47 protein-coding genes, 1 riboswitch and 1 other annotated feature are annotated in these 48,186 nt (G+C 45.1%); of the genes, 12 read left to right on the forward strand and 35 right to left on the reverse strand.

Going from position 1 to position 48,186, the window contains the following annotated elements:
- Nucleotides 1-73 precede the first annotated feature (73 nt).
- Nucleotides 74-1,456 carry a cysteine--tRNA ligase gene (gene cysS / locus BCT11_RS01295; protein WP_102386903.1) on the reverse strand — a complete coding sequence of 461 codons (1,383 nt, stop codon included), beginning with the start codon at nt 1,454-1,456 and terminating at the stop codon, nt 74-76.
- A 204-nt stretch (nt 1,457-1,660) separates the two neighbouring features.
- Between cysS and BCT11_RS01300 the strand changes: the two genes are divergently transcribed.
- The 4 genes from BCT11_RS01300 (at nt 1,661) to BCT11_RS01315 (ending at nt 4,862) form a co-directional block, all read left to right on the forward strand.
- Nucleotides 1,661-2,155 (forward strand): peptidylprolyl isomerase, encoded by a 495-nt coding sequence (locus tag BCT11_RS01300; protein ID WP_038867134.1) that lies wholly within the window; start codon nt 1,661-1,663, stop codon nt 2,153-2,155.
- Between the two features lie 58 nt (nt 2,156-2,213).
- Complete coding sequence (gene lpxH / locus BCT11_RS01305) at nt 2,214-2,951, forward strand: UDP-2,3-diacylglucosamine diphosphatase (protein WP_102386904.1); 738 nt, start codon at nt 2,214-2,216, stop codon at nt 2,949-2,951.
- A 99-nt stretch (nt 2,952-3,050) separates the two neighbouring features.
- The gene (locus BCT11_RS01310) at nt 3,051-4,265 is read left to right on the forward strand and encodes an EAL domain-containing protein (RefSeq protein ID WP_038867130.1); all 1,215 of its coding nucleotides are present in this window, start codon (nt 3,051-3,053) and stop codon (nt 4,263-4,265) included.
- 87 nt (nt 4,266-4,352) lie between these two features.
- Nucleotides 4,353-4,862 (forward strand): YchJ family protein, encoded by a 510-nt coding sequence (locus BCT11_RS01315; RefSeq protein WP_063344748.1) that lies wholly within the window; start codon nt 4,353-4,355, stop codon nt 4,860-4,862.
- A 281-nt stretch (nt 4,863-5,143) separates the two neighbouring features.
- On the opposite strand, the gene hisIE is transcribed toward BCT11_RS01315, so the two are convergent.
- From hisIE to tet(35), 9 genes are all read right to left on the reverse strand, one after another.
- Nucleotides 5,144-5,779, reverse strand: a complete 636-nt coding sequence (hisIE, locus tag BCT11_RS01320) for a bifunctional phosphoribosyl-AMP cyclohydrolase/phosphoribosyl-ATP diphosphatase HisIE (RefSeq protein WP_038867126.1) — start codon at nt 5,777-5,779, stop codon at nt 5,144-5,146.
- On the reverse strand, nt 5,776-6,549 hold the full coding sequence (gene hisF / locus BCT11_RS01325) for an imidazole glycerol phosphate synthase subunit HisF (RefSeq protein ID WP_004749837.1): 774 nt from the start codon (nt 6,547-6,549) through the stop codon (nt 5,776-5,778). Before hisF ends, hisIE begins: the two co-directional genes overlap by 4 nt.
- Nucleotides 6,531-7,268: a 1-(5-phosphoribosyl)-5-[(5-phosphoribosylamino)methylideneamino]imidazole-4-carboxamide isomerase gene (gene hisA / locus BCT11_RS01330; RefSeq protein WP_102386905.1), complete on the reverse strand. Its 738-nt coding sequence runs from the start codon at nt 7,266-7,268 to the stop codon at nt 6,531-6,533. The genes hisF and hisA overlap by 19 nt, the downstream gene beginning before the upstream one ends.
- Before the next feature lie 12 nt (nt 7,269-7,280).
- Nucleotides 7,281-7,895 (reverse strand): imidazole glycerol phosphate synthase subunit HisH, encoded by a 615-nt coding sequence (hisH, locus tag BCT11_RS01335; protein ID WP_102386906.1) that lies wholly within the window; start codon nt 7,893-7,895, stop codon nt 7,281-7,283.
- A 26-nt stretch (nt 7,896-7,921) separates the two neighbouring features.
- On the reverse strand, nt 7,922-8,995 hold the full coding sequence (gene hisB, locus BCT11_RS01340; protein WP_038867120.1) for a bifunctional histidinol-phosphatase/imidazoleglycerol-phosphate dehydratase HisB: 1,074 nt from the start codon (nt 8,993-8,995) through the stop codon (nt 7,922-7,924).
- 71 nt (nt 8,996-9,066) lie between these two features.
- Nucleotides 9,067-10,107 (reverse strand): histidinol-phosphate transaminase, encoded by a 1,041-nt coding sequence (gene hisC / locus BCT11_RS01345; RefSeq protein ID WP_038881448.1) that lies wholly within the window; start codon nt 10,105-10,107, stop codon nt 9,067-9,069.
- A gap of 12 nt (nt 10,108-10,119) precedes the next feature.
- Nucleotides 10,120-11,430: a histidinol dehydrogenase gene (hisD, locus tag BCT11_RS01350; protein ID WP_102386907.1), complete on the reverse strand. Its 1,311-nt coding sequence runs from the start codon at nt 11,428-11,430 to the stop codon at nt 10,120-10,122.
- Nucleotides 11,431-11,435: 5 nt separating this feature from the next.
- A complete protein-coding gene (gene hisG, locus BCT11_RS01355; RefSeq protein ID WP_038867112.1) occupies nt 11,436-12,332 on the reverse strand; it encodes an ATP phosphoribosyltransferase in 897 nt (298 codons plus the stop codon).
- A gap of 53 nt (nt 12,333-12,385) precedes the next feature.
- Nucleotides 12,386-12,524: a sequence feature (His leader region), on the reverse strand.
- Between the two features lie 180 nt (nt 12,525-12,704).
- Nucleotides 12,705-14,306: a tetracycline efflux Na+/H+ antiporter family transporter Tet(35) gene (gene tet(35), locus BCT11_RS01360; protein ID WP_038881452.1), complete on the reverse strand. Its 1,602-nt coding sequence runs from the start codon at nt 14,304-14,306 to the stop codon at nt 12,705-12,707.
- 109 nt (nt 14,307-14,415) lie between these two features.
- Nucleotides 14,416-14,596, reverse strand: a riboswitch (Lysine riboswitch).
- 599 nt (nt 14,597-15,195) lie between these two features.
- Between tet(35) and BCT11_RS01365 the strand changes: the two genes are divergently transcribed.
- Nucleotides 15,196-15,603, forward strand: a complete 408-nt coding sequence (locus tag BCT11_RS01365; RefSeq protein WP_038867108.1) for an H-NS family nucleoid-associated regulatory protein — start codon at nt 15,196-15,198, stop codon at nt 15,601-15,603.
- Nucleotides 15,604-15,735: 132 nt separating this feature from the next.
- On the opposite strand, the gene BCT11_RS01370 is transcribed toward BCT11_RS01365, so the two are convergent.
- Nucleotides 15,736-17,040 carry an inosine/guanosine kinase gene (locus BCT11_RS01370; RefSeq protein WP_038881454.1) on the reverse strand — a complete coding sequence of 435 codons (1,305 nt, stop codon included), beginning with the start codon at nt 17,038-17,040 and terminating at the stop codon, nt 15,736-15,738.
- A 116-nt stretch (nt 17,041-17,156) separates the two neighbouring features.
- Complete coding sequence (locus tag BCT11_RS01375; RefSeq protein ID WP_038867102.1) at nt 17,157-17,426, reverse strand: hypothetical protein; 270 nt, start codon at nt 17,424-17,426, stop codon at nt 17,157-17,159.
- 190 nt (nt 17,427-17,616) lie between these two features.
- Here BCT11_RS01375 and mnmA point away from each other — a divergent pair, with 190 nt between their 5' ends.
- The 3 genes from mnmA (at nt 17,617) to purB (ending at nt 20,911) form a co-directional block, all read left to right on the forward strand.
- Nucleotides 17,617-18,759, forward strand: a complete 1,143-nt coding sequence (gene mnmA / locus BCT11_RS01380) for a tRNA 2-thiouridine(34) synthase MnmA (protein WP_005437208.1) — start codon at nt 17,617-17,619, stop codon at nt 18,757-18,759.
- A gap of 10 nt (nt 18,760-18,769) precedes the next feature.
- On the forward strand, nt 18,770-19,387 hold the full coding sequence (gene hflD, locus BCT11_RS01385) for a high frequency lysogenization protein HflD (protein WP_038867098.1): 618 nt from the start codon (nt 18,770-18,772) through the stop codon (nt 19,385-19,387).
- Between the two features lie 153 nt (nt 19,388-19,540).
- Entirely contained in the window at nt 19,541-20,911 is a 1,371-nt protein-coding gene (gene purB, locus BCT11_RS01390; RefSeq protein WP_038867096.1) for an adenylosuccinate lyase, read from the forward strand.
- A gap of 259 nt (nt 20,912-21,170) precedes the next feature.
- Here the strand turns inward: purB and BCT11_RS01395 are convergent, their stop codons facing one another.
- The 9 genes from BCT11_RS01395 to htpX form a co-directional block, all read right to left on the reverse strand.
- Entirely contained in the window at nt 21,171-21,689 is a 519-nt protein-coding gene (locus tag BCT11_RS01395) for a DUF3833 domain-containing protein (RefSeq protein WP_038867167.1), read from the reverse strand.
- A 17-nt stretch (nt 21,690-21,706) separates the two neighbouring features.
- A complete protein-coding gene (locus BCT11_RS01400; RefSeq protein WP_042605000.1) occupies nt 21,707-22,291 on the reverse strand; it encodes a chalcone isomerase family protein in 585 nt (194 codons plus the stop codon).
- Entirely contained in the window at nt 22,251-22,763 is a 513-nt protein-coding gene (locus BCT11_RS01405) for a DUF2878 domain-containing protein (RefSeq protein WP_102386908.1), read from the reverse strand. Before BCT11_RS01405 ends, BCT11_RS01400 begins: the two co-directional genes overlap by 41 nt.
- Before the next feature lie 6 nt (nt 22,764-22,769).
- Nucleotides 22,770-24,026, reverse strand: coding sequence for a cyclopropane-fatty-acyl-phospholipid synthase family protein (locus tag BCT11_RS01410; protein WP_038867078.1), 1,257 nt, complete (start codon nt 24,024-24,026; stop codon nt 22,770-22,772).
- Nucleotides 24,020-24,838, reverse strand: a complete 819-nt coding sequence (locus BCT11_RS01415; RefSeq protein WP_102386909.1) for a DUF1365 family protein — start codon at nt 24,836-24,838, stop codon at nt 24,020-24,022. The genes BCT11_RS01410 and BCT11_RS01415 overlap by 7 nt, the downstream gene beginning before the upstream one ends.
- A 1-nt stretch (nt 24,839) precedes the next feature.
- Nucleotides 24,840-26,150 (reverse strand): NAD(P)/FAD-dependent oxidoreductase, encoded by a 1,311-nt coding sequence (locus tag BCT11_RS01420; protein WP_102386910.1) that lies wholly within the window; start codon nt 26,148-26,150, stop codon nt 24,840-24,842.
- Between the two features lie 12 nt (nt 26,151-26,162).
- A complete protein-coding gene (locus BCT11_RS01425) occupies nt 26,163-26,888 on the reverse strand; it encodes an SDR family oxidoreductase (protein WP_042605002.1) in 726 nt (241 codons plus the stop codon).
- Entirely contained in the window at nt 26,885-27,304 is a 420-nt protein-coding gene (locus BCT11_RS01430; protein ID WP_038867072.1) for a nuclear transport factor 2 family protein, read from the reverse strand. Before BCT11_RS01430 ends, BCT11_RS01425 begins: the two co-directional genes overlap by 4 nt.
- Before the next feature lie 222 nt (nt 27,305-27,526).
- The gene (htpX, locus tag BCT11_RS01435; protein ID WP_038867070.1) at nt 27,527-28,396 is read right to left on the reverse strand and encodes a protease HtpX; all 870 of its coding nucleotides are present in this window, start codon (nt 28,394-28,396) and stop codon (nt 27,527-27,529) included.
- Between the two features lie 389 nt (nt 28,397-28,785).
- Here htpX and BCT11_RS01440 point away from each other — a divergent pair, with 389 nt between their 5' ends.
- Nucleotides 28,786-28,953 (forward strand): hypothetical protein, encoded by a 168-nt coding sequence (locus BCT11_RS01440; protein WP_095759866.1) that lies wholly within the window; start codon nt 28,786-28,788, stop codon nt 28,951-28,953.
- 93 nt (nt 28,954-29,046) lie between these two features.
- On the opposite strand, the gene bioD is transcribed toward BCT11_RS01440, so the two are convergent.
- The 4 genes from bioD to bioB are packed head-to-tail and all read right to left on the reverse strand — an operon-like array spanning nt 29,047 to nt 32,723.
- The gene (gene bioD / locus BCT11_RS01445; protein WP_038867069.1) at nt 29,047-29,730 is read right to left on the reverse strand and encodes a dethiobiotin synthase; all 684 of its coding nucleotides are present in this window, start codon (nt 29,728-29,730) and stop codon (nt 29,047-29,049) included.
- Nucleotides 29,727-30,533 (reverse strand): malonyl-ACP O-methyltransferase BioC, encoded by an 807-nt coding sequence (bioC, locus tag BCT11_RS01450; protein WP_039975077.1) that lies wholly within the window; start codon nt 30,531-30,533, stop codon nt 29,727-29,729. The genes bioD and bioC overlap by 4 nt, the downstream gene beginning before the upstream one ends.
- Nucleotides 30,533-31,684 (reverse strand): 8-amino-7-oxononanoate synthase, encoded by a 1,152-nt coding sequence (gene bioF, locus BCT11_RS01455; protein WP_198593893.1) that lies wholly within the window; start codon nt 31,682-31,684, stop codon nt 30,533-30,535. The genes bioC and bioF overlap by 1 nt, the downstream gene beginning before the upstream one ends.
- On the reverse strand, nt 31,671-32,723 hold the full coding sequence (gene bioB, locus BCT11_RS01460) for a biotin synthase BioB (RefSeq protein WP_038867063.1): 1,053 nt from the start codon (nt 32,721-32,723) through the stop codon (nt 31,671-31,673). The genes bioF and bioB overlap by 14 nt, the downstream gene beginning before the upstream one ends.
- A 130-nt stretch (nt 32,724-32,853) precedes the next feature.
- Between bioB and bioA the strand changes: the two genes are divergently transcribed.
- Nucleotides 32,854-34,131, forward strand: coding sequence for an adenosylmethionine--8-amino-7-oxononanoate transaminase (gene bioA / locus BCT11_RS01465; protein ID WP_102386912.1), 1,278 nt, complete (start codon nt 32,854-32,856; stop codon nt 34,129-34,131).
- 104 nt (nt 34,132-34,235) lie between these two features.
- Here bioA and BCT11_RS01470 read toward each other — a convergent pair whose 3' ends face one another.
- The 8 genes from BCT11_RS01470 to lrp form a co-directional block, all read right to left on the reverse strand.
- Complete coding sequence (locus BCT11_RS01470; protein WP_005437185.1) at nt 34,236-34,502, reverse strand: DksA/TraR family C4-type zinc finger protein; 267 nt, start codon at nt 34,500-34,502, stop codon at nt 34,236-34,238.
- Nucleotides 34,503-34,639: 137 nt separating this feature from the next.
- Nucleotides 34,640-35,080: a hypothetical protein gene (locus tag BCT11_RS01475; RefSeq protein WP_102386913.1), complete on the reverse strand. Its 441-nt coding sequence runs from the start codon at nt 35,078-35,080 to the stop codon at nt 34,640-34,642.
- Nucleotides 35,074-35,646: an ATPase gene (locus tag BCT11_RS01480; RefSeq protein ID WP_237303686.1), complete on the reverse strand. Its 573-nt coding sequence runs from the start codon at nt 35,644-35,646 to the stop codon at nt 35,074-35,076. The genes BCT11_RS01475 and BCT11_RS01480 overlap by 7 nt, the downstream gene beginning before the upstream one ends.
- A gap of 366 nt (nt 35,647-36,012) precedes the next feature.
- Entirely contained in the window at nt 36,013-37,320 is a 1,308-nt protein-coding gene (gene serS / locus BCT11_RS01485) for a serine--tRNA ligase (RefSeq protein WP_102386915.1), read from the reverse strand.
- Between the two features lie 91 nt (nt 37,321-37,411).
- Nucleotides 37,412-38,767: a replication-associated recombination protein A gene (locus tag BCT11_RS01490; protein ID WP_020196990.1), complete on the reverse strand. Its 1,356-nt coding sequence runs from the start codon at nt 38,765-38,767 to the stop codon at nt 37,412-37,414.
- Nucleotides 38,768-39,394, reverse strand: a complete 627-nt coding sequence (lolA, locus tag BCT11_RS01495) for an outer membrane lipoprotein chaperone LolA (protein WP_102386916.1) — start codon at nt 39,392-39,394, stop codon at nt 38,768-38,770.
- A gap of 74 nt (nt 39,395-39,468) precedes the next feature.
- A complete protein-coding gene (locus BCT11_RS01500) occupies nt 39,469-42,738 on the reverse strand; it encodes a DNA translocase FtsK 4TM domain-containing protein (protein ID WP_102386917.1) in 3,270 nt (1,089 codons plus the stop codon).
- Nucleotides 42,739-42,889: 151 nt separating this feature from the next.
- Nucleotides 42,890-43,384 carry a leucine-responsive transcriptional regulator Lrp gene (gene lrp, locus BCT11_RS01505; RefSeq protein ID WP_009842652.1) on the reverse strand — a complete coding sequence of 165 codons (495 nt, stop codon included), beginning with the start codon at nt 43,382-43,384 and terminating at the stop codon, nt 42,890-42,892.
- A gap of 156 nt (nt 43,385-43,540) precedes the next feature.
- Between lrp and ald the strand changes: the two genes are divergently transcribed.
- Nucleotides 43,541-44,665 carry an alanine dehydrogenase gene (gene ald, locus BCT11_RS01510; RefSeq protein ID WP_102386918.1) on the forward strand — a complete coding sequence of 375 codons (1,125 nt, stop codon included), beginning with the start codon at nt 43,541-43,543 and terminating at the stop codon, nt 44,663-44,665.
- Nucleotides 44,666-44,758: 93 nt separating this feature from the next.
- Here ald and BCT11_RS01515 read toward each other — a convergent pair whose 3' ends face one another.
- Together BCT11_RS01515 and cysB are read right to left on the reverse strand one after the other, a co-directional pair.
- Complete coding sequence (locus BCT11_RS01515) at nt 44,759-45,955, reverse strand: methyltransferase (RefSeq protein ID WP_102386919.1); 1,197 nt, start codon at nt 45,953-45,955, stop codon at nt 44,759-44,761.
- Nucleotides 45,956-46,008: 53 nt separating this feature from the next.
- Nucleotides 46,009-46,983, reverse strand: coding sequence for an HTH-type transcriptional regulator CysB (cysB, locus tag BCT11_RS01520; RefSeq protein WP_038867045.1), 975 nt, complete (start codon nt 46,981-46,983; stop codon nt 46,009-46,011).
- Nucleotides 46,984-47,337: 354 nt separating this feature from the next.
- Here cysB and BCT11_RS01525 point away from each other — a divergent pair, with 354 nt between their 5' ends.
- Complete coding sequence (locus BCT11_RS01525) at nt 47,338-48,102, forward strand: hypothetical protein (protein ID WP_038867041.1); 765 nt, start codon at nt 47,338-47,340, stop codon at nt 48,100-48,102.
- The last annotated feature ends 84 nt before the right edge of the window (nt 48,103-48,186 follow it).

Raw genomic sequence — 48,186 nt, forward strand, 5'->3', positions numbered from 1 at the left:
AACTTATCTCAGGACGGGACAAAGCTTGTAAAGAAAAGGGCTGAATCATCAGCCCCTTTTTAAGATTCAATCGTTATTTACGACGCCACGTTGTGCCTTCCGGCCCGTCTTCTAGAACGATACCCATTTCAGTCAGCTTGTCACGAGCCATATCTGCGTTAGCCCAGTCTTTCGCTGCACGAGAATCGTTACGTAGCTTAATTAGTGCTTCGATTTCAGCCACTTCATCGCCGTCACCTGCATCACCTTTTAGGAACGCTTCTGGATCTTGGTGAAGAATACCGATCACGTCAGCCAGTTCACGCATTAGCGCACCTAGCTCGCTCGCTTTCTCTAGATTTTCTGTCTTCAGACGGTTTACTTCACGCGCCATGTCAAACAGTACCGAGTAAGCTTCTGGCGTGTTGAAGTCATCGTTCATCGCTGCTGTATAGCGAGTTACGTACTCTTCACCACCGGCTGGCGCAGCATTTAGATCCAGACCACGTAGAGATGTGTATAGACGCTCAAGAGACGCGCGTGCTTGGTTTAGGTTATCTTCGCTGTAGTTTAGCTGGCTACGGTAGTGACCAGACATTAGGAAGTAACGAACTGTCTCAGCATCGTAATGACCTAGAACGTCACGAATAGTAAAGAAGTTACCTAGAGACTTAGACATCTTCTCACGATCTACCATTACCATGCCGCTGTGCATCCATGTGTTCACGTATTGCGTGTCATGAGCGCAGCATGATTGCGCGATTTCGTTCTCGTGGTGTGGGAACTGAAGGTCAGAACCGCCGCCATGAATATCGAAATGGTTGCCTAGGATTGACGAGTTCATCGCAGAACATTCGATGTGCCAACCTGGACGACCCGCGCCCCATGGCGATTCCCATGTTGGTTCACCCGGTTTAGACATCTTCCAAAGTACGAAGTCTAACGGGCTGCGTTTTGCAGTTTCGATATCAACACGAGCACCAGCTTGAAGCTGATCAAGGTCTTGCTTAGACAGCTTGCCGTATTCGTTGAACTTACCTACTTCAAACATTACGTCGCCATTGTCTGCAACGTAAGCAAAACCACGCTCGATTAGTTTTTCAACCAGCTCGATGATTTCTGCGATAAATTCAGTTGCACGAGGCTCAACGTCCGGACGCTTCATGTTTAGTGCATCAAAGTCCGCATGCATTTCGCCGATTAGACGTTCAGTCAGAGAATCACAAGACTCACCATTTTCTGCCGCACGCTTGATGATTTTGTCATCAATATCAGTGATATTACGTACAAATGTTAGATCGTAACCTAGGTAACGAAGGTAGCGAGAAACAACATCAAAAGAAACAAACGTACGACCGTGACCAATGTGACAGAGATCGTAAATGGTAACTCCACAGACATACATGCCAACTTTGCCGGCTGTAATTGGTTTGAATTCCTCTTTCTGTCTTGTCAGTGTGTTATATATCTTTAACATGATCTCTATCTATGCTTGTGAATGAATTACGAGAACAAGGAGTATATCAACTCCGACCTTATTAGGTAATAGCAATTAACCGATAAAACGATAATCGGCTAAACTTCAAGCACAAAGCGTATATTTTGATGATCCTGAGTTTTCCATGCGTATTAACTTAGGCTAGAATCCCTCTTTGAATACAACACAGTAAAGGAAAATAGCATGATCACCCTTCACACTAATTTTGGTGACATCAAGATTCAACTAAACGAAGAGAAAGCGCCAGAAACAAGCGCAAACTTCCTTCAGTACTGCCGCGACGGTTTCTACGACAACACACTTTTCCACCGTGTTATTGATGGCTTCATGATCCAAGGTGGCGGTATGGAGTCTGGTCTACGTGAAAAAGCGTCACGTGCACCTATCAAGAACGAAGCAAACAACGGTCTTAGCAACAAAGTGGGTACACTTGCTATGGCACGTACTATGGAGCCGCATTCAGCAAGCTCTCAGTTCTTCATCAACGTAAACAACAACACGTTCCTAGACTTCCGTAGCGAAAGCCTAGATGGTTGGGGTTACTGTGTATTCGGTGAAGTAATCGAAGGCATGGACATCGTAAACAAGATCAAAGGCGTTAGCACTGGTTCTTACGGCATGCACCAAGACGTACCTCTAGAAGACGTAACGATCACTGGTACAACAATCGAAGAGTAATTCATACGAATTACCAAAGAGATAAGTTAGTGGGGAGGCATCGCCTCCCCTTATTTCTATGACGACATTATTTATATCTGATCTTCACCTCGCCCCTTCCCGTCCGGACATTACCGAATGCTTCGAGACTTTTATGCGAACAGAAGCCATCAAGGCTGAAGCCCTGTACGTACTTGGTGACTTATTCGAATTCTGGGTTGGCGATGATGATAACACCCCTTTTGCAGACCAAATCCGTGCGGAATTTAAAACACTAACGGATATGGGCGTCCCTGTTTATTTTATCCAAGGTAACCGAGACTTCTTATTGGGCAAACGCTTTTGTAAGGAAACGGGCATCACATTACTCGACGACGTGTGCACAATTGATCTTTACGGCCAAAAAGCCGTCATTTTGCACGGGGACACCCTTTGCATTGACGACATCAAATACCAAGAGTTTCGCAAGACGGTTCACAAACCTTGGTTACAATGGCTTTTTAATCGTATTCCATGGTTTGTTAAAAAAAGAATTGTCTCTAAAGTTCAATCGGATATTCGCGATGACAAAAAGACTAAGTCTCTCGATATCATGGATGTGAACCAAGGTGAAGTTGAACACGTGCTGTCTCAGAATTGCGTCAACCTGATGATTCATGGACATACTCATCGCCCAAATACACATTTTTTCGAGCTAAATGGTGTTAAAACCACTCGCATTGTCTTAGGTGATTGGTATACCCAAGGCTCAGTTTTACAAGTAAATTCTGGTGGTTTTGACCTTCAAACACGGCAGTTTCACACAGAAATGAAGTAAAGCCTGCCAAGCATGTAAAAGATTGACGCTCAAAGCATAGAAATTTTGCAGAAAATCGCTATCATCGTAATACTAAGTTAAACAGAACATAATACCGCATTGAAGTATTCATACGTAGCTCGCCAACCGATTCTGGATAGAGAAAAACGTACCATTGGGTACGAGCTTCTCTTTCGTGACGGTCCGAAAAATACCTTCCCAGAAGTAGAACCTGAGCTGGCTACTAGTCGACTTCTATCTGATCATTTCCTATCAACGCACTACAGCACGCTGGGCGATAAACTTGGCTTTGTTAACTTTCCCTACCAAAGCTTAGTTAACCTTGTACCAACTTTATTCCCAAATGAATCCTTAGTGGTTGAAGTTCTCGAAGACTGTGAACCGACGGATGAGTTGTTGAATGCCATTAAACACCTTCATGCTTCTGGCTATCGCGTAGCGTTAGATGACTTTGTTCCAACCAAAGCTTGGAAACGCTTCTTACCTTACGTCGCTATCATCAAATTCGACATTCGCTTAGTGCCGATAGACAAGGCCGCCATTTATATTCAAGCCCTGTCTCATTTTGATATTGATTTCTTGGCCGAGAAAGTTGAAACCTATGAAGAATTCGAACAAGCGATGGACGCGGGTTTTAACTATTTTCAAGGGTACTTTTTTAGCAAACCAGAAATGATTCAGAAGAAACGCCTCAATCCAGCGTTTCTAACGGTGATTCAGTTGTGTAAAGAAATTGCCGACAAGCCGATTAACTTTAACGAAGTCGAGCGTTTATTCTCTATCGACGTCACGCTGTCGTACAAGCTTCTGACTTATGTCAATTCTGGCTACACGCTCACCACTAAGATCAAATCTTTCCGTCAAGCATTGGTTTATCTAGGCGAAGAACGTTTAAGACGCTTTATTTCTCTTGTTGCAATTGCTTCGGTACATGAAGACAAGCCTGACTCTCTATACTCATTAGCGATTCAACGCGCACGTATGTGTGAGATTTTGTTGAGCCAAATGAAAACCAAATATGACCCAGGTCAGGCATTTCTTACTGGGATGTTTTCACTGTTAGGCTCTCTCCTCGACCAACCTCTTGAAGATGTCATCAGTGATATACCTGTCGATGAAGAAATTAAACATGCCTTAACTGGGCACAAAGGTGTTTTGGGTTACCTTCTCTCAATGATCATCGCTTACGAGAAAGCAGATTGGGAAATGACAGAGAAATACTGTACCGCCCTAAAACTCACTGAGCCACAATTAGCCAAAGCGTTTAGCCAATCCACGGCTTGGGCTCAAGAACTGCTGTCTCAAACGCCCTAAACGGCTATAATGCCCCAAAGAATACCTGCAACCTCACTTATGTGAGGTTGTTTGTTTTTACCGCTTAATTAATCGAGATTTCATTTTATGGCTTCTTCTTGTCCTTGCGGCTCTAACCGCACCTACCAACAGTGTTGTGAAATTGCCCACAATAACCATGCTGACGTCACCACTCCAGAGCAGTTAATGCGCTCTCGTTACAGTGCGCATGTGTTAGGTCTAGTGGATTACGTGGTGAACACCTACCACCCAAGCTGTAATGCAGAAGAGCAACGTGAAGGCATTGCCCAATCCATCGAAAGCGATTGGTGCAAGCTTGAGGTAGTAAAAGCCGAAGCGAGTAGCAACGAGAATGAAGGTTTTGTTGAATTCAACGCTTACTTTGACGAAGACGGCAAACGCTACTGCATGACCGAGCGTTCTCGTTTCGTGAAAGAAGATGGGCTTTGGTACTACATTGACGGCACATTTCCAGAAGACGAGAAAGAGCCTGAACAAGATCCTCGCTTAAGCCAACCGGTAAGCAGCCTAAAGGTCGGTCGTAACGATCCGTGTATCTGTGGAAGCGGTAAGAAATTTAAGAAGTGTTGTGGGTAATCGCACCCACGCCTAGCTTATTAAGCCTGCTTTAATGAGATTCCTGATCTCGCCTAGGCTCGTCGGAATGACGTAAAGTGTTCTTCGATTTGAAATAAGTAACGCAGTCTCAAGTACCATTACAAAGTATATCGTCATTCTCAACAGCGAAGCACGAGCATGACTCAGAACCTAATCACCGTGGGTTCTGCTGTCAGGTTTCCCCATCGAATCAAGAATATTAGATTAAAAAAGCCCCTAGACTCTTGAGCCATAGGGGCTTTCATTTATTTATAACAGGCTTATTTATGACGCTCTTTCAGTTTATTCACTACGTCATTCATCGATAAGCCTTGGTCTTGAAGCAATACCATTAAGTGGTAAATCAAGTCTGCCGATTCACACACTAACTCCGCCTTATCGCCCGACGTCGCCGCAAGCGCGACTTCAACGCCTTCTTCGCCCACTTTTTGCGAAATACGCTTGGTGCCACGGGCATAAAGACTGGCAGTATAAGAGGAATCTGGGTCGGCACTCTTGCGGGCAGCCAATAGCTGCTCAAGTTGATGAAGCCACACCATTTGTGACTCCTCTTGAGGGTCCACATCCCAGCAAGTTGTGTTACCCAAGTGACACGTAGGACCAATGGGATTCACTTTCACCAGTAGCGTATCGTTGTCACAATCGAGCTGAATGTTCACCAATTGCAATACGTTGCCAGAGGTTTCACCTTTCGTCCAAAGACGTTGCTTGGTACGAGAGAAAAACGTCACTTGACCCGTTTCGCCCGTTCTTGCCAACGCATCTTGGTTCATGTAACCCATCATCAGCACTTGGCTTGATTGGAAATCTTGTACGATGGCAGGTACCAGACCATCCACCTTTTCCCAGTTGATTCGCTCAGCTAGCGAACTTACTTCGGCGGCTTTCACACTCATAGTCGTACCTCAATGCCTTGTTGTTTCAAATACTGCTTTAGTTCACCAATATTGATGACTTGCTTGTGGAATACCGATGCGGCAAGCGCACCATCCACATTTGCTTTTTGGTAGGCTTCTGCGAAATGCTCCATGGCACCTGCACCGCCCGATGCAATCAATGGTACGTTACACACTTCACGCACCATATTAAGTTGTTCAATATCGTAGCCGTTACGCACGCCGTCTTGGTTCATCATGTTCAATACGATTTCACCAGCGCCACGCTTTTGTACTTCTTGCACCCAATCACGTGTTTCCCATTGAGTTGCTTTGGTGCGTTCTTCATCACCAGTAAACTGGTAAACCTGATACTTGCCCGTCTCTTTGTCGTAGTATGAATCGATGCCAACAACGATACATTGAACGCCAAATTTATCAGCTAGGTCAGTAATCAGCTGTGGATTTGCCAATGCAGGTGAGTTGATAGACACCTTGTCTGCACCAAACTCAAGAATGCGCGCTGCATCTTCCGCTGATTTAATACCACCAGCCACACAGAAAGGAATATCAATCACTTCAGCAACGCGAGCGACCCAACTTTTATCGACGACACGACCATCACTTGAAGCGGTAATATCGTAGAACACAAGCTCATCGGCGCCCTCTTCCGCATAACGCTGTGCCAGAGGAACGATGTCGCCAATGATTTCGTGGTTACGGAACTGAACGCCCTTTACCACTTGTCCATCACGAACATCAAGACATGGAATTATTCGCTTTGCCAGCATGCAAACGCCTCCTCTGCTGTGAACTTACCATCTAACAGCGCACGACCAACAATCACGCCAGCCACACCGCTGCCTTGTAGCGCTTCGATATCCGCTAATGAGCCAATGCCACCTGAAGATTGAAACTGCACTTGTGGGTACTGTTTGCATAGGTCGACGTAAAGCTCTACGTTTGAGCCTTCTAGCGTACCGTCACGAGAAATGTCCGTGCAAAGCACGTGTTGTAGACCTACCGTTAAGTAATCGTTGATCAGAGCTTCGATGGTCACCCCTGAATCTTCTTGCCAACCAGAAATCGCTACTCTACGTGTGCCGTCTTGGTCGATGTTGATGTCTAACGCGAGAACGATTTTCTCTGCGCCATACTTTTCCATCCAACCTTTCACAAGCTCTGGCTGTTTTACTGCTGTTGAGCCAACGACAACACGCTGCGCACCGGCTTCTAACAGATCAATCACGTCTTGCTCTGTACGCACACCACCACCGATTTGGATGTTCGCTGGTGTGCTTGCTAGTAGCTTTGCAATCAAATCAAGTTGGCGTGCTGTCGTGTCTTTCGCGCCAGTTAAATCCACCAAGTGCAGCCAGTTAGCGCCCGCTTGGTGGTACACGTTGAACTGCTCTGCTGGGTCGACTTTGTACTCGGTTACTTGGCCGTAATCACCTTGATAAAGGCGAACCACCTGTCCTTCAATTAAATCAAGAGCTGGAATAATCACACTAAATCCCTTTTATAATTCTAAGAAGTTTTGAATAAGCTTCGCGCCCGCTTTTGAAGAACGCTCAGGGTGGAATTGTACGCCGTAGTAGTTCCCGCTTTGTACTGCTGCTGTGAACGGGTTACCGTATTCACATTGAGCAATCGTGTAATCCCCAACAGGCATTGCAAAGCTGTGCACGAAGTAGAAATACTCTCCTTCTTCAATACCTTTGAAAAGTGGATTACCTGCTTTTGCAGACACTGTATTCCAACCCATATGCGGCAGTGGCAAATCGCCAGTTTGTAGTAGCTTCACTTCGCCATCACAAAGTCCAAGACACTCAACTAACTCGTCGGCTTTCTGGCCTTTCTCTTGAGACACTTTGCCCAACAGTTGCATGCCTAGACAGATACCTAACAGCGGCTTTTCTACCTGTTTTACTAAGCTGATAAGATCGCGCTCTTCTAGGTTCTTCATCGCTTCGTTGGCAGTTCCCACGCCCGGTAGGAATAGCTTGTCTGCCGACAATACAACTTGCGGATCTTTTGAAATTGTTACGTCATAGCCTAGGCGTTCAATAGCAAACTTCACCGAAGAGACGTTGGCACAGCCAGTATCGATAATGACAACTTTCTGTTCTGTCACTGTTTTTCTCCTTGCTAACGTTAGCCTTAAAGCACGCCTTTACTACTTGGTAGCTCAGTGCCTTCTACTTTGATTGCTTGGCGCAAAGTACGACCAAACGCTTTAAACAAGCTTTCAATGATGTGGTGATCATTGTTGCCCGCAGAAGACAGGTGCAGCGTACACGCTAATGTGTCAGTCAGAGAGCGGAAGAAGTGAACCACCATCTCTGTTGAAAGATCACCTACTTGCTCACGGCTAAACTGCGCGTCGAACTTAAGGTAAGGACGACCAGATAGGTCTAGTGCACATTGTGCTAAACACTCATCCATTGGAAGACTAAAGCCAAAGCGACCAATACCACGTTTGTCACCCAGAGCTTCTTTCAACGCTTGACCCAACGCAAGAGCGGTATCTTCTACTGTGTGGTGATCATCAATGTGCAGGTCACCTTCCACTTTGCACACCATTTGGAATCCACCGTGCGTCGCGATTTGATCCAGCATGTGGTCAAAGAAGCCAAGACCTGTAGAAATATCGTTACCGCCTTGCTCATCAAGATTAACGAATACTTTGATGTCTGTTTCTTTTGTGGTGCGAACCACTTCAGCAACGCGAGCCTTCACTGTGAGATCTTTGAGGATCTGTTTCCAACCCATGGTTTCTGGGTTGTATTGAATGCCACGAATTGCCATGTTTTCTGCAAGTTGAAGATCGGTTTGACGATCGCCAATCACAACGGAGTTTTGGAAATCAACTTTGCCACCTTGAAGGTACTCTTTGACCAAGCCTAATTTAGGCTTACGGCAAGAGCAGTTATCTTCATCGAAGTGAGGACAAATCAGCACGTCATCAAACTTCACACCCTGAGATTCAAAAATGTCCATCATCATGTTGTGTGGTGCATCAAAATCTTCTTGTGGGTAGCTGTCAGTACCCAAACCATCTTGGTTCGTGACCATCACTAAACGGTATCCAGCGTCCTGCAACGACAACAGGCTTGGGATAACAAATGGCTCTAGCTTTAGTTTGTCTAAACGGTCTACTTGAAAATCAATCGGCGGCTCAACAATTAAGGTACCATCACGATCAATAAAAAGGATTTTTTGTTGTTTGCTCACTCGAGAACTTCCTTATTGCTATTCTTTTGGCGCTCCCGCTATTGAGCGAGAGCGATTAATTTTATCTCTACTTATGCGTAGTAGTTTCTAATAAATCCAAGCGTTTTTTCGCACTCGTCGCGGTTACCCACGCTGATACGCACACAGTCTTCGATTGGCGAGTTACGCAGGATAATCCCCGTATCCCAAGCTGCTTTGAAAACATCATCGCCATCTGGGAATTTCACCAATAGGTAGTTCCCCCACCCTTCAAACACTTCCAAACCCGGAATCATTGAAAGGCCAACTTGCAAGTAAGCACGGTTCGCGTTCAAATCGAGCACTTGGAACTTCGCTCGCGCTAAACCAGCTTCTGAAAGCGCCTGAGTCGCAATTTCTGCCACTGGTACTGGTACTGGATACGGTGCGATAACTTTAAGAAGTACATTAATCAGCTCTTCGTTAGCAAGCGTAAATCCACAACGCAGACCAGCAAGCGCGAAAGCTTTCGACAGAGTACGCAAAATCGCAAGGTTCGGGTATTGCGCCAGTAAGTCTACCGTTGACGCTTCTGGACAAAAATCGATGTACGCTTCGTCCATCACCACGATTGCACGGTCTTTTGTCATTTCTAGTAGAGAGACGATGTCTTCACGCTTGACCAAGTTACCTGTTGGGTTGTTTGGTGAACATACGAAAACCAATTTGACGTTATCCAGATTGGCTTCGATGCCTGCAAGGTCTAGTTGCCAATCTGACGTTAGCGGCACGGTTTTACGCTCGACACCAATGGTTTCTGCGCTGATGGCGTACATACCGTAAGTCGGTGGACAGTATAAAATCGCATCTTCACCCGGCTCACAGAATGCACGAATCAGTAATTCAATACCTTCATCTGCACCACGAGAAGTCAGCGTTTGTTCTGGTTTTACACCCGCATAGGCTGCGTAAGCAGAAATCAGTTCTTTAGGCTGACATTCGCTGTAACGATTAAGGCGAGCGAAGTCTGTTTTGTATTCATTGTTAAATGGCGATTCGTTGGCGTTCAGCCATACGTCACCTGTACCACCAATTCGACGAGCCGACATATAAGGGGTAAGTTGTTGGACTTGTTTGCGCGCTAGCTTTTCCATCTCAATATCCTCTTACTTAGCTGCCAGTTTTTCTGTGCGGGTTAGTTTCTCAGTACGGATTGTTACTGCACGTTTGTGCGCATCCAGACCTTCTGCTTCCGCCATCGTTACCACTGTTGGCGCAAGGTTCTTTAGACCATCAGCAGACAGTTCTTGAACCGTCATGCGCTTGGAGAAATCAGCCAAACCTAAGCTTGAATACGTGCGTGTGTAGCCGTAAGTAGGAAGAACGTGGTTGGTGCCCGATGCGTAATCACCTGCTGATTCAGGCGACCAATCACCTAGGAAGATAGAACCTGCGTTATCTAATAGAGGTAGAAGCTCACGAGGGTTCTTAGTCTGAACAATTAAGTGCTCAGGACCGTAGTAATTTGAAATCGAAATAGATTGAGTGAGAGACTCAGCAATAATAATCAAGCTTGACGCCAATGCTTGCTCGGCGATCTCCGCACGAGATAGCTCTTTAAGCTGACGTTGAACCGCATCCGTCACTTGATCCGCAATAACAGGAGAAGGCGTCACAAGTACCACTTGAGAATCAGGACCGTGCTCTGCTTGGCTCAAAAGATCCGCAGCGATAAAGTCTGCATCTGCGGTTTCATCAGCAATCACAAGCACTTCAGATGGACCTGCAGGCATATCAATCGCAGCACCGCGGAAATCATTGCTAACCTGACGTTTTGCTTCCGTCACATAAGCGTTACCTGGACCAAAGATCTTATCAACTTTAGATACAGTCTCTGTGCCATAAGCCATTGCAGCGACGGCTTGGCCACCACCAACGTTGTACACTTCATCAATGCCGCACAGTTTAGCTACGTACAGAATCTCGTCAGCGATTGGCGGTGGAGAGCAAAGCACCACTTTACGACAACCTGCAATTTTTGCAGGAACACCGAGCATTAGAACAGTCGAAGGCAATGGCGCACTACCGCCAGGAATGTACAAACCCACTTTTTGAATTGGGCGCGTTACCTGCTCACAAAGGACACCCGGCTGAGTTTCTACTTTAATTGGTTGTGGCTTTTGTGCTTTATGAAACTTCGAGATGTTTGCATAAGCTTGCTCAAGCGCGCCTTTCATCTTTTCAGAAAGGCGAGCAGACGCCTCATCGATTTCTTGAGCTAATACACGAATGGATTCCGGCTTCACACGGTCAAACTTCTCAGTCAGCTCCAATAATGCAGCATCACCCTCTTTACGAACTTTTGCGATTACTTCAGAAACCGCAGCAGTGATGTTTGCGCCTTCTGCGATTGCCGGACGTTCTAGAATCGAGTCTTGTTGAGTTTCACTCAGCGATTGCCATACAACTGTTCTCATTGCGATTACTCCATCATTTTTTCAATTGGTAGTACCAGAATTGAGCTCGCACCCAGTTCCTTTAGCTGTTCCATGGTTTCCCAGAACAGGTTTTCAGTACTTACCAAATGAACCGCAACTTTTTGCTTGTCAGCAGATAGAGGCAATACCGTTGGGTCTTCTGCACCCGGTAATAGAGACTTAATTTGCTCAAGCTTCTCAGCAGGCGCATGTAGCATGATGTATTTTGACTCTTTTGCTTGCTGCACGCCTTGCATACGAGTCAATAGCTTATCGATAAGCGCAACTTTATCGGCGTCAAACTCACCTTTGCGTTGAATTAACGTTGCCTTCGACTTAAAGATAACTTCGGCTTCTTTTAGACCATTGGCTTCTAGCGTAGCGCCAGTAGAAACCAAGTCAGCGATAGCATCTGCTAGACCAGCTCGAGGCGCAACTTCTACAGAGCCTGTCAGCATACAAGTTGAGAACGGTACACCCGCTTCATCCATGTAAGCTTTTAGCAGTTGCGGGTACGTGGTTGCGATGCGTTTGCCTGCTAGATCTTGAGGACCGTTATATTCTTCGTCTTTGTCGATGGCGATAGACAAACGGCAGCCGCCAAAATCAAGACGACGAAGCTGAACAAAGTCATAAGGTTCGCCCAAAGCTTTACGGTCTAAACGAACTTCTTCTAATTCATTCTCACCAATAAAACCTAGGTCAACAACACCATCCATAATTAAACCTGGGATGTCATCATCGCGAACTAATAACAAATCAATGGGCATATTTTCAGAATGAACGACCAGACGCTCACCCATTACATTGAATTTCACACCACACTTTTTCAATAGAGCTTGGCTCTCTTTACTTAGGCGGCCTTTTTTCTGAATTGCGATTCTTAAGCGTTGTGTTTGCATTGCTTTATCCCTGTGCCAGATTCGATAATCTAAATATTTTATAAACCAGTAAAACTAAAAAACCCTCGAGAGATTTTGGTCTCCCGAGGGTTTGAAATCTGTTTACACTTTGATTTTCACCTCCGGGAGTATCCTGTCTCCCGGGTATGCGCGCATCTCCCGAAAGACTAAATTGGGTGATGATGGTGATGAATGTTCATTACAAAATTGCGCATACTTATTTCAAGGCTCGTCTTAGTTGCTTTGTTAGTAACCACACTAACCAAGCTGATTCTTTTTTTCAACCCTTAATTTTAAAAAAAATCGAATTGTATAATACAAATAAAAAAGGAGGCCGAAGCCCCCTTTTATTTTATTTTAATTATCAAGCAATTAAGCGTTCTGACATGATGCCATTTTTGACTTAGAAAGCCATGACAAAATTGCGCAAACGATAACAAAAGTAATCGACGCAGCAATGAAAGAGAATACGATAGACGCAGTCATACCAAGAGCGATAAAGCCCACGCATGAAACAAGCGCGACTGATAATGCATAAGGCAACTGAGTCGATACGTGATCAATGTGATTACAACGGGCACCTGTCGACGACAGAATGGTCGTATCAGAGATTGGTGAACAGTGGTCACCGAATACCGCACCTGCCAGTACTGCACTCAACATTGGCAGCATAAGCGCTACGTCTGTTGCACCTGCCATGTCGCCCGCGATAGGGAGCATGATACCAAACGTGCCCCACGACGTACCTGTCGAGAACGCCATTAGGCCAGATAGCAAGAATAGGATGACTGGTAGCCAATGCGGATTAATATTGCCCTGAGCCATAGTCGATAGGTAAGAACCCGTCTTCATGTCACCGATAACAGAGCCGATAGTCCAAGCAAACACAAGGATAAGGATCGCACCAAACATTGACTTCGCACCAATCCAAAGTGTGCGACCAATTTCCGCCATTGGGATGCCTTGCTTAAGTACGGTAAATAGTGCAACCGCAAGGCCCAGCAAGCTACCGTAAACTAAAGAAGTACCTACATCAGTGTTCTCGAACGCACCAAGGAGCGCAAACTCTTTACCGTCAGCGGCTAGGGCCTGCCCACCTGTGTAAAGCATAGAAGCGATCGTAGCAATGATAAGCGTAACGATAGGGAGAACTAGGTCAGAAACTTTACCCTTCTCGCTTTCACGAATATCTAGCTCTTCGTTTAGTTCATGTGCTTCTTGCGTGTCGTTTTCTTTGTCTTTTTCAAAACCACGGCCCTGAGAGGCTGCAATTTCGTGCTCACGCATTTTACCGATATCAAGACCGAACCACGCTACTGCAAATACCATAAGTAGAGCAAATACAGCATAGAAGTTCATTGGAATAAGACGAACATACGCACCGAGTGCTGAGTATTCAGTGATGCCGTGTGACACCAAGATACCGCCGATGATCGTAATGATGTAAGCACCCCAGCTTGAAGCAGGCATAATCACACACATAGGAGCTGCGGTGGAGTCTAGAATGTACGCCAGTTTAGCGCGAGACACATAGAAACGGTCTGTTACTGGACGAGAAATCGCACCAACAGCAAGACTGTTAAAGTAATCGTCGACAAAAATGAACACGCCTAAGAAGGCAGCAAGAAGTTTAGAGCCACGTTTACTTTTAACTCGTGTTTGCGCCCATTCAGCGAAAGCGCGAGTACCACCAGATAACGTCAATAGCGCCGTTGTCATACCTAAAAGAATTAGGAAACCGACAATACTCATGTTCCAAGTGTTAAGACCGCCGTCTTCAATAAAGACAGAAGAAACTTGAGAACTCACATAACCTATCGTGTTACCGATAGACCAATCATTAAGCAGAATCGCACCAAGTACGATACCTACACCAAGAGAAACTAATACGCGTCGAGTTAAAATCGCCAGTGTCAAAGCGACAATCGGCGGCAGTAACGAAACAGGAGAATGTGCAAAATCTATTAAATTCATGATCTTCAAAAACCAAAGTTTGGCTAGAGATCTACTGCAGACAAGTCACGTAGCATACGGTACGTGCTCATGTTGAACTTAGCGACAGGGAAGCGAACACTCCACCCAACCCTACAGTAGCGCTCCATAGTTTAATGTAAATATACTATGGCAGTGTTGTTCCTTTCAGAGACAACCCCAGCAAGTGGTTTTGATAGGCCACTTACTTCGGCAATCTTCGCCTTCCACTATTATTCATTGGCATCACCCCAATAATAGCTACTCTTCGAGACTGCACCTCTACGGCAACAACAAATAATTAACCATTAATTGTACAAATCAACAACAAATTATCTGCAATATTGCATCAGGTGACAGCCATTGTACTCATGAAGACCTCCAATGCAACACATCAAACTAAATTAAATGAATAAATAATCGCAATTTTGATTTATAAATAGAATGTGAGCCACCTATAGATTGAGCAACTGCAATCACGACAATGCTGTCTTTTATGAAACTTTATTACTACCATCAATTCTTCATGTTTTGTGTTCTAACAATAAATGAAAGAAATATGACATTCGGTTTTCCCTCTTTTCCTACTTTTCTGTCAGATTGAGAGAAATAGAATTCAACATATAAATAAAGAAACCACTAATCGAGAAAAACGCAGTATCTATAATGAAAAAACTGAGGTTAAACTCAATTAAGAATTCATATCTGTAAATTAATATTGCTTTATTACGAAAAAACCCAAGAAATTTAATCTAAATCATGAATTAGCATTTGCACATATGAGAAAGATAAAGTTAAATATAAGGACTCTATGTTTTATTTCTCGTTTAGCATTTAATTAATCGTATCGATAACTAGTGTTGAACCTTTTAACCTATTAATAGGAATCGTTATGTCAGAGCTGACTAAAACACTTCTAAATATCCGTAGCCTTCGTGCATTCTCTCGTGAGCTGACTCTAGAACAATTGGAAGAAGCTCTAGATAAATTAACTATCGTTGTTGAAGAGCGTAAAGAAGCTGAAGAAGCTGACCGCGCAGCACTTGCTGAGCAAGAAGCAAAACTTGCAGCTATCGCTGAGCAAATCGCTCAAGACGGTATCGACGTTGAAGCACTAATCAGTGCACTATCTGGCGAAACGAAGACTAAAGCGAAAGCTAAACGCGCTCCTCGTCCAGCTAAGTACAAGTACACTGACACTAACGGCGAAGAAAAAACTTGGACGGGTCAAGGTCGTACACCTTCATCAATCCAAGAGCAACTTGATGCAGGTAAATCTCTAGACGATTTCCTAATCTAATAAAAGATTTATGAAATTAAAAAAGGTTCCCAAATGGGAACCTTTTTATTTATCTGTAAATAGATACAAAAATGGCGCATTTGGAATGCGCCATTTTTGTATGCTAGGAATTACCTAATTCAACGTGATTAATTAACGTTCCCAGTATGCTTCTTCCAAACTATCTTCACGCTCCGGCAGGCCGCGAGAAAGACGTGGAGAGTGTTGAACTAACACTTCATAACTTGCACGGTTTGCGTATTTACAAACTTGAGAGAATGAAGAGTAAGTTAAATACTCATTGCTGTGCTTGCTTGAGTTAGGCACATTTTCTTTGTGGTATTTATTTGCCGCCATATCGTGAAGAACTGCAGACAATGCCGCATCACCTGCGCCATTGGTGTTCTTAATTTTTTCTGGGCCACCCATGTATGGAGAGATATGTGAATATACTTTAATTGCATTCTCGCACGTATCTTTCTTCGCTGGGCGACTAAATTCGAAACGGTTAAATTCAGCAATAGAACCAGGAAGTAATGGCAAAGAAGTTTCACGTTTCGCGCTATCTTCAGTGTAACCAGCCATAAATAGGCCAACAGGGCCAGAAGTACAAAGCACTAGATCAGCCCAATCTAACGTTTTATCCGATGCTGCTAGAGGATCAGATTCGCCCGTTAATGCTTCCGCTTCATCTTCATTCATTGCAACAACAGAAACGTTATCGCGAATAAACTCTTGCCAGAATGTAGGATCATCTTGAATAACGAATTTGGTACCTAGCGTTAATACAACAGGTACATCGTGTTTCTTCGCGTATTCAATCGCACGCATCGTTGCTTCCGGCATTGGGTCGCCTTCTTTACAACGAACAAGGTATGCAGTCAGTACTAAAGCCGACGCACTCTTGAAAATCTTTTCAGGGATATTGTCTGGGTGAAGTTGGTTCATTTGACCTTCGCTGATAGCGAAAGTACGTTCACCGTCTTCAGTAATAAGAGCAAAACAACGACCAATTGCACCCTCAACACCTTGTAGGTAGTTCAGATCCATGCGGCTTGATGTGTTACATAAGTAACGGTAACCGTAGCTGCCGATTTTGATATCTTGGCTCATTACACCCAGAAGCGTTGAGCGGTCATCTGCCAACACAGAATAATTGTGTAGCGTATTACCAATCGTGCCACCTGCATACTCATTGGTAATTAGGCATTCTTCTTTTAATTGTTGATAAAGCGCTTCTGCTGTTGCGTCATCAATTACCAACGAGTGTCCTTTACTCAAACCGTACTTTTCAATCACATCCGTTGTAACTTTCGCCTCAATATCAACCAGAGTCTGATCAATACCAATGATGTGAGTGCGCGTCATCTTTTTGCTTTCTTGTGCTTGGCTCACCAATGGGTCACGAGCATGAACAGGAAAATAGTGCTTCGATTTGCGTTGTCCAGGAAATTTCATATTGTTAGTCTGAGTAAGGGATGAAAAGGAGAACGGATTCTATACCGCTGACAATAAAGCAGCAATAAAAGCGATTATAGCAAACGTTTGCACCCTGCTTTTTATTTTCTAACGCTCTATTCGCCTTCCATGAAACCCAAATCAGGCAGCTGTTCGAGGTGTTCGGTATAGCGCTTTAGATTGAATTCACCTTCATTTTTCATCACGTCGAAAATCTCGATAGACATAGCACACGCCATCATCGCAACCGCATCTTCACGTGGTGTGCCAGTCATCATCAAACGCATTAACGTCTCTTTGACTTTAATAGGGTTACCATCTTCAAGTTGATTCTCTACAATTTCAATCAACTCAGCTTCTTGCATAAATTGGTTTTCTTCAGTCATTTGATTTTTCCTCTTGGATTTTTGCCAACTATGCCATATATAACCCTTCTATACTTATCGAATTTAACCCTCACCTTCGCATTTGGATAAATTTAAGCCAAAATCGAAGTGTGATTTCGATCTCGGATCTGTCACCGGTCAGTGGATTCTGGTAGAATCTGCATCCCGTTAATTTTAGTGGTGTTTAGTAATGTCTGATAACAGCCAAAAGAAAGTCATCGTCGGTATGTCCGGCGGCGTTGATTCATCTGTTTCTGCGTATCTTCTAAAGCAACAAGGCTACCAAGTAGAAGGCCTGTTCATGAAGAACTGGGAAGAAGATGACAACGAGGAGTATTGTACAGCAGCAGAAGATCTTGCTGATGCTCAGGCAGTATGTGACAAGCTAGGCATTCACCTACACACCATCAACTTTGCTGCTGAATACTGGGATAACGTATTTGAGTACTTCCTTGCAGAATACAAAGCAGGTCGTACACCAAACCCAGACATTCTTTGTAACAAAGAAATCAAGTTCAAAGCATTCCTAGAGTTCGCTGATGAAGTGCTTGATGCGGATTACATTGCAATGGGTCACTACGTGCGTCGCTCTTTCCCTGAGAACGCTTTACCTGGTGAAGAACAGGAAAAACCACAAATGCTACGTGGTCTAGATGGCAACAAAGATCAAAGCTACTTCCTGTACACATTAAGCAACGAGCAAATCGCACGTAGCCTATTCCCTGTTGGTGATCTAGAAAAGCCAGAAGTACGCCGCATTGCGGAAGAGCAAGATCTAATCACGGCGAAGAAGAAAGACTCTACGGGTATTTGTTTCATCGGCGAGCGCAAGTTTACAGAATTCCTAGGTCGCTACCTTCCAGCTCAACCAGGTAACATCGAAACACCAGAGGGCGAAGTGATTGGTCAACATCAAGGTCTGATGTACCACACACTTGGTCAGCGTAAAGGTCTACATATCGGTGGCCGCAAAGGCGGCGGTGGTAACGAAGACCCATGGTTCGTTGGTGAAAAAGACCTAGAACGTAACGTTTTGATTGCCGTTCAAGGTAAAGACCACCCAATGCTGAAATCAGAAGGTCTACTTGCATCACAACTTCACTGGGTAGATCGTGAGCCAATTCGCGATGTTATGAAGTGCACAGTGAAAACTCGTTACCGTCAGGAAGATATTCCTTGTACAATCATCCCTATCGATGATGAAAACATTAAAGTGATCTTTGACGAGCCACAAATTGCTGTAACACCAGGTCAATCAGCTGTGTTCTACAAAGATGACGTGTGCCTAGGTGGCGGCATCATCGAGCAACGCATTAAATATTCTCAAGCTTAGGAGTCGTTACGTGGCGAATACACTTTATGACCGTACTATCGCTTTCGCAGGCATTTGCCAAGCTGTTGCATTGGTTCAACAGGCAGCGAAAGACGGACATTGTGATCAAGATGCCTTTGAAACGTCAATTAACGCCATTATCAATACAAACCCAGCGAACACTATTGGTGTCTTTGGTCGTGAATCCGACTTAAAGCTGGGTCTTGAGTGCTTAGTGAAAGGGATTGATAGCACCCCGTCAGGGAGTGAAGTTACTCGCTACATCATTAGCCTAATGGCATTAGAGCGCAAGCTAACAGGCCGCAACGATGCAATGTCACAACTTGGTGACCGTATCCAAATGGCTCAGCGTCAAACGGAACATTTTGAATTGCTGGACGATCAAATGATCAGCAACCTAGCAAGCATTTACTTGGATGTTGTTAGCCCTATCGGCCCTCGCATTCAAGTTACCGGTACCCCATCCGTGTTGCAACAAACCTCTAACCAACACAAAGTTCGCGCGTTGTTGTTATCAGGTATCCGTAGTGCAGTACTCTGGCGCCAAGTTGGCGGTAAACGTCGCCACTTAATCTTTGGACGCAAAAAGATGGTCGAGCAAGCACAAATTCTTCTTGCTCGTATGTAATAAGGTAATAAATAAGCAGCTCGCGTTTATCGCGAGCTCATTTTTTTCTACCAAAACAAATCCCGCGCAAACGTTTGCGCAATATTCGTGACAATTGCCACAGTTATTGGTATAAAGCTCACGAAATTTAGAAACCCAATTCAGGAGAACATCATGGAACTGTCAGCATTGACTGCTGTTTCACCAGTAGACGGTCGTTACGGAAGCAAGACAATTGCGTTACGCGAAATTTTCAGTGAGTACGGTCTACTTAAGTACCGTACTATCGTTGAAATCCGCTGGCTACAAAAGCTTGCTGCTACTGCTGAAATTGCAGAAGTGCCAGCGTTTAGCACAGAAGCAAACCAATTCCTAGACGACCTTGCTGCAAACTTCTCTGAAGAAGATGCACGCCGTATCAAAGAGATCGAGCGTACAACTAACCACGACGTTAAAGCGGTTGAGTACTTCCTAAAAGAGAAAGTAGCAGACGTTCCTGAACTGCACGCAGTAAACGAGTTCTTCCACTTTGCATGTACTTCTGAAGACATCAACAACACATCACACGCTCTAATGCTTAAAGAAGCGCGTGAAACTGTGATTCTTCCAGAAATTCGCAACCTAATCGACGCAATCAAAGCGCTTGCTGTTGAATACCGCGACATCCCACTTCTGTCTCGTACACACGGCCAGCCAGCTTCTCCATCTACAATGGGTAAAGAAATGGCAAACGTGGCGTACCGTATGGAGCGTCAATTCAAGCAAATCGAAAACGTTGAGATCCTAGCAAAAATCAACGGTGCAGTAGGTAACTACAACGCACACCTTTCTGCTTACCCAGAGCTAGATTGGCACCAGTTCTCTGAAGAGTTCATCACTGAATCTCTAGGCGTAACTTGGAACCCTTACACAACTCAGATCGAGCCTCACGATTACATCGCAGAACTATTCGATGCGGTTGCACGCTTCAATACAATCCTGATTGATTTCGATCGTGACGTTTGGGGTTACATTGCACTAGGCCACTTCAAGCAAAAAACCATTGCTGGTGAGATCGGTTCTTCAACAATGCCCCACAAAGTTAACCCAATCGACTTTGAAAACTCTGAAGGTAACCTAGGCCTTGCGAACGCAGTATTCGGTCACCTAGCACAGAAACTGCCTATCTCTCGTTGGCAACGTGACCTTACTGACTCTACGGTTCTACGTAACCTTGGTGTTGGTGTTGGCTACGCAATCATCGCTTACACTTCAACGCTAAAAGGCATCAGCAAGCTAGAAGTAAACCGTGAAGCGCTTCTTGCTGAACTCGACAAGAACTGGGAAGTACTAGCAGAGCCAGTGCAAACAGTAATGCGTCGTTACGGCATCGAGAAGCCATACGAGAAGCTAAAAGAGCTGACTCGTGGTAAACGTGTAGACGGCGAAGCAATGCGTAACTTCATTGACGGTCTTGAGCTTCCTGAGCACGAGAAAGCACGCCTGAAAGAGATGACACCAGCTAACTATATCGGTCAAGCAATCGAGCTGACAGACAAGCTGTAAGATTCGGAATTCCAAAAATCGTGAGGGTTGACGTGAAAGCGTCAACCCTTTCTTTATTTTTGGGGTAACAGGCTTCGCCCTACAGAACGCTACGCTTAGGGGTTATGGATGAGGGATGAGACTCGATTATATCCATTCAAAAGGCATCTTTACCAACACATCCCAAACTTAACTTCCATTTACTGGAATAATAGCGCCCTACTCTCGACTCCCAGAACGAAGCGATCCCACATCTCGAAGCGCAGCGTTCCTAACTGTTTTATTGCCTCTGGAAGAAAAGAGTAATCGTCCCTACCTCGACCCCGAACTTCTTAATCTTGGTGAGATTAAACACGTGCATTTCATCTTGGCGGTAAAGCCAGTCATCGAACGATACCGTGATAGTTGAATCATCCATTTTCAACTCGAAGTCATATTGCCATTGCAGCGCATTACCCATCTCTTTACCGGTCGCTACACCAATAATGTCGTCCGCTTTCCCTTGATAAGTACCATCTTCGAGTCTGGTAATGACCCATATACGCTGGTCAAGCTCGCCATCATCAAAGACAAAATCTTCCACCAGTGTTAGCTCATTGCCTTTCACTGTACCGACGATGTCGACCTCGAAGCGACGCGTTTGCTTATCGGTGTAATCCTGCACCATTCCCCATGCTTTGACATCACCTTCGAAATAGCCGAACAAATCGAAGGCTGGAGTAGCGGGTTGGTAATTGTCGATATCAGCAGAACATGCGCCAAGCAGTGTTACCGCTGCGACAATCGAAGTTTTTAAGATACGCTTTAGTACTTTCACTACCTTACCTGCCCAATAAGTTGTTTACGAAGTTTAGGAAATTCAGTTTTTGGTGATAACCAAATGGATAGAAACGCATCATTGAGTCGCTCATCCTTAACATAACCAACTATCTGATAAGGCTTGCTGCCCGCTTGTCGATAGATAAGTCGCCCTGTTTTTCCATCAGTGAGGTAGGTAAGCTCATCGCCTTTTTTGATGTTAGGGAACATGGTGCCAAATTTAGAGATCCAAGCCTGACGGTAAGCTTGCGTGAAACCAAGCTTTTGCCATTGTTCATCCGTCACATCAAGAAGTTGCTGCTTGCTAATGTCTCTTTGATAATTAATTTCGAGCGCAAATGGGTGAGGAGAAACGTCATTAGAGACGAGGTACTGTCCGTCTGGTGCTTTCAAGGTTGACTTATAAACATCAAAAACGAACCAAGTAAGTTGTGCTTCTCCAACCGTTTGCCACTGCTGCCACATCGGTAAAGCGCTTGTTCCTGTAATCGTCTGAGCTTGTGAAGGCATCACAAAAAGTAAAGCCGTCATCAACAAACTGTTAGTCAGGTTCTGTTTCCAATTTCTCTTCAAGCTTTTCATTTCCGTATACCCTGAGTATCAAAAGCATTACTAAACTCCATTCGACAAACAAAATTGCGAGGGTAATGCTTGTGTTGAATCCAAATTCAACGGCTTGGAGCTTGTAACCAGCAAAGTAGCTCGCTGTTCCTCCGATGCCGCCTACTACTGATACGTAGTTTTTTGGGAAACGGTACAAAATTGACTTGAGTTGGTAGGCATACCAAGAAAATAAAACCCATAAGCAGACAAGCCACATGGGCAACCAAACAGTTGGGAATAGGAGGACAGACAGTTGCTTGTTGAGAGTGTCAAGTACCAAGCCCATGAACACGACTATGGCAACGCTTTTGAGAGCGAGAGGCTCGACTCTCCAACAATACACCAACGTTAGTAAAGTAAGCACTAACGTCAGCCATTGCCATTGATAGGTTCCAAGCACGGCAGCGAACCAGCAGAGTTGGAACCATGTTGATGCAATAAACAGTCTCATAAAGGGTTACGGACGTTGAAAAGTCATATGCACAGCACTGATGGTTCGAGCTAAAAAGCCCCCTTCACAGTAGCTCAAGTAGTAGCGCCACATTCGTACAAATCGGTCATCGTAGCCAAAGCTTCTGACTTCATGCTCTGCTTGATTGAATCGGAAATGCCATTCATTAAGCGTTTTCGCATAATCTAGACCGATATCGAACAAATCTCGAGTCACCAAATCACTGTGCTTGGTTGTCGCTTGTGTTAACGATGTTACCGAAGGTAGAAAGCCCCCAGGGAAAATGTACTTTTGAATAAAATCGACGTTGTTGCTGTAGTAATCGTAACGCTGGTCAGCAATAGTTATCGCTTGAATTGCCATCAAACCACCTGACTTCAGCAAAGATTCACATTTCTTAATGTACGACGGCAAGAACTGTTTACCGACCGCTTCGATCATTTCAATAGAAACCAGCTTATCGTACGTTCCGGTTAAGTTTCTATAATCTTCTTTCAGCAGCGTTACTTTGTCTGTTAAGCCACGCTCTTTGATTTTCTGCTCAGCGTAAGCATGTTGCTCTTCAGAGATGGTTGTCGTCGTAACTTTACAACCGTATTGCTCAGCCATATAGATCGCCATAGCGCCCCACCCTGTGCCAATCTCGATAACATGATCGCTAGGTTTGAGTTCGAGCTGTTGGCACAAACGATCCATCTTATTGATTTGTGCCTGTTCCAATGAGTCGCTCTCTTGGTTATACAGTGCTGATGAATACAGCATGTTGGTGTCAAGAAACGCTTCATAGAGGTTATTACCCAAATCGTAATGTGCGTGTATATTCTTGCGCGAATTCTCTTGAGAGTTTCGGTTTGTCCAGTGACTAAATTTATACAATATCTTAGTCAACCAACTGCCTTGCTCTTCAAGTCTATCGAGGGCTCGCATGTTGAGCGCCATTAGCTTCATCAGTGCAGTCAAATCTGGGCTATCCCACCAGCCGTCCATGTAAGCTTCACCCGCTGCAATGCTCCCGCCTTGCAAAATGCGGGAGTAAAAACCAGGATGCTTCACCTCTATCGTTGCGACGACGGGCGAACCTTTGTAATCACCATTTGGTGTAGAAAATCTCTCACTGCGCTCGGTTGTTTCTGTCTTGAAGCTTTCAATCACAGTTAAGCAGCCGATTTCCATTTTCTGTAGACACTGAAAAAGAACCCCACGAGCCGCTTTTTGTGTCGTCGTCAATTCTCGCGGCATCGCCATAGAAGTCGTGTTTAACATGCAGAGTTCTCCTTATGCTTATTATTTTTCTCGTCTTCACTCACTTGCTCAGGTACAGCTGTGTCTGGTTGAGCATACTTAGGGTGTGAGTAAAAAGGCGCGCCTTTAATCCAGAGTTTTAGTGCGTGCCAATAAATGCCAACCATTACTTTTACCGTTTGAATCGGTGTAACGATCAAGCACTTAAGTAAGCTTTTACTCAAAAAAGGTTGCCCTTTCATCGCCATCGTCGCGTCAAAGTGTTTTTCGCCTTTGTGACACTCGAGATGGATATTAAGTTTGTCGGTCAACGGTTTTATCTTCCAATGGTAACGCTGGTCGATAGGGTTAAATGGCGAGACGTGAAATGCTTTGTCTTGTTCCCAACCAAAGTGTTCATCATCCTTATCCGCAGCAACCGCGTAATAATGGCATTCATTCCAAGGGGTATTGCTCACTTCTGCGAGAAGGTACTGCCATTCGCCTTTATCATCGTAAACGTAGTAAAAGTTCACAGGGCTGAAATAAAGACCGAGATAGCGCAAGTGGCAAACAGCAATAACTTTCCCCGAACAACGAACACCGGTTAATGTTTCAACTTTTCTTTGTACTGCTGATTTAATGCAACCTTCACCAATGTAATCGCTGCGCTTGAAACGAGCCCAGTGCCACCAACGGGAACCAAAGCCCCATACATTCTTCTCTAACTCGACAAGCTCATCGACATCAATCGCAGGCATGAACAGAGAGTAGTTCAGTTCATGCTTAACTGGGGTAAATCGGCGATGACGAACATTGCCAATAAATAGTCTGCTGTTCATCTCGCTCCCCATATCATGCAGCGCCTTTTTCAAAAGGAACCACATTTTGATCGCGGTACTTTTCTTCCAAGCCTTTCACTACGTCAAGTGCACTACGTACACCATCTTCATGGAATCCGTTGTACCAATACGCGCCACAGAACCAAGAGCTTTGCTTTCCTTGTATCTCATCTTTGCGCTGCTGCGCTGCTATCGACTCCGTGGTAAACACAGGGTGATGATAAGTGAATGAGCGTAGAATCTTGTTTGGGTTGATTTGATTGCTACTGTTCAACGTTACGCAAAACGTATGCTCTGATTGAACGTGCTGAAGAATGTTCATGTTATAAGTCAGCGAAGGTAGACGTTGCTGCTCGCCGTCACTGCCATCCAACAAATAGTTCCATGCCGCCCACGCCGCTTTGCGTTTTGGCAACAAACTAGTGTCCGTGTGTAAAACCACTTCATTCGCTTGATAAGTCATATTGCCCAAAATATCTTGTTCTAGAGGCGAGATTTCATCGAGCATTTTCATCGCTTGATCACTGTGACAGGCGAAGATAACGTCATCAAACCAATACGTCTCACCATGTACCTGAACACCTACACCGTTGTCACTTCTAACGACTTTCTCAACCGGGCTATTGAGTCGAATTTTATCTGCAAAGCCTTTGGTCAGTGGTGGGATGTAAGCGCGCGATCCCCCTTTTATTACATACCATTGCGGTCGGTTCGTCACATCTAACAAACCATGGTTTAAAAAGAAACGTAAGAAGAACATGAGTGGAAACGCACGCATGTCCGCTAACGTCGACGACCAAATCGCGGCACCCATCGGCAATATATAATTGTCAGAAAAGAAAGGACTGAATTTGTGCTCGTCAAGAAACTCGCCCAGCGTCTGTGAATCTGTTGATTGCTCATTGGCAAAACGTTTTGCCAGCTTGTTGAAGCGAAGAATTTCGAAAATGAAACGATAAAATTTAGGGTTTGCCCAGTTACGCTTTTGCGCAAACAGCGTTGAAACCGTATGGCCGTTATACTCTAACCCATTGCTATCATTTCGTACGCTGAAACTCATTTGTGTTGGTAACCCTTCCACACCTATCTCGTTCATCATTTGGATGAAATTAGGGTAAGTACGGTCGTTGTAAACGATAAACCCAGTATCAATAGCGTAGTCTTTGCCAGCAACGTTCACATCGACAGTGGCGGTGTGTCCACCAATGTAGTCGTTGGCCTCAAATAACGTCACGTCATGTTCTTTGTGTAAGTAGTAACCGCAAGTCAGGCCAGAAATACCCGTTCCAATAATCGCGACTTTTTTTCTTCCTACCGTGTTCATGCTTCTTCCTTCTTATGATACGAGTTTTGCGGTGAGCCGAGCTTGCCAGCTGTATGGAAGCAACGAGATAAAACGTAGTATTCCGGTGAATCTCGCTGGGAAATAAATATAGCTTTTGCCTGCATCCAATTGTTTTCTGATAGCTTCAGAAGCCTGATTGACCGAGATAATCATCGGCATATCAAACGTGTTTTTGTCTGTTAAAGGGGTTTCTACAAAGCCAGGAAATACGGTTACGACTTTGATGCCTTTCGCTTTCAAATCTACGGCAAGTGTGCGTGCGAAATAACTGACAGCAGCTTTCGATGCTCCGTAGGCTTCAGCGCGAGGCAGCGCGATTTCAGAGGCAATAGAACCGACGATCACAACACGGTGGCCACGTTCGAATTGCGACTGGCATGCTTCGACACAATTCGCGACACCAACGACATTGACGTTCATAACACGCGCCATAAGTTGTGCATCTACCAAACCGTCATCCATATATTCACAGTCACCCGCATTAAACATCCATGTCTCAGGGGTAAACGGCAACGCATTGAGTGCGGTCTGCGTTTGTTCATAGTCAGTTATATCAAATCGCAATGTAGCGATATTTTGAGATGAAGCTTCTAGCTCTGACAGAACCGCTTGATTTCGACCACAAGCGATGACCTTCCATCCAGCTAGGGCGTAATCGAGTGCGAGTTGTTTGCCGATACCCGACGTTGCTCCAGTTATCAAAACCGACTCTGTCATTGCCCTAACCTCTGCTTAATGGTTCTCACTACTGACCCTAGCAAAGGTAAGTTTTCATAAAGCATCTCACCCAAATCGAAATAGTCCCGGTGATAAATAACCTGTCCCTCGCAAAATTTAAGATGCGATACGCCGTTAACAAGGATCGGGGCGCCTTTCTGCAACTTTGGATGCTGAAGATCCATCGTCCATGTCAAGAACCCAGTTTCTCCAACTTGTTGGTGATCATGAATAACAAAGTCGCAGCGTATTACATTGGAATATAGCGACTGAAAATAATCAGAAAGCGCAGGCCATCCCTCTAGGCGATGAGCAGCATCTTCAAACACCACATCCTGGTGGTATACCCCTTCAAGCAAATGCAAATTCGCTTTGCTCAACTTCTGATATATGTTGCCAACTGACTGAATGTCCATTTCTATACTCCTACGCTACTTCAACAGTTGTACAAAATTATTATATGTACAAGATAGACCAAACAAGAAAAGTTGTACAAAATTATTTTTGTATAACTTTGTTTCTGTAGAGTGATACGTGATGAAGTACGGTAGCGATCAACAGAAACAAAAAAAGGCTTGGTTAAAAAACCAAGCCTTTTCATAGGATTAACTATTTATCTGCTGAATAATTACGAGCAGTTAGTATTGTTGGCTACGAAGTGCAGCAATGCGCTTGTCTAGTGGTGGGTGGCTCATAAGAAGCTCTGTGATAGATTGCTTACCATTGATACCAAACGCCATCATTGTGCCGTCTAGTTGAGATTCATGGCTCATCTTCAAGCGCTCAAGCGCAGCAATCATCTTCTCTTTACCGACCAATTGAGCAGCACCCGCATCAGCGTGGAATTCACGGTGACGGCTGTACCACATGGTTAGGAAGCTTGCTAGGAAACCGAATACCAGTTCTAGCACCATTGAAATACCAAAGTACACCATCATGTTAGTGCCTTGGCCTTCTTCATCATCATTAGATGCCACGATGTTTGCGATAAAGCGAGACAGGAAGATAACGAATGTATTCACCACGCCTTGCATCAATGTCATGGTTACCATGTCACCATTAGCAATGTGACTCACTTCGTGTGCCAATACTGCTTCAGCTTCATCACGCGTCATGTTGTGTAACAGACCAGTAGAAACCGCAACCAGAGAGTCATCGCGCTTTGCGCCTGTCGCAAATGCGTTGATATCTGCAGCATCGTAAATTGCCACCGTTGGCATACCAATGCCCGCTTGTTGAGCTTGACGACCAACAGTTTCCAATAACCAATGCTCAGTCTCATTACGTGGGCTCTCGATGACCATACCGCCAACAGAACGTAGCGCCATGCCCTTCGACATCATTAATGAGATAAACGCACCACCAAAGCCGAACACTGCGGCCATGACAAGTAGACCAGACAGACTGCCTGGTTGCATTCCAGTTACAGCGTAAACAATATTCAGAACAACACTAAGAACCAGCACAACGGCTAGGTTAGTTGCTAGGAATAACATAATTCGCTTCATTACTTTTCTCCGAGGAAGCTTATCGTTTTTTAGAACAGGTTGTTTTTCAAGACACCTATTTTTAAAACGGATTATTATAAGAACACCTTGTTATAAGAAACAGAACGCTACAAAAGGCATTTCTGCTTGGTTTTGTGTTCCGTTGCGTTATAGATATAGTCTATCCGCGATAAAAACAAGGTTAAGCAATAAATTGCAACATTTGTTTTCGAGACTGAAATAATACACACCTTTTTACACTCTTAAATCAGTACTTTATCGTCGGTATAGACTTTGGTCTTATTGTGCGACTTTCTGTACATGCTAAATTCGGGTCAGATGAACGAAACGGAGCATGCTCTAAAGGACAATAAAGCAGCTCTAAACTTCCATGTCTTGAGGGAAAAATCATGGTAGAAACTAACGACTATCAAATGGCTATCGATTTACTTTGCTGTCACCTAGGTATCTCAGAGGATGAGGCAAAACAGCAACTGGGTATTTCAACAGAAGCTCAAATGGCAAAACGTGTTTCTGAAACACAGTCGGCTTTGATGGGTCTGAGCCAAGAAAAATAACCAGAATCGTTATTTGTTATTCAGACACAAAAATTTACATGAAAAAAGGGCTGCATGATGCAGCCCTTTTGATTTCTGATAAAAAGTCAGCAGTTAAACGTTCAGTAGCGGGTCCACGTTGATGTATTTGCCCAACTCTTTACGTTTTGCACTCGGGATATAAGGGATCTCACCGAGTTTTGGTGCATCTAGGCGTTCTTCAAGCATATCAATGATTTCTGCGTAGTGCTCAGTGCCCGGATTTACTCGGTTTGCCACCCAACCTACGAGATTCAAACCATCCGCTTTGATGATCTCAGCAGTGAGCAAAGCATGGCTCAAACAGCCCAGTTTAATACCGACAACCAATACAACTGGCAACTGCTCTTGCTGTACCCAAGTCGACAAGCTATCTGTATCAGACACAGGAACACGCCAACCACCAGCCCCTTCCACAAGAACAATGTCTGATTGCTCTTTGTGTTGAGCCAATTTATCACTCAATACTTCGTACTTAATTTCTACATGTTCATGCTTTGCGGCGATGTGAGGAGAAGCAGGTAATTCCAAAGCGTATGGGTTTACATCATCGTACGCGATATCTAGCGTTGCCGCTTTTTGCAAATGCAACGCATCAGAATTACGCCAACCTTGCTCAGTTTTATCGCTTCCTGCTGCCACTGGTTTATAACCAATGGTATTTAGCCCTTTTGCCGCTAATGCTTGCAGAATGGCTTTAGACGCTACGGTTTTGCCTACATCAGTATCCGTACCAGCAATAAAAAAAGCATCAATCATAGATGTATTACTCCAAAACAAACCTGATAACTTGCAGGTAGAAGACCTTGATCATTTCTAAATGCTTGGTACGCGCCCTCAACTTGCAACAAAGTGCGACGGCTCGTTAGGCCATGTGAGCGCCCGCTTACGTGATTTGCACCAATGCCTTTGAGATCACGCATGACAGAAAACGCTGAATCGTACCAAACTGTGATGGGGGTCAAGTCTAGATGATGGTTGTGGCACCAAGATTGCGCTAACGCAATTTTTACCTGATTGTGGGTAATAAAGTTATTCACGTGTTGATATGCATCAATTTTTGACCACGATTCGCGCAACTCATACAGAGAGCCATCCATTAGTGTCGAAAAGCAGCCAGTGCCTCCCTTTTTTAACACACGACGAATTTCTCTAAGTGGGTAACTGAGATCCGCACACCACTGCAATGCCAAGCTGGAGAAAACATAATCAAAACTATCGTCCTCAAAAGGCAAATTTTCAGCATCAGCTAACTGGTACTGCATTTGCTGTGTACCACAACGCTGCTTCGCTTTATCTAACATAGCTTGTGAGATATCACCACAAACCACTTCGGCGCCACGTTGTTGGAGCAGTTGAGAGAAGTAGCCCGTACCACACCCCAAGTCTAAGACTCGTTTATTGGTTAAGTCGTCAGGCAGTTTTTGTAATAGTCTTTGTCCCACATCACGTTGAAACGCGGCATGCCGGTCGTAGGTATCTGCTGCTTTGCCAAAAGACGACGCTATCGCCTCTTTATCTTGAAGGAAACTGTCTAACGCAATGTGCTCTGCATTATCCATTACTGCGCTCCTAATGCTTGCTTCAGTGCCATTGAAAGCGTTTGTATTTGTTCTTTAGTGTGATTGGCCGTCAGTGTAATTCGGAGTCGTGAGGTCCCTTTTGGAACCGTTGGTGGGCGAATCGCGCTCACCCAAATACCGTTTTGACGACAAGCGCTTGCAACCTGTAAGGCCAGTTCCGATTCACCAATCATAAATGGCTTAATCGAAGTTTGCGTTTCGACAAAACCGTCGAGATCGTTGAGGCTATCTCGATAAACTTCGCTAAGCTCTATAAGCTTTTCACGTCGCCAAGACTGCTCTTGAACCATCGAGACAGCATGTGTCAGCGCGTAGGCTTGTGCCGGAGGCATTGCTGTGGAATACACATGGTGACGAGCAAACTGAGTTAAAAAGTCTCCCGTCGCGTGATCACATAGAATGGCAGCGCCAGACATTCCAAATGCCTTGCCGAAGGTAACGATCAATACCTCGGGCTTAACCATCGCTAATTCGCAAGAGCCACCACCAGATTCACCAAGAACACCAATGCCATGAGCGTCATCGACAGCAAACCAAGCATCATGACTGCGAGTGACTTCAGTTATATCGCTGAGCGGCGCACAGTCACCGTCCATGCTGAATACCCCTTCAGTCACAACTAGATGGTTGTCTTCGCTATTCAACAGCGATTTTAGATGCTCGATGTCATTGTGCTTGAAACGCTTCATCTTAGCTGGTGACAACGCCCCAGCCTCCATCAAAGACGCGTGGTTCAAACGGTCTTGAATCAACACATCTGATTTTTCTAGCAGAGTAAAAAGCAACGCTTGATTCGCACTAAACCCAGAGCCAAACAGAATTGCTCTATCGTAGCCCAACCATTCGGTCAGTGCGGCTTCTAAATTGCTGTGTGCTGCACTAAAGCCAGTCACCATTGGTGATGCTCCACTGCCACTTCCGTATACGCTTAAACCTTGCTGCCATGCACGAACGAGCGCTTGGTCGTTTGCCAAGCCCAAATAATCATTACTTGAGAAATTAATGTAGCGTCTGCCTTCGTGTTCCAAAACGGACTGGTTACCGGCAAACACCACATTCATAGAACGATTTAACCCTTGCATTTTACGCTCAACAAGGGCGGATTCGATACGAGATTTAAACGCTGGCATCGTAGAAAAGATCGCCTTTAGTCGGACGTGCAGCAACGCGCTCTACGACGCGATCCAGCAACTCGTTTTCTTCGATTTCATCAGGTTTTTGAGACACCTCTTGGCTGTTGATGCCGAGCTTGTTAAACAGCATCATGTCCTTGTCTTCAGAAGGGTTTGGCGTGGTCAGAAGTTTGCAGCCATAGAAGACGGAGTTTGCACCAGCCATAAAGCACAGCGCTTGCATCTGCTCGTTCATATCTTCACGGCCAGCCGATAAACGAACCGCAGACATAGGCATCATAATGCGGGCAATTGCTATCAAACGAATAAAGTCAAAGGGCTCAACGTCATCCACTTCTTCCAGTGGTGTGCCCTTCACCTTCACGAGCATGTTGATTGGCACGCTTTCCGGATGTGTTGGTAAGTTAGCCAGTTCCACAAACAAACCTGCTCGGTCATTGGCACTTTCGCCCATGCCGATAATGCCACCAGAACAGATCTTCATTCCGGCATCACGTACGTGAGACAGGGTATCTAAACGGTCTTGGTAAGTACGTGTGGTAATGATGTTGCCGTAAAACTCAGGTGAGGTATCAAGGTTGTGGTTGTAGTAATCCAGACCAGCGGTTGCCAGTTGCTTAGCTTGATCTGGCGTTAACATTCCAAGCGTCATACACGTTTCTAGACCCATGCCCTTCACACCTTTGATCATGTCGGTCAAATGCGGCATGTCACGCTCTTTCGGGTTTTTCCATGCTGCGCCCATACAAAATCGGGTTGAGCCAGCGTTTTTCGCTTTTTGTGCAGCGTCGAGTACACGTTCAACTTCCATCAGACGCTCTTTTTCGATGTCTGTGGTGTAACGAGCACTCTGAGGACAGTACTTACAATCTTCTGGACAAGCACCTGTCTTAATCGACAGAAGCGTGCTTACTTGAACATGGTTGGTTTGTTGATATTGACGATGTACAAGCTGCGCTTCGAATAGGAGATCCATGAATGGTTTTTCCATGAGATCGCGCACTTCAGCATGTGTCCAGTTATGACGAACTTCCACGTGTATTCCTTTAGTCACTTTTGTTGTTGTGTTGACAGTCTACTGAGTCTCGATAAACTGTCAACACAACACAAAAGAACAAAGTTTACATCTGTTTATTTTTTAATCTTAATTATTATTGGAATCGCACATGGATCTCGCCTTCGACCGCCAGCATATCTGGCATCCTTACACTTCGACATTGACACCTCTGACCTGCTACCCAGTAGAATCCGCAAACGGTGTTCACATTAAATTGGAAGACGGTACAGAGCTTGTCGATGGCATGTCTTCTTGGTGGTCGACGATCCACGGCTACAACCACCCGCACTTAAATCAGGCCGCTCACCAGCAAATCGATCAGGTCTCCCACGTGATGTTTGGTGGGATTACCCACCAGCCAGCAATCAGTTTGTGTAAGAAGTTGCTATCCCTCGCACCAAGTAACCTTGAACATGTATTCCTTGCCGACTCAGGCTCTGTTGCTGTAGAAGTCAGCTTAAAAATGGCGCTGCAATATTGGCATGCGAAGGGCGAACGCAGACCAAAGTTTCTTACTTTGCGACACGGTTATCACGGCGACACTTTCGCGGCAATGTCGGTTACCGACCCAGATAACTCGATGCACTCACTCTATAAAGGCTTTTTACCTGAGCATATCTTTGCGGAGTCACCAACTTGTGGCTTTTGGGATGAGTGGAAATCAGAAGATCTTGCTGACTTTGAGCACAAGATTGAAACGCATCATCAAGAACTCGCTGCGGTGATCCTAGAGCCTATCGTTCAAGGAGCAGGCGGTATGCGTATCTACCATCCAGAATTTCTCAAAGGCGTGCGTAGGCTTTGTGATAAACACGGTTTGTTATTGATTGCAGATGAAATCGCAACCGGATTTGGGCGTACCGGTAAACTGTTTGCTTGCGAACACGCAGATATTCAACCAGACATTCTGTGTGTAGGAAAAGCACTCACCGGCGGCTACATGACCCTCTCTGCGACTCTAGCGAGCAAACACGTTGCGGATACCGTTTGTGGTGGTGATGCAGGGTGTTTTATGCACGGTCCAACCTTTATGGGTAACCCACTCGCCTGTGCTGTTGCCACTGCAAGTTTGGAATTGATTGAACAAGGTAACTGGCAACAACAAACTCAACAAATAGAAACGCTGTTTTCTGAGTTACTACCAAACCTTGAAGAATACGAGTTGGTGAAGAACACCCGTTGGTTAGGTGCCATTGGTGTTGTAGAAACGCATCGCCCAGTGAATATGGAAACCATCCAGGCTCTCTTTGTTGAACACGGTGTTTGGATTCGCCCATTTGGCAAGCTGATTTATATGATGCCGCCATTTATCAGCAAGCCGGAAGATATTGAGAAATTAGTTAGCGCGATTGATGCGGCGCTTCAACATCAAGATTGCTTCGCTTGATACGTTCTCGACTAATACAAAGAACAAGTTCAGTGAATAAATGCTAAAACGGTTTGAGTATACAACTCAAACCGTTTTCTCTATTCACGTGATAAAAAGTAAAGTTAACGCAGTTGGCTGTCTTTACTCGCTCGTCGATTAAATAATGCTTGGCGTTGAGACACCAATTCGATTGTTGACTGACATTCGATACACAAACGAACACCTTTCATCGCAAGACGACGCGCTTCCGGAATCTCATCACCACACTCATCGCAATAATGGGCGCTCTCACCCTTTGTGATACTGCCACGAACGCGGGAAATCTCGTCGTCTATTGTGTTTTGAATTTGTTGGCTGACGCTATCGTCGTTTGCCCACCCTACGGCCATAAGCCCTCCTCGTTACTTGAATGAGAAAATCTACTTACCGTGGTAAGGTGGATGATTATATCGATTACAAATAACAAGATAATTAGGGTAAATTCGAAAACACTATTACGTTTTAGTAATAATTACTCTGTAATCGATTATTCGGCACTCTCGTGGAAAAGCAATGCAAGGTTACTCATACTCCCTTCCTCGCATTCAAAATACTGTGTTTGCTCAAGCTCTCTCAAAGTAACACTAAGTATCTTCTCTGCCTCACCAAACTCCTCGCTAAAGTACTCACTGACTAATATGACGCGCTCACCAATACTAAACTCCAGTGACTTCTCATCTACCAACGCTCGATGGTAATGTTTGATACGATAATCTTGAGGTTTAATGCGCAGTAAAACTGGGCTTTGATTCACAATGAACTTATTAAAGATAAGCCCACCTTTGCCTTGTTTTATCGAAATACTAAAGTTCATAGTTTGGTTTACTGAACATTCAAAGACTTTTCTGGGCAAGGCGCTAGCAACAGCAAATGTGCTCATCATAGCAACACTAAAACCCCAAATGGCCACCAATCGTGTCATTACCATTCAGCCAACACAGTAAATCGCGCTTGCTCAGACATGCGAGTTAATACATAGCCGTGTGAAGAAGAATACGAGCCACTGAGTACACTATTCTCTTTCTCAATAACGACATCCTCGATGCCGTCAGCGTTGTAATCACCTTTTGCTACAATCGTAACGACTTGAAAGCCATCGGTCGCGTCGAAGTACTCTGCTCTCACTTCACTGGAGACATGAGTTCTTTGGATATGGTCTGCTTCATCCCACGTTGATAGTGTCTTTGCTTTCTCAGCTCTTTCGTTAGAAATAACAAAAGCAAGCGCACTTGGAGCTAAACTAGGAAAGCTATCATCTAACTTAAATTTCGATATATATGAGCGCTTAGAGGCAGCTAACTTTGCCATCTCACTCCATGTTTGACACTGAGTTAAATACGCTTTAAACGCGCCGTATTCATAAGCTTTAGCCGCAGTAAAGCCCGCAGAGTTTGCAGTAGCTAAGTCTTTGCAATTAGACACCGATTCCGTGTCACCAGCCGCACTTGCCAACTCAAGCTCGTATCCCCAGTCGAGTGAATTACGAAGCTGCATATTTTCTTTTGAAGGTTGCGCTATTTCGCGCGCAAAAAAGCGATCGGTTCGCTCCCGATCTAAATATTGAGGCTGGATAAGTTTACTTGCGATAACACTCTCACTAACGAGTAAGGTAAGCGCAAAAGTTACGAGAAATGGAAGATGATTTACTGGCATAACGTTTAACAATAAGGGCAAATGAAGCCATTACCTTGTCACGTTGAAAACCGCTTAGAAAAATATCATTTGTTACGCACTATCAGATTCTGGGCGAACTCATCATTAAACGGTGCATTAATATACAAAACAGTACGTTTTCACTCGACGCAGATAACAAAAAACCCAGCACTAAGACTGGGTTTTGATGTTCTAGTGGTTAATGAATTAACCGATGTGCGTTGCGCCCGCCATGTACTTCTGAAGTACTGTAGGGATTGCAATGCGGCCGTCTGCTTCTTGGTTGTTTTCTAGGATAGCAACCATTGTACGACCCACAGCTAGACCAGAACCGTTTAGCGTGTGTACAAGCTCAGGTTTCTTCTCGCCTTTACGACGGAAACGCGCTTGCATACGACGAGCTTGGAAGTCCCACATGTTAGAACATGAAGAGATTTCACGGTAAGTTTCTTGAGCAGGAACCCAAACTTCTAGGTCGTAAGTCTTACGAGCGCCGAAGCCCATGTCACCTGTACATAGAACCACTTTACGGTAAGGAAGCTCTAGAAGTTGTAGAACTTTCTCAGCGTGACCTGTTAGTTCTTCTAGTGCGTTCATTGAATCTTCTGGCTTAGTGATTTGTACTAGCTCAACTTTGTCGAACTGGTGCATACGAATCAAACCACGAGTATCACGACCGTAAGAACCTGCTTCTGAACGGAAACATGGCGTGTGAGCTGTCATCTTAATTGGTAGATCCGCTTCGTCAGAAATCGTGTCACGAACTAGGTTCGTTACAGGTACTTCTGCTGTCGGGATTAGAGACAGTTTACGTGGTTCTTCGTCGTTTACTTTTTCTACTAGCGGCTCAGTGTGGAAAAGGTCTTTACCAAACTTAGGAAGCTGACCAGTACCGAATAGGCTGTCAGAGTTAACTAGGTAAGGTACATACATTTCAGTGTAGCCGTGCTCTTCTGTGTGAAGGTCCAACATGAACTGAGCGATCGCACGGTGTAGACGAGCAAATTGGCCTTTCATCACGATGAAACGTGCACCAGTGATCTTAACTGCACTTGCGAAATCAAGACCGCCACCCATTTCACCTAGGTCAACGTGATCTTTCAGATCGAAGTCGTAAGTCTTTGGCTCACCCCAACGAGAGATTTCAACGTTGTCGTTTTCATCTTTGCCATCTGGCACTTCATCTGCTGGGATGTTTGGTACAGAAAGCGTGAATTCGTCTAGTTGAGCCATTACTTGCTCAAGTTCAACTTTCTTCGCATCAAGATCGCTACCTAGCGTACCGATTTGTTTCTTGATCTCTTCTGCGCCTTCTTTGTCGCCAGCCGCCATTTTTTGGCCGATTTGCTTGGAGATGGAGTTACGCGTGGATTGTAAATTTTCTACTTCTACTTGAATGGACTTACGTTGTTCTTCAAGTTTACGAATAGTATCTACGTCTAGCTTAAAGCCACGACGCGCCAGTTTAGCAGCTGTTTCATCCAGCTCTGTACGAAGTAATTTAGAATCCAGCATTGTTAATCCTATGCTTTTTGTTGTGAAATCACGCGCACTTTCCAAGCGTACGCGTTAAAAAAATTTACTGAACAAATGTATCCAAAAACGCCTACTTTTCATAGCGCTTTTGTGGGCTATTTGCGTCTAAAGTAGCCAAGTAATCTAACTTTTCGCCGATTTTGGTCTCTAGACCACGATTTGTCGGTTGATAGTACCTACGATCGCCCATTTCAGGTGGCAAATATTGCTCACCAGCAGCGTAAGCGCCAGGCTCATCGTGAGCATAACGATACTCTGCCCCATAACCCATGTCTTTCATCAAACTGGTTGGTGCATTTCTAAGGTGATGCGGCACTTCATATTCAGGTAAGTTATGAGCGTCTGTGAGCGCTTGTTTCCACGCCACGTATACCGCATTACTTTTTGGCGCACACGCTAAGTACACGATCGCCTGTGCAATCGCACGTTCACCTTCTGCTGGGCCAACACGGGTAAAGCAATCCCACGCGGAAAGTGCCACTTGCATTGCGCGAGGGTCAGCATTACCGACATCTTCAGAAGCGATCGCCAATAAGCGTCGAGCAATATACAAAGGGTCACAACCAGCAGCAATCATACGCGCAGACCAATACAGCGCAGCATCCGGGTTTGAGCCACGAATCGACTTGTGGACCGCAGATATTAAGTCGTACCAGATATCGCCTTTGTTATCGAAGCGAGAGACCTTCTCCCCTGCTACTTCCGCAAGCAACTTAAGCGTGATCTCTTTTTCACCTTGCGCATTGTCCTCTGCCATATCGTAAAGCAGCTCAAGATAATTGAGAGACATGCGAGCATCACCGTTTACCAATTCTGCTAGGCGGTCTAATACGTTATCAGCAAAGTGTGCGGGCGTATTTCCCAAGCCGCGCTCTTTGTCACTGATCGCTTGGTTCAACGCTAACGAGATTTCATCTTTGTCGAGAGACGTCAGCTTGTACACGCGAGCACGAGACAACAATGCGTTATTCAGCTCAAACGATGGGTTTTCTGTCGTCGCTCCAATAAAGGTAACCGTGCCATCTTCAATATGCGGCAAAAACGCGTCTTGTTGAGATTTGTTGAAGCGATGCACCTCATCCACGAATAGGATGGTACGACGGCCCGCCATTTTGTTCTCACGTGCTTTCTCGATAGCAGCACGAATCTCTTTTACGCCTGAGGTCACAGCTGATACACGCTCTACTTCTGCGTTGGCATAGTTTGCAGCCACTTCTGCTAATGTCGTTTTGCCTGTGCCTGGTGGCCCCCAAAGGATCATCGAGTGAATGTGACCCGCCTCTAGTGCACGGCGCAGTGGCTTACCGGGACCTAAAATGTGCTGCTGTCCGATGTATTGTTCGATCGTTTCCGGTCTCATACGAGCAGCAAGGGGACGAAAATCTTCGTCCCCCGAGAAATCTAATGTGTAATTGCTCACTACCAATTAATTCCTTTGGTCATCCACTTCCACACCTTTTGGAATTGTGAATGTGAATCTGTCTGCTTTGGGTTTACCAAGCTTCACGTTGTTAAAGGTGAACAAACCTTTTTGACCGTCTTGTTCAACCACTTTGAAGCCTTTCACCACACCTTTAGCATCAATATTAATCTGGAATTGACCTTGTGTGGAGTCTACTGCGGTAGGAATGAGGATGAACTCATCACCTTTTTGGGAAATCTTGTAGTTATCCCAATCACTTGCGCGATTACGCGTTAGCAAAACAAATGGCGTTTGCTCTGTTGCTTGCTCTTGCCAGTAGATACTCACTTGCTCGATGAATGGGCTGTAGTACCACAATGTTTTACCGTCAGAAACCAGAAGGTTTTCATCTGGGAATGTTGTGCTCCAACGGAACAGGCTTGGACGAGCGATTTCAACCGTGCCTTCTCCTTCCATTACCGTTTCGCCTTCTGGGCTGATCACTTGCTGAGAGAAATCCGCACTGAAGCCATCATTCATAGAAAGGCGTTTGTTTAGTTCATCTTTGGGAGACGCGGCGTGTGCAGTAGAGAAGAGAGAAAAGCTTAAAACAAGCGCAGAGAATAGTTTCGCTGAAAATAGTTTTTTCATTCAGATACCTATCAGAGGGTCAAAGACCTAGAGTTGCTCACCTCAGTTGGACTGAGGTGAGTAAGACAAGTTCATTAATCTTTTGGTGGCGCAGGAGCAAGGACTTCGCGGTTTCCGTTATGGCCAGGCGCGCTCACGATGCCTTGTGCTTCCAGTTGCTCTACGATACGCGCAGCTCGGTTGTAACCAATCTTGAATCGACGTTGAACGCCCGATACAGAACCGCGACGAGACTGAACGACGTGTTCCACAACTTGATCGAACAAAGGATCGACTTCTTCGTCAGATTCCATTTGTTCACCCGGTAGCAAAGCTTCAGGACCTTGGTCACCGCTGATGATTTCATCAATGTAGTTTGGCTTACCGCGCGCTTTCCAGTTATTTACAACCGCGTGAACATCATCATCCGATGCAAAAGCACCGTGAACACGTGTCGTATGGCTAGAACCAGGCGGTAAGTAAAGCATATCACCCATACCAAGTAGCGACTCTGCGCCACCTTGGTCAAGAATGGTACGTGAGTCGGTCTTCGTCGATACCGTAAACGCAACACGAGTTGGGATGTTTGCTTTAATGAGACCAGTAATTACATCAACCGATGGGCGCTGAGTCGCAAGGATTAAGTGAATACCTGCTGCACGAGCTTTCTGAGCAAGACGCGCAATCAGTTCTTCAACTTTCTTACCCACAACCATCATAAGGTCGGCAAATTCATCGACAACCACAACGATGTAAGGCAGTTTTTCTAGCAACGGCGGCTCAGTATCCATACTGTCGCCTTCTTGCCAGAATGGGTCGTGAATTGGGTGGCCAGCATCTGCTGCCATCTTCAACTTCTCGTTAAAGCCTTTCACGTTACGCACGCCCAATGCAGACATCAGTTTGTAACGACGCTCCATCTCGCCTACACACCATCGTAGTGCGTTAGACGCATCTTTCATATCAGTTACAACTTCAGAAAGAAGATGAGGAATACCTTCGTAGATTGAAAGCTCCAACATTTTAGGGTCGATCATGATGAAACGCAGATCTTCTGGAGACGCTTTGTAAAGCATACTCAAGATCATCACGTTTACACCGACTGATTTACCAGAACCAGTGGTACCAGCAACCAGCACGTGAGGCATCTTCGCAATGTCGGCAATCACCGCTTCACCCGCGATGTCTTGACCAAGAACGACCGTAGTTGGTGACGTGGCTTGTTCAAACTGAGGGCTACTGATTACATCAGATAGAAATACCGTCTGACGACTCATGTTAGGAAGCTCTAGACCGATGTATGGTTTACCCGGAATTACTTCAACAACACGCACGGCCATAGCAGAAAGTGCACGCGCTAAGTCCATTGATAGACCAGAGATTCGACTTACTTTCACGCCCGGAGCCAAATCTAGCTCAAAACGGGTGATAACCGGACCTGGGTAAATCCCAACAACATCCGCTTTGATTTTGTAGTCTGCAAGCTTGGTTTCAACCAAACGAGCCACTTGTTCTAGCGCATCACGATCAATAAAGTTTTCACGTTTCTCAGGGTGGTACAACAATTCAAGAGTAGGCAGTGGCTCTTCTGGTACTGGCAAGTTTTGATCTTGCTGTACCAAGAACGGGTTTTGCTTCGCCGCGACCTTCGCTTGAGCACTCGAAACCAAATTTTGGAACGCTGCTACGTCTTGATCACCTTCTTGAACCTCTTCTACCTCAATTTCTTGAGGAGCAGGATCAAACGTTGCCGAAGGTGCCTGCGGTTGAGGTTGAACGGCAACTTGCGGTTGGACATTCTGAGTTGGTGCTACCGTTGGTTGCTGTGGTTCAGCGTGAACCGGTTGAGCTTGATGAACAGTTTGCGGTGCTACGAATTCATCTTCTTCATCCAATACATCAAAGTTAGAAATCGTTGGTTCGATGTGTTGGTTCGGCTCTGTCTGTTCAGTGATGTTATCAAGAGAAGCCGAATCAATCATTGGCTCATCTTGCTGATGTACTGTGTCTTGAGCAACATAAGACTGCTGAATTTGCTCCGCTTCGAACTGCTCGTATTCAGAGTACATTGATTCATGCTCAACAGGCTCAGACACAAACGGTTCAGCTTGAGCGGTCTGCTCAGGTTGCACATACGGTTCTGCCTGAACGTCAACTTGAGGTTGAACTGACGCTTGGTATGAAGCTTGTTCTGATTGCGCAGCATAAGCAGGCTGAACAGGTGTCGGCTCAATAGGTTGCTGTATCGGCGCTGCGACATTTTCTTGTACAACTGGCACTGGTTGAACTTCATCCGCCCAGTCATCTGCTTGTTGTGCCGCGGCTTCTAACTCTTCAATCGTGACATTAAGTTGCTTAGTGCGTTCAACCGTTGGGTCCACGTTGTCAGTGTTTACTGCTTGAACGGGCTCAACAGGCTGTGCTTGAACAGGTGCCGCTTGAGCAGCAGTTTGAGCAATAGAGGCAGGGATAACAACTGACTGCGGAGCAGGCTCGGCCGGTTTCGGTGAAACAGACTGAGATGTAGCTTGTTCTGCCGCCGCGGATTGAGGCATGTAGATTGGGTACTCATGCGCAGGAACCGACTCTTTTGGTTCATCCACTTCGTACGCGGTTAAGTGCGGTAGCGGCTCATCTTCCAGATCGTCACCACGACGTTTCGTCATAACACGATCGTCAACAAACTCATCCAATTGTGGTTCTAGTGTTTCTTGCTCTGAGCCACGTGCCTTATTAGTGACTGCAGCAATCAGACCCAAAGCGCGATCGCCAAGCCACTCGACAATTTTTAACCAAGAGATACCACTAAATAGCGTAAAGCCTGCGCCCCACAAGAACAGTAATACCAAGGTTGTGCCAAGCACATTCAACGTTGGTAACGCGAGACTCGTCAGCACATCACCAACAACACCGCCAGAAGAGAAATACCAAATGTCGTCAAAGTTAATGTCTGCAAGACCACAGCTGGTAAGAATAAGGATAACTAAACCTAATAGACGGGTTCCCCACAGCATTAGGTCAATTGGATCGTCCTCTGAGCGTTTACGACAGATCACCCATGCCCCTGCAGTAAGCAAGAATGGCAGTGGGTACGCGAGGGAACCAAATGTGAAAAATAGCGTGTCGGCAAGCCAAGCGCCGAACAAACCACCAGCGTTATCGATCTCTCCGCCCCAAGCAGTTTGGGACCAAGACGGATCGGCTGGGCTAAACGTAAATAGTGCAACGGCCAACAATACCGAACTAAGAACGCCAACGATAAAGCAGCACTCTTTTAAGCGTTGGAAGCCATTAAGACGCGAAGACTGAGGCTCTTCACTGGTTTTGATGATGGTTTCGACTTTCTTTGCGTTCTCTTTGAACATAAATCAACTTGAATATGGAAATGAATTAGGAATAAGCAAAACATTCCGAGCGGCAAAAGCCGCTCGGTAAATTGATTTAACCATATCAAAGAGAAAAACCCAATTACTCTATCGAGAAAGCGGAAGCATTTACCGCTTTCTTTGCAAGAATTTAACGAGTTTTAATCACAAGCTGGTTACTTTGCTTCACTTCTTCCATAACTACGTAGGTGCGAGTGTCATTTACGCCAGGTAGACGTAGTAACGTATCGCCAAGTAGTCGACGGTAAGCACCCATATCAGATACACGGGTTTTTAGAAGATAGTCGAAATCACCTGATACTAGATGACACTCTTGAATGTCGTCTAGCTTTTGAACAGCTGCGTTAAACTGTTCGAATACATCTGGCGCACCACGGTTAAGCGTAATTTCTACGAATACCAATAGTGATGCATCTAGGAACTGCGGGTTTAATAGCGCAGTGTAACCTGTGATGTAACCTTGACGCTCTAAGCGACGCACACGCTCCAAACACGGCGTTGGAGAAAGTCCTACACGTTTTGAAAGTTCAACGTTCGAAATACGACCGTCTTTCTGCAGTTCATTAAGAATGTTGCGGTCGATACGGTCTAGTTCCTTGGACGGCTTCTTATAGTTCTCTGCCATTTTTTATTCCACCTTATTACTTCCTTGCAAAAAAATATACTACAACTTTTTAATATTTGGTGCCAAATATTACAAATCAACATCTATACTAGATATTAATTCGACAATAACACCCTACAAACAGTTAATACAACCATTTTAGAAAGAGGACACAGGATGATCATTGGCGTACCTAAGGAAATCAAAAACCACGAATACCGTGTGGGAATGATCCCAGCTAGCGTGAGAGAACTTATCTCACATGGTCACCAAGTTTTAGTTGAGACCAATGCAGGTGCCGGCATTGGTTTTTCAGACGATGATTACATCGCTGTAGGCGCATCCATTCTTCCTACTGCTGCAGACGTCTTTGCGAAAGCAGACATGATTGTAAAAGTAAAAGAACCACAAGCCGTCGAGAGAGCAATGCTCCGCGAAGGGCAGATTTTATTTACTTATTTACACCTAGCACCAGATTTTCCACAAACTGATGAGCTAATCAAGAGCAAAGCTGTCTGTATAGCGTATGAGACTGTAACAGATAATATGGGTCGTTTGCCACTGTTAGCACCAATGTCAGAAGTAGCAGGTCGGATGTCTATCCAAGCTGGTGCACAAACGCTGGAAAAATCACACGGTGGCCGTGGTTTACTACTAGGTGGTGTACCTGGTGTTGAGCCTGCGAAAGTCGTTGTTGTTGGCGGTGGTGTCGTTGGTGCGAACGCAGCTCGTATGGCTGTTGGTCTTCGTGCTGACGTAACAATCCTAGACCGCAACGTAGATACACTGCGTAAACTAGACGAAGAATTCCAAGGCCGCGCGAAAGTGGTTTATTCTACAGAAGACGCGATTGAGAAGCATGTTCTAGAAGCTGACCTAGTGATTGGTGCAGTTCTAATCCCTGGTGCTGCCGCTCCTAAACTAGTAACAAAAGAGCACATCGCTAAGATGAAGTCAGGCGCAGCGGTCGTTGACGTAGCAATCGACCAAGGTGGCTGTTTTGAAACTTCTCACGCAACGACACACGCAGAGCCAACTTACATCGTTGACGAAGTTGTTCACTACTGTGTGGCTAACATGCCGGGTGCCGTTGCTCGCACATCAACATTTGCACTGAACAACGCAACACTACCTTACATCGTAAAACTCGCGAATAAAGGCTACCGTGAAGCGCTTCTAGCAGATAACGGTTTCCTAGAAGGCTTGAACGTTATCCACGGTAAAGTGACTTGTAAAGAGGTTGCTGAGAGCTTTGACCTAGAATACGTTGAACCAGCGCAAGCTATCGCAATGTTCAACTAATGACAAAATAACGCACAAATTGTCACGTTTTGTTTACAAAAGCCCACTGAGAAGTGGGCTTTTTTGTATAGAGCATTTAATTATAAAAAAGATCTAAAACTTATAAGCGCAAATTAAAATGTTTCGAGGTGTAACTGATTTAGCGCAAAATTCTGCCAATCTAACACGGTAACCACGTTCTTCAAGATAAAGTGCTTTATCTAAAGCAAGCCAAATCTCCAATGGTCGTTGAAATACCAACTGAACCAAACTCAAACGCTCCATCTGCCAAAAACGCTGCTCAGCCAAATATTCGAACTTCGAGAAGTCAATATCTTGAGTCAACTCGATATCCTTTCGCTCTGCGGCCCAATGGCACAAAGCTTCAAAACCATCACTTAATTGCGACTTACGAATACTCGGCACTGGTTGATATTCGGTCAACCCTAACGTTTGTCGCGTGATCAAATCAAACCCTAAGCGAAACACCATTTCTTGCTGACGATGACGGCGGACACGCTCACCTCCAGTCACAGTCTGTTGTAAAGGAATACGAAGCTCTTGCTTAGACAAAGAAAGAGAAGAAGCTCTGCCCTGCTCCGACATTGGCTGATATTGCTCAGACTGAATCAAATGGTAACAGCAAGGCGAGATTGTCATCGCGGCGATGCCGTTTTCGCTGCCGTACTGCATTAATCGAACATGGAGATCACCACATGCGTGTAACGCCACCGCATGTTGTGTCGGCTTAAACACGGCTTTTGCCGCAGAATCAAACGCGTCACCTTGAATAAACGTCATGTTCCAACGATGTTCATTCGCCGCTTGTTGCCCTGAATCACACAGCGCTTGTTGGAATTCGAAGCTCGTCACTGGCTGGTTCGTTTGTGTGGTAAGAATTCGCCCTAAATAGCCTTTTCCTGAACACCACTCTAACCATTCTTTGCCGTGATGATGTTGAATAGCCGCTTCGCCCATCGAACTTATTTGCTCTAACTTGCGGCCAGGAATACCACTGTCTAAACCGCGAGCAAGCTCCAATCCATTTAATGAAAGGGTTTCTAAGCGAGTAAGAGCGACAAGCGGTTCAAGATCAGGTAAACAAGTTCCGATCGCTTTAAATAAAAGCTCAGGTTCTGATTTGTATTCTTCGATCTGAGAAGGAGTAAGAGACGCTAACCAATGACACAACTGAGGGTGTTGCTCTTGCCAAGGTAATGATGCGTGAATGCTGCTTTTAAAGGGCTCAAATCGCCACAACGATTGATTCTCGATTAAGCAGTCATTAATAAATTGAAATTGCGTTTTCATAGCTCCCCCTACAACGAGCGCATTGTAGAGGGAATCGAAACTTGAATGAAGTGTTATCTGACCGGAAGCTCGATGTCTTTAAACATCTCTTCGATTTCCGTATTGGATTTAAGCGAGATCGCCTGTTCCACAACCGGACGAGTCAAGTGCGGTGCAAAGCGCTCCATAAAGTCGAACATGTAAGAGCGTAAGAACGTACCGCGACGGAAGCCAATGCTGGTCGTACTCGCACCAAACAAGTGGCTCGCATCAATCGCCACCAAATCGCCATCTTGGTCGTGATCGACTGCCATGCTCGCAATCACACCAACACCAACCCCCATACGAACGTAAGTCTTAATGACATCTGCGTCCGTAGCGGTAAATACTACTCGTGGTGTTAGACCTTCGCGGTTGAATGCGGTATCAAGCTCCGAGCGACCCGTAAAGCCAAACACGTAAGTCACCAGCGGATACGCCGCCAAATCGTGGATCGTTACTTTATCTTTCTTCGCTAGTGGATGGTCTTTTGGTACCACGATAGAGCGATTCCAGTGGTAACAAGGCAGCATGATCGCATCTTGATAAAGGTGAAGCGCTTCCGTTGCAATCGCAAAATTCGCCGTGCCTTTCGCGATGGCCTCAGACATTTGAGATGGTGTGCCTTGGTGCATGTGCAGTGACACTTTCGGGTAACGCGCTGTAAAGCCTTTAATCACATCAGGCAACGCATAACGTGCTTGGGTATGTGTAGTAGAAATGTTCAGCGTACCCATTTCAGGGTGGGTGTGCTCCCCTGCGACCGCTTTAATGCTTTCAACGCGAGCGAGGATCTCTTGAGAAATTCGCACGATTTCTTCACCAGCGGGTGTCACCTGCGTTAAGTGTTTACCACTTCGTTCGAAGATCTGAATACCCAATTCATCTTCTAGCAAACGTACCTGTTTACTGATACCCGGTTGGGATGTGTATAGGCTCTCTGCCGTCGCAGAAACATTCAGATTATGGTTCACAACCTCAACAATGTACTTCAGTTGTTGCAGCTTCATCGTAATCCCTTACTCATTTATCGAGATAATAACGTCATACCCATCGTGGCCGCCCTCCCGAGCATATGAATGCACACGATATAATGTTTAGTTATAACGTGTTAGCAACTAAATGAACAGTAATTTCTAACTTATACCCGAAGCTCATAGCAAGGTCGTTCAACGCTGCCAATATGCAAGGGGTTGAATCATTAAAAATAGGTTTTTTCAGGAGCTCACCGCATTCCCTGCTGATTTCCACAGGAAAACGTGTTTGGAGCAAAATAATCAGATAAATAGGGTGCCGAGAAAGATAAGATTCATGTATTCTTGAAAGCTGGACACAGAAAAGTAACAAGTAGTAGAAGCAAAGATATGAATTTGACTTTAATAATCGCTTTGGTTGCCATCCTACTGGTATTGATCCTTGGCTATAACATCATGTTGCAGTACAAGGTAAAAGTAGAGACCGCGAAAAGACAGGAGTCTGCTCGCTATGTGGCGCTGATTGACGGTACTGAAGAGCTCATCGGGCACGCTCATCATATTCCTTTCAGCAAGGACTTACTGCTGTGTCTTAACAACCGTATTCTTGATGCACTCGAAAGCATGCGCGACCTTGATCCAAAGAACAAGCAGCTCGTGCAGCGCATCGAAAACATGAAGCAGCAAATTTCTCAATTGAATGAGAGCAGCGCAAACGGCGAAAGCACCACATTCAAGATGCCGAGCAGCGATAAACAAGCCATTGTAATGTTAAAGCTCGTCAAACGTCTTCGTGATGCTGTTCGTAATGAGCACAACAAAGGCCGTTTAGATACGCAAACTTACGTAACAGAGAACGCGCGTCTGGAAACTATGCAGATTCGTATTAACATCGAAAACGTTATCAAGCGAGCGAACGATTCTATTGCTCGTGGCCAACCTGGTACCGCATTGCAACTGCTTCGTAAAGGCATTGATGCCCTAAGTACAAAGAACGATGCGTACTCGATTCAAGCAAAACAAAAGCTGGAAGAAATGCTTGGTGACCTAGACAAGAAACGCCAAGACAAGAATGAAGCAGAAATGCAGCAGCTTGCCGATAAAGAACGCGACAGTGATATGGATGCGCTCTTCGGCGAAAAGAAAAAGTGGTAAACTCTCCACAAGCTTTTCGCACTACTCGATTAAAGGCTGCGTTTGCGGCCTTTTTTGTATCTTGTTGTACCGTCCTAAATAAGG

The sequence above is a fragment of the Vibrio sp. 10N.222.52.B12 genome (assembly GCF_002875385.1).
Taxonomy (GTDB): domain Bacteria; phylum Pseudomonadota; class Gammaproteobacteria; order Enterobacterales; family Vibrionaceae; genus Vibrio; species Vibrio jasicida.

What these genes read in the sequence shown, in the direction of transcription:
- BCT11_RS01410 (WP_038867078.1), bottom strand. Translation starts at nt 24,026, where the DNA reads ATGTTAAACACGACTTCTATGGCGATGCCGCGAGAATTGACGACGACA.
- cysB (WP_038867045.1), bottom strand. Translation starts at nt 46,983, where the DNA reads ATGAAGCTGCAACAACTGAAGTACATTGTTGAGGTTGTGAACCATAAT.
- htpX (WP_038867070.1), bottom strand. Translation starts at nt 28,396, where the DNA reads ATGAAGCGAATTATGTTATTCCTAGCAACTAACCTAGCCGTTGTGCTG.
- BCT11_RS01500 (WP_102386917.1), bottom strand. Translation starts at nt 42,738, where the DNA reads ATGTTCAAAGAGAACGCAAAGAAAGTCGAAACCATCATCAAAACCAGT.
- hisG (WP_038867112.1), bottom strand. Translation starts at nt 12,332, where the DNA reads ATGCAAACACAACGCTTAAGAATCGCAATTCAGAAAAAAGGCCGCCTA.
- BCT11_RS01430 (WP_038867072.1), bottom strand. Translation starts at nt 27,304, where the DNA reads ATGGACATTCAGTCAGTTGGCAACATATATCAGAAGTTGAGCAAAGCG.
- purB (WP_038867096.1), top strand. Translation starts at nt 19,541, where the DNA reads ATGGAACTGTCAGCATTGACTGCTGTTTCACCAGTAGACGGTCGTTAC.
- hisD (WP_102386907.1), bottom strand. Translation starts at nt 11,430, where the DNA reads ATGAGAACAGTTGTATGGCAATCGCTGAGTGAAACTCAACAAGACTCG.
- lrp (WP_009842652.1), bottom strand. Translation starts at nt 43,384, where the DNA reads ATGGCAGAGAACTATAAGAAGCCGTCCAAGGAACTAGACCGTATCGAC.
- BCT11_RS01470 (WP_005437185.1), bottom strand. Translation starts at nt 34,502, where the DNA reads ATGGCCGTAGGGTGGGCAAACGACGATAGCGTCAGCCAACAAATTCAA.
- BCT11_RS01375 (WP_038867102.1), bottom strand. Translation starts at nt 17,426, where the DNA reads ATGACTGAAGAAAACCAATTTATGCAAGAAGCTGAGTTGATTGAAATT.
- lolA (WP_102386916.1), bottom strand. Translation starts at nt 39,394, where the DNA reads ATGAAAAAACTATTTTCAGCGAAACTATTCTCTGCGCTTGTTTTAAGC.
- BCT11_RS01440 (WP_095759866.1), top strand. Translation starts at nt 28,786, where the DNA reads ATGGTAGAAACTAACGACTATCAAATGGCTATCGATTTACTTTGCTGT.
- hisC (WP_038881448.1), bottom strand. Translation starts at nt 10,107, where the DNA reads ATGGAAAAGCTAGCGCGCAAACAAGTCCAACAACTTACCCCTTATATG.
- BCT11_RS01425 (WP_042605002.1), bottom strand. Translation starts at nt 26,888, where the DNA reads ATGACAGAGTCGGTTTTGATAACTGGAGCAACGTCGGGTATCGGCAAA.
- serS (WP_102386915.1), bottom strand. Translation starts at nt 37,320, where the DNA reads ATGCTGGATTCTAAATTACTTCGTACAGAGCTGGATGAAACAGCTGCT.
- BCT11_RS01475 (WP_102386913.1), bottom strand. Translation starts at nt 35,080, where the DNA reads ATGGTAATGACACGATTGGTGGCCATTTGGGGTTTTAGTGTTGCTATG.
- bioA (WP_102386912.1), top strand. Translation starts at nt 32,854, where the DNA reads ATGGATCTCGCCTTCGACCGCCAGCATATCTGGCATCCTTACACTTCG.
- lpxH (WP_102386904.1), top strand. Translation starts at nt 2,214, where the DNA reads ATGACGACATTATTTATATCTGATCTTCACCTCGCCCCTTCCCGTCCG.
- bioF (WP_198593893.1), bottom strand. Translation starts at nt 31,684, where the DNA reads ATGCCAGCGTTTAAATCTCGTATCGAATCCGCCCTTGTTGAGCGTAAA.
- hisIE (WP_038867126.1), bottom strand. Translation starts at nt 5,779, where the DNA reads ATGAGTGTGAAAGCCGCCGAAGTAAGTTCGCTAGCTGAGCGAATCAAC.
- BCT11_RS01525 (WP_038867041.1), top strand. Translation starts at nt 47,338, where the DNA reads ATGAATTTGACTTTAATAATCGCTTTGGTTGCCATCCTACTGGTATTG.
- hisF (WP_004749837.1), bottom strand. Translation starts at nt 6,549, where the DNA reads ATGCTGGCAAAGCGAATAATTCCATGTCTTGATGTTCGTGATGGACAA.
- cysS (WP_102386903.1), bottom strand. Translation starts at nt 1,456, where the DNA reads ATGTTAAAGATATATAACACACTGACAAGACAGAAAGAGGAATTCAAA.
- BCT11_RS01300 (WP_038867134.1), top strand. Translation starts at nt 1,661, where the DNA reads ATGATCACCCTTCACACTAATTTTGGTGACATCAAGATTCAACTAAAC.
- BCT11_RS01365 (WP_038867108.1), top strand. Translation starts at nt 15,196, where the DNA reads ATGTCAGAGCTGACTAAAACACTTCTAAATATCCGTAGCCTTCGTGCA.
- BCT11_RS01315 (WP_063344748.1), top strand. Translation starts at nt 4,353, where the DNA reads ATGGCTTCTTCTTGTCCTTGCGGCTCTAACCGCACCTACCAACAGTGT.
- BCT11_RS01515 (WP_102386919.1), bottom strand. Translation starts at nt 45,955, where the DNA reads ATGAAAACGCAATTTCAATTTATTAATGACTGCTTAATCGAGAATCAA.
- bioD (WP_038867069.1), bottom strand. Translation starts at nt 29,730, where the DNA reads ATGATTGATGCTTTTTTTATTGCTGGTACGGATACTGATGTAGGCAAA.
- BCT11_RS01400 (WP_042605000.1), bottom strand. Translation starts at nt 22,291, where the DNA reads ATGAAAAGCTTGAAGAGAAATTGGAAACAGAACCTGACTAACAGTTTG.
- ald (WP_102386918.1), top strand. Translation starts at nt 43,541, where the DNA reads ATGATCATTGGCGTACCTAAGGAAATCAAAAACCACGAATACCGTGTG.
- BCT11_RS01370 (WP_038881454.1), bottom strand. Translation starts at nt 17,040, where the DNA reads ATGAAATTTCCTGGACAACGCAAATCGAAGCACTATTTTCCTGTTCAT.
- bioC (WP_039975077.1), bottom strand. Translation starts at nt 30,533, where the DNA reads ATGGATAATGCAGAGCACATTGCGTTAGACAGTTTCCTTCAAGATAAA.
- BCT11_RS01420 (WP_102386910.1), bottom strand. Translation starts at nt 26,150, where the DNA reads ATGAACACGGTAGGAAGAAAAAAAGTCGCGATTATTGGAACGGGTATT.
- mnmA (WP_005437208.1), top strand. Translation starts at nt 17,617, where the DNA reads ATGTCTGATAACAGCCAAAAGAAAGTCATCGTCGGTATGTCCGGCGGC.
- BCT11_RS01480 (WP_237303686.1), bottom strand. Translation starts at nt 35,646, where the DNA reads ATGCAGCTTCGTAATTCACTCGACTGGGGATACGAGCTTGAGTTGGCA.
- BCT11_RS01415 (WP_102386909.1), bottom strand. Translation starts at nt 24,838, where the DNA reads ATGGGGAGCGAGATGAACAGCAGACTATTTATTGGCAATGTTCGTCAT.
- BCT11_RS01405 (WP_102386908.1), bottom strand. Translation starts at nt 22,763, where the DNA reads ATGAGACTGTTTATTGCATCAACATGGTTCCAACTCTGCTGGTTCGCT.